Genomic DNA, 57,671 nt, shown 5'->3' with positions numbered 1-57,671 from the left:
TAAGAAACGCGGGGCGTTACGTTGCCGAAGCGGTATGCCACGGTAGCGGCAACTTCGGTTTGAGAGTTGTGCGAATTGGAAGCATCAATCAATTTCGCATCTTGTTGCTGTACGGCTACGGAAGCGTACAGGGCATCGTTGTCGTAACCGCCGACCAAACGGTGAACTTGCAGTTTTTCAACAGGCTGACCAACTTTTTCTGCGCTAGTGCCTTCACCGTGTCTTTGGAACAAACCGGCGTATTGTGCGAAGAAGCCGCTGTTTTGGTAGTTCAAACCGACGTGGTAAGATTCGCCGTTTTTGCCTGAATTGTCTTTAGGCGCGTATTGCACGCTGCCGCTGAAGCCGGCAAATTCGGGAGAATCGTAGCGTACGGATGCGTAGCGGTGTTCCGGAGCGGAGATTTTGCTGACTTGCAACACGTCTTCGGTAGCGCTGCCAGATTCCCAAGCATTGACGTTGCCGCCGGCGTCTTTCAGGACGCTGTTCAGGTGACCGGCTCGGACGGTACCGAAGCCGCCTTTCAAACCGATGAAGGATTGGCGGTTGCCCCAGCCGCTGTCAGTACCGGCGATGGAGGCTTTTTGTTCCAACTGCCAAATGGCTTTCAGTCCGTTGCCGAAATCTTCTTGACCTTTGAAGCCGATTTTTGAACCGAAGTCGGCGATTTCGCTGCCGGTTTTCACTTCAGTTACTTTGCCTTCTGCATGTTTTACAGTGCGGTAAGTTTCTACGCCGGCTTTGATGGTGCCGTACAGGGTAACATCAGCCATTGCTGCAACAGGCAGGGCAGCCAGTGTCAGGGCAATCAGGGATTTTTTCATTGCTGTATTCCTTTTCATAGTTAAGAAATTTAAGCAGACCAAACTTTCCAATCCGCTTAGGCTTTACTTCTACCGCCGATGTCGGCGATTCCATGTCTGAAACTATAAATGTTCCTGCCTGAAAAAACAAACTTCTGCCTGTTTTTGTGTGGAATCCGATGTGTATTTTGAAGGGCGGATAGAGATATTATGGGTATTTTTTGTTTTATAACATATAGTTATTTTAAATTTTTAAGATTTGCATTTTTACAACACTTGCTCGGGAGGGTATTGGAGGGCATTGCAAACCGGGGGTTATAGTGGATTAACAAAAACCAGTACGGCGTTACCTCGCCTTAGCTCAAAGAGAACGATTCTCTAAGGTGCTGAAGCACCAAGTGAATCGGTTCCGTACTATTTGTACTGTCTGCGGCTTCGTCGCCTTGTCCTGATTTTTGTTAATCCACTATAGTGTCAACATTGAAAAAGATTGCCTGACAGTTTGTCCGATTTCAAAATCTCCGCGACAAGAATGTTTTAAAGCCATTCGGGGATTTGGGGGCGGATGATGCCGTATGTCTCGGGATAGTCGACGCCGGTCAGGTAGAGTCCGTCGGGCATAAAGGTCGGTGGGGCTTTGAGTCGGCTGCGTTCTTGAATCAGGGCGGCGAAGCCTTCGATGCTGAGCCTGCCGCTGCCGACATAAACGAGTGCGCCCATGATGTTGCGTACCATATGGTGTAAAAAGGCGTTGCCGTGCAAATCGAGGCGGACGAGTCCTGCGCTTTGGGTAAGGTCGGCGCGGTAAATGGTTTTGACGGGGGATTTTGCTTGGCATTCGGCGGCGCGGAAGCTGGAGAAGTCTTGTTCGCCGATCAATAAGGCGGCAGCCCGGCGCATCGGCCCGATGTCGAGTTTGAGGTATGTCCAGCCTGCCCTGTTTTTGAGCAGTGGGGAACGGACGGGGGCGGATTCGAGCAGGTAGCGGTAGTGCCGTCCGTATGCGTCGAAGCGTGCGTGAAATTCGGGGGTGGTCTGTTGAGCGTGCAAAACGGCTATGCCTTCGGGTAGGTGGGCATTTACGCCGCGCACCCATGCCTGTTGGGGACGGACGGCAGTTGTATCGAAGTGGACGACTTGGGCGGTGGCGTGCACGCCGGTGTCGGTTCTGCCGGCAACGGTGGTGGCGACAGATTCTCCTGCGATTTGGGCGAGTGCGGTTTCCAATGCCGTCTGAACGGTCGGTATGCCGCCCGCCTGTTTCTGCCAGCCGTAAAAGCGGCTGCCGTCATAGGATAGGGTCAGTGCCCAGCGTTGTTTTTGTGCGGTATCCATCGGGTTTGGGATTCGGGTAAATGTTCAGACGGCATTGTATCGCAGATTTTGCAGGGAAACGGCAAACGCCCGGGGCGCGCGGCGTTGTTTGGGGAGATGTTCGGGGTGAAAAATACAGTTGCTACGGTTTGCCGAATTATCAGAAATACCTGCATCGTCATTCCCGCGCAGGCGGGAATCTAGACCTGTCGGCGCAGAAACTTATCGGGTGCAACGGTTTCTTGAGATTTTACGTCCTAGATTCCCGCCTGCGCGGGAATGACGGCATATCTGCGCGGGAATGACGGCATATCGGCAGGCGCAGGGTGTTTTGCATTTTATAAAAATGCCGTCTGAAGGCTTCAGACGGCATTTCTGCGGCAACCGGATTATTTCCAAACCAAAAGCGCGTGGTTGCGTTTGCCGCGCCGGACGATGGTGTACTTGCCGAAACGTTTGTTTTCGCCTGTCAACAGATAGGCATCGTCGGGGCGTTCGGCGGCGTGGTCGGGGTTGTTGGCTTCGACAGGTTTGCCGTTGAGCAGAACCGCTTTGCTGTTCACAAAACCGCGCGCTTCTTTGTTGGACTCTGCCAAGCCAGTTTTGACCAAGGCTTCGACGGCGTTGATGCCGTCTGAAACTTTAAATGCAGGCAGGCCGTCGAGGGCGAGCTGTTCGAAGTCGCTTTCGGTGAGCCGGCTTTGGTCTTCGGCAAACAGGCTTTCGGAAATGCGTTGCGCGGCTTGCAGGGCGGCTTCGCCGTGAATCAGGCGGGTCATTTCTTCGGCGAGGATGCGTTGCGCTTCGGGCTTGCTGCCGCTGGCTTTATCTTTCGCTTCGATGGCGTCGATTTCTTCGATGGACAGGAAGGTAAAGTATTTCAGGAATTTATACACATCGGCATCGGCCACTTTCAGCCAGAATTGGTAGAACTGATAGGGCGAGGTTTTCTTCGCGTTCAACCATACCGCGCCGCCTTCGGTTTTGCCGAATTTGGTGCCGTCGGATTTGGTTACCAGCGGCAGTGTCAGGCCGAATACTTGTTTTTGGTGCAGACGGCGGGTCAAGTCAATACCGGCAGTGATGTTGCCCCATTGGTCGGAGCCGCCGATTTCCAAAACCGCGCCGTGGCGTTTGTTCAGTTCGGCGAAGTCGTAGCCTTGCAACAGGGAGTAGGCGAACTCGGTGAAGGAAATGCCTGCGCCGTCGCGGTCGATGCGCTGTTTGACGGATTCTTTGTTCAGCATGGCGTTGACGGAGAAATGCTTGCCGATGTCGCGCAGAAAGTCGAGGCAGTTCATGCTGCCGAACCAGTCGGCGTTGTTCGCCATAATGGCGGCGTTTCCGCCTTCAAAGCTCAAAAACGGTTTCAGTTGGCTGCGGATGCTTTCTACCCAGCCGGCAACGGTTTCGGCGGAATTGAGGCTGCGTTCGGCGGCTTTGAAGCTGGGGTCGCCGATCATGCCGGTCGCGCCGCCCACCAGTGCAATCGGCGTATGCCCCGCCTGTTGGAAGCGGCGCAATGCCAATACGGGCAGCAGGTGTCCGATGTGCAGGCTGTCGGCGGTCGGATCGAAACCGCAGTAAAGGGAAATTTTTTGTTCGTTCAACAAAGCGTCTAAGGCTTCGATGTCGGTCGTTTGCGCGATTAGGCCGCGCGATTGCAGGTCTTGTAGGATAGAGGTCATAATCTAAAATTTTGAATAAAAAATTAACGATGTGTTTTTATATTACGTTGTTCAGCATTAAGCTTTTTAATATCTAAAGCTTCTCTGTAACACGGATGAATTTCCCAAATTAAGTTGAAACCATTATTATTTTTCCCAGAAAATAAATCAGGTAAGTCAGAATAAGAATAATGATGATAGCCATAACCATCCTCTGAGCGGGCAACAATAAATCCTATTCTGTATAAGAAATCCGCAATTTCATCAGTTTTGGTACATTTTTTTCCATCAATTTGCACATTTAATGAATTTATTATTTTTGTTCGAATTATTTCTAAGAGCTCGTGTTGTGGAAAGCGTCTTTCTAATCCACGAAATGAATTTACGAGGTCTTCGACTTGATTACATTGATGTTTGTGTTCGACGATAAGATCGGAAATCCTTTTAAGTCCATATTCTCCCCATCGTGCATCAATATCACGTTTTTCAATGAGAGACATATTATTTGCTAAGGCATTTTTTTGAGCCAATTTACAAAGTTGGATACCCCAGCGAGGTCGGTTGTAGGATAAGATGTAAAGCACTTTGTATGTGTCCACATCTTTTTCATTCCAAAAAACCGTAGGCTTAAATATTTTTGACAAAAGTTCCTCATCATCAAAGCCTTTAAACTCGTTTGGAAACTCAAATTTTATACGTCTACATAAGATTTGTTTGAAGTCATTTTCTGTCCATTCAATTTCAGATAGATACTGTTCAATTTTATCCATTGCCTCATCATGGCGACGGATCATAGGCCATACATCACTTCTTAAGGTTACGCGAAAATTTACCCCTTTAATATCTTGAATCATGTAACGACAAGCAGAAAAAAAGCTTCCGAGATTGACTTTCTCACTATTTTTATTTTGAAAAGTAGCATCTAAGTCATCAATCAGAATCCAAATTCTAGAGTTTTCAAGGGATTCGAATCTTTTTAGGATTTCATGATCATTTACTCCATTAGCAGGGGTTGGCTGATATTTTCCTAAGATGCTTTTGAATCTGTGTAATAAACAAGAGATTAGATTTCTTTCTTTGAAGCCTTGTACTTCTGCAGACTCAATTAGTGCTATATCATCGTCACGATATGCGAATCCTATTTTCTTTGCTAGTTCTCTGTTTACTACGGCACATAGTCTAATAATCCAATCTTGAATATAGTCATTAGGTTCGTTTAGGGGGTTTTTTAATTTGAAATTTTCTCGTGATAAGTCACTCCCACGAATTTTAATAACTAAATCATTTTTATTTTGTTCAGAAAGTGCTATCCCAATCCATTTAATAAGTGCAGATTTTCCCATTCCTTTTTTTGCTTTGATAATATGCAATCTTTTAGTTTCGTTTAGAAAGTTATCAAAGTTATCTTGGGTTACAAAGTAAGATTTTAATTCATTATCATCTACATCATCAGCAGCCTCGTTACCAAAGTCCATTTTTCTGAGGTAGTTTTTTTCAGCCATTATTTTCTCCTATTTTAAAATAAAATTTTAAATAGTCTGCGAACCTAAGACAATCTAACACAAGCATTAATCAATGGTCATTACACGTTAAACAGGAAGTGCATCACATCCCCATCCTGCACGACGTATTCCTTGCCTTCCACACGCATTTTGCCGGCTTCTTTGGCTTTGGCTTCGCCGCCTAAAGCGATGAAGTCTTCGTAGGAGATAACTTGTGCGCGGATGAAGCCGCGTTCAAAATCCGTATGAATCACGCCGGCGGCTTGCGGCGCGGTGTCGCCTTTGTGTATCGTCCAAGCGCGGACTTCTTTGACGCCGGCGGTAAAGTAGGTTTGCAGACCCAAGAGGTCGTAGCCCGCGCGAATCAGGCGGTTCAAGCCGGGTTCTTCCAAGCCCATTTCGGCGAGGAACTCGGCTTTTTCGTCGTCTTCCAACTCGGCGATTTCGCTCTCCATCGCGGCGCATACGGCAACGACGGGGGCGTTTTCTTTTTCAGCCAATTCTTTCAGGCGGTCGAGGTGCGGATTGTTTTCAAAACCGTCTTCGGAAACGTTGCCGACGTACATGGCAGGCTTGGCAGTCAGCAGGAACAGCGGTTTGAGCATGGCAAGTTCTTCTGAGTCCAAACCGAAGGAGCGTACGGGTTTGCCTTCGTCCAGATGGGGCAGCAGTTTTTTGCACAAATCGACCAGTTTTTGCGCGTCTTTGTCGCCGGAACGGGCGCGTTTTTCTTCGCGGACGATGGTTTTTTCTACGCTGGCGAGGTCGGCAAGTGCCAACTCTGTACCGATGGTTTCGATGTCGGCGATCGGATCGACTTTGCCGGAAACGTGGACGATGTTGTCGTCGTCAAAGCAACGTACGACGTTAACAATCGCGTCAGTCTCGCGGATGTTGGCAAGGAACTGGTTGCCCAGGCCTTCGCCTTTACTCGCGCCTGCAACCAAACCGGCAATATCGACAAATTCGACGATGGCGGGCTGCATTTTTTGCGGATTGACGATTTTTGCCAGCTCCGCCATACGCGGATCGGGGACTTCAACGATGCCGACGTTGGGTTCGATGGTACAGAAAGGATAGTTTGCCGCTTCGATACCCGATTGGGTCAGCGCGTTAAAGAGGGTGGATTTGCCGACGTTGGGCAAACCGACGATGCCGCATTTCAAGCTCATGGTTTTTCCTGAAAATAGAGAAATTTAACGGCGGATTATAGCATACCGCCGCCCGCGTTCCGAAAAAATGCCGTCTGAAACGGCTTCAGACGGCATCCGGTTTCAGAAAACCGCTCAGAACAAGCCGTGAATCACGCCTTCTGCGTCCACATCGATTTTCTCGGCGGCCGGAACTTTCGGCAGACCCGGCATTTTCATCATATTGCCGCACAGGGCGACGATAAAGCCCGCGCCGGAAGAAACGGTAATGCCGCGCACGGTAATGCGGAAGCCTTCGGGGCAGCCCAACAGTTTGGCGTTGTCGCTCAAAGAATATTGGGTTTTCGCCATACAGACCGGCATTTTGTCCAAGCCCAGTTTTTCCAGCGAGGCGATTTCGGCAGACGCTTCCGCGCTGAAATCGACATCTTCCGCGCCGTACACTTTTTGGGCAATCGCACGGATTTTGTCTTTAATGCTCAACTCAACATCGTAGGCGAAGCCGAAGTTATTCGGTTGATTTTCAATGGCGTTGACGACTTTGTGTGCCAAATCCGCGCCGCCCGCGCCGCCTTTGCCCCATACTTCAGTCAGGGAAACTTCAACGCCGTGTTCCGCGCAGGCTTTTTCAATCATTGCCAACTCGGCATCGGAGTCGGACACAAAGCGGTTGATGGCGACGACGACGGGCAGGCCGAATACGTTTTTCAGGTTGGAAATGTGTTTCAACAGGTTGGGCAGACCTTTTGCCAAGGCTTCGAGGTTTTCTTCGCCGAGGTTGGCGCGTTCCACGCCGCCGTTGTATTTCAGGGCGCGGACAGTCGCCACGACGACCGCCGCATCGGGTTTCAAATCCGCCAGACGGCATTTGATGTCGCAGAATTTTTCCGCGCCTAAATCCGCGCCGAAGCCTGCTTCGGTTACGGCGTAATCGGCAAGGTGTTTCGCCAGCCGGGTGGCGGTAACGGAGTTGCAGCCGTGGGCGATGTTGGCGAACGGGCCGCCGTGTACAAAGGCGGGCGTACCTTCGATGGTTTGTACCAAGTTAGGCTTAATCGCATCTTTGAGCAATGCCGCCATCGCGCCGTGTGCCTTCAAATCTTTGGCGTAAACGGGGCTGCCGTCTTTGGCATAGGCGACAAGGATGTTGCCCAAACGCTCTTTCAAATCGCTGATGTCTTTGGCAAGGCAGAATACCGCCATCACTTCGGACGCAACGGTAATGTCAAAACCGTCGGGACGCATCACGCCGTCAACAGGTTTGCCCATGCCGTCGATGATGTTGCGCAACTGACGGTCGTTCATATCGACCACGCGACGCCACAGCACGCGTTTCGGATCGATGTTCAACTCATTGCCTTGGTAGATATGGTTGTCGAGCATGGCGGCGAGTAAGTTATTCGCCGCGCCGATGGCGTGGAAGTCGCCGGTAAAGTGCAGGTTGATGTCTTCCATCGGCAAAACTTGGGCATAGCCGCCGCCCGCCGCGCCGCCTTTAACGCCGAACACAGGCCCCAAAGAAGGCTCGCGCAAAGCAATCACAGAGTCTTTGTCGATGTGGCGCAACGCGTCCGCCAAACCGATGGTTACAGTGGTTTTGCCCTCACCCGCAGGAGTCGGATTAATGGCAGTAACCAAAATCAGACGACCTTGTTTTTGCGGCAGTTTAAACGCTTCGACAGGATTGATTTTCGCCTTGTAATGACCGTAAGGCTCAATGTTGTTAACGTTCAAACCCAGCTTGGCGGCAATTTCGCCAATCGGGCGCATGGTGGAGGATTGGGCGATTTCGGCATCGGTTTTGAAGCTCATGATTTTCCTTTATTGAGTGAGGGAAGGCCGTCTGAAACAATCTCAAGAGACGGCTGGAAGAAAAAGAATATTCGTTCTATTATAACGTTTTCCAAGAATAAACCGCAGTGAAAATTTCGATATTTCATCAACAAGCGGATTCATATTGTCAACAATTCAAAACAAAAGGAAAAAACATGAGCAGCAACGCATGGCTGTTTTGGGCATTGGCATCGGCAGGTTTCGCCTCATTGACCGCCATCTTCGCCAAAATGGGTTTACAAGGAATAGATTCCGATTTTGCCACCTTTATCCGCACCTTGGTCATCCTCGCCGCTTTGGTATTGTTTTTAACCTACACCGGCAAATGGCAGGGCGTGAACGGCTTCACGGGGCGCAACTGGACGTTTCTGATTTTATCCGGACTCGCCACCGGCGCATCCTGGCTCGCCTACTTCAAAGCCCTGCAACTGGGCAACGCCTCGCAAGTCGCGCCCGTCGACAAATTCAGCCTGGTCTTGGTCGCGCTGATGGCGGTGGTTTTCTTGGACGAACGCCCGAACACGCAGGAATGGATAGGCTTGGGGCTGGTAACGACGGGCGTGTTGACGCTGGCACTGAAACGGTAAAGCCGCAAGAAATAAATGAAATGCCGTCTGAAAAACTGTTTTCAGACGGCATTTCCGTTTCTGTCCATCCTCAGCACTCGACCACGCGCACGGATACGGGGATAGCTTTTTTCTGGAGTGTGGCGGCGAGTCCGGCAAGCGATGTTTCTTTGTAGGTCGCCTTCATATCCCGACCGGTCTGCAACATGGTTTGGATGACTTCGTCGAGCGAGACTTTCTTGTCCGTGCCGTCTTCCAATAATGCTAGGGTAGCAAGCTTAAGAGCTTTTTCGGCGGCTATGCCGTTGCGTTCGATGCAGGGGATTTGCACCAGTCCGCCGACGGGGTCGCAAGTCAGGCCCAGATGATGCTCCATCGCCATTTCGGCGGCGTTTTCCACTTGTTTGGGCGTACCGCCGATAACTTCGGCGTATGCGCCCGCCGCCATCGAACACGCTACGCCGACTTCTCCCTGACAACCGACATCCGCACCGGAAATAGAGGCGTTGGTTTTATACAGGATGCCGATTGCGCCTGCGGTGAGCAGGAAGTTTTCGACGCGTTCCTGTGTCGCGTGTGGATTGAACTTGCGGAAATAGTGCAATACTGCTGGAATGATGCCTGCCGCGCCGTTGGTCGGCGCGGTAACGACGCGTCCGCCGGCGGCGTTTTCTTCGTTGACCGCCATAGCGTACACCATCGGCCAAAGCTGGGTGTTGACGATTTCGGTTTCGCGCAGGACTTTAAGCTTGGCGGCAAGCTGCGGGGCGCGGCGGCGGACGTTCAATCCGCCGGGCAGTTCGCCGTCTGCCGCCAAACCGCGCTTGATGCAGCCTTCCATAACCTCGGCAACACCGGCAACACGGCGGCGGATTTCGGCTTCGCTGCATCCGGCAAGCGCAGCCTCATTTGCCAACACGGCTTCGGAAATATCCAGCTGGTTCAGACGGCATTGAGCAAGCAGCTCGGCGCAACTGGTATAGGGATAGGGAACGGCTTTTTCCGTTTCCGACTGCCGGTCAAAATCTTCTTCGGTAACGACAAACCCGCCGCCGACCGAATAATAAACCTGTTCCTTCAATACCGTGCCGTCTGAAGCATAGGCAGTAAAACGCAGGCCGTTCGGATGTTTGGGCAGCACTTGGTCGCCGCGTATATGCAAATCGCGCCGAGGGTCGAACACAATTTCATTTCCGTTAAGCAGCAGGATATGCCGGGAGCGGATACGTTCGAGGCGATCGGGAATGTCGGCAAGCGGAATATCGTGCGGCAGGCTGCCTTCCAAACCGAGCATCAGCGCGTCAAACGTACCGTGCCCTCGCCCTGTCAGTGCAAGCGAGCCGTAAATGTCGATGGCGATGCGGGCGGTTTGCACATCCAAGCCTGCGGCAAAGGCGGCGGCGGCCTTCATCGGGCCAACCGTATGCGAACTGGAAGGGCCGATACCGATTTTGAAAATGTCGAAAATGCTGATCATGGTTTTGCTCCAAAAGGCGGTTTCAGACGGCATGGCTTCCGTTTGACAAACCAAAAGGAGACGCGGCACGATACCCGTCTCCTTTTGTAATTTTTACTTATGCGTCGATATTTTGGGCAATCAGCGCGTTGTTTTCGATAAAGGCACGGCGCGGTTCGACCTCGTCGCCCATCAGCGTAACGAACACTTCGTCGGCGGCAATGGCGTCTTCGATGCGCACTTTCAACAGACGGCGCACGGCGGGGTCCATCGTCGTTTCCCAAAGCTGTTCGGGGTTCATCTCGCCCAAGCCTTTGTATCGTTGGATGGACATACCTTTTTGGGCAACGCTCATCAAGATGTCCAAAGCGGCTTCAAAGCTGTCCACGTCGTACCCGTTTTCGCCTTTGTAAAGCTTGGCGCCCTCGCCGACCATGCCTTTGAGCGCGGCGGCGGTTTGGGTAAGGGTTTGGTAGGCTTTGCTGTTGAGGAACTTGGGTTCGATGTAGCTGACCATGACGTTGCCGTGCAGCTTGCGCGTGATTTTGATGAACTGGTGTCCTTCATGACCTTCGATGCGTTCGAGGGCGACTTCTTTTTCGTCGAGCAAACCGGAAAGTTCGGCAACGGCTTTATCGGCGTTTTCAGACGACGTCAAATCGATGGGCGACGCGTGCAGCATGGCGCACAGGACGAGTTCGTCCACGAAGCGGCTTTCCTGCTCGATGACGGTTTTCGCCAACAAGAATTGTTTGGCGGTGTCGGCAAGTTCTGAGCCTTCGATGGTGCGGCCGTCTGAAACGATTTTGGCTTTTTCCAAGGCAAGGCCGAGCAGCCATTGGTCTTTTTCCAGTTCGTCTTTGAGGTAACGCTCCTGCTTGCCGTATTTGGCTTTGTAGAGCGGCGGCTGGGCGATGTAGATGTAGCCTCGCTCGACCAGTTCGGGCATTTGGCGGTAGAAGAAGGTCAGGAGCAGGGTGCGGATGTGCGCGCCGTCCACGTCGGCATCGGTCATGATGATGATGCGGTGGTAGCGCAGTTTTTCAGGGTTGAACTCTTCTTTGCCGATGCCTGCACCCAGCGCGGTAATCAGGGTGGCAACCTCTTGGCTGGCGAGCATTTTTTCAAAACGGGCTTTTTCGACGTTCAAAATTTTGCCTTTGAGCGGCAAAATGGCTTGGAATTTACGGTCGCGGCCTTGTTTGGCAGAGCCGCCTGCGGAATCGCCCTCGACCAGATAAAGCTCGGACAAGGCAGGGTCTTTTTCTTGGCAGTCGGCGAGTTTGCCGGGCAGTCCCAAGCCGTCCATCACGCCTTTGCGGCGGGTGATTTCGCGTGCTTTGCGGGCGGCTTCGCGCGCGCGGGCGGCATCGACGATTTTGCCGGTGATGATTTTGGCTTCGTTCGGATTTTCTTCGAGGAAGTCGGTCAGGGCTTGGCTGATGACTTCGTTGACAACGGGACCGATTTCGCTGGAAACCAGTTTGTCTTTGGTTTGCGATGAGAATTTGGGGTCGGGCAGTTTGACGGACAACACGCAGGTCAAACCTTCGCGCATATCGTCGCCGGCGGTTTCCACTTTGGCTTTTTTTGCAACTTCGTTGGCTTCGATGTAGCTGTTGATGGTGCGCGTCATCACTTGGCGCAACGCGGTCAGGTGGGTACCGCCGTCGCGCTGCGGGATGTTGTTGGTGAAGCACTGCACGCTTTCCTGATAGCTGTCGTTCCACTGCATCGCGCATTCGACGCTCATGCCGTCTTTCTCGCCGAACGCGTAGAAGATTTTTTCGTGCAACGGCGTTTTTTTGCGGTTCATGTATTGCACGAATCCAGCCACGCCGCCGGAAAGGGCGAAGCTTTCATGTTTGCCGTCGCGCTCGTCAATCAATTCGATGTCCACGCCGTTGTTCAGGAAGGAAAGTTCGCGGATGCGTTTGGCGAGGATGTCGAAGCTGTATTCGACGTTGCCGAAGGTTTCCGCGCTGGCGAGGAAGCGCACGGTCGTGCCTTTTTTGTCGGAATCGCCGACCACTTTCAACGGCTCTTCGGTTTCGCCGCGCACGAAGCGGACGAAGTGTTCTTTGCCGTCGCGGTAGATGGTCAGCGTAACCCAGTCGGACAGCGCGTTGACGACGGACACGCCCACGCCGTGCAGGCCGCCGGAGATTTTGTAGCTGTTGTTATCGAACTTGCCGCCCGCGTGCAAGACGGTCATGATGACTTCGGCGGCGGAGCGTCCTTCTTTCGGGTGGATGCCGGTGGGCATACCGCGCCCGTTGTCGGCGACGCTGACGGAATTGTCGGCATGGATGGTTACGGTGATTTTATCGCAATGTCCCGCCAGTGCTTCGTCGATGGCGTTGTCCAATACTTCGAACACCATGTGGTGCAGTCCGCTGCCGTCCTGCGTGTCGCCAATGTACATGCCGGGGCGTTTGCGTACCGCTTCCAAGCCTTCGAGCACCTGAATGCTGTCGGCACCGTATTCTTCGTGTTTTTGTTCAGTCATGGTTTTTCTTGCCGGATTTTGAAAAGATTGCCAAATGCCGCCGTAAAAATCCGTGCCCTGAAAAAAGGCGGATTGTTACGGCATATATTGTTGTGCATTATAGCTGATTTTACCGCCCTATTCAGCGTTATTCGCATCAGTGTGCCGCCGGGGAAAGATGAAACGGTACATTTGCCTCCGGCATCAGGTCGGGGATTTTCCCGTAAAGTGGCAAAAGCGTTTTTTTGCCACTAAAATCTACACCCTATACTTTTCGGACAGGGGCGCGGAAATGGAAATATGGAATATGTTGGACACTTGGCTCGATGCCGTCCCGATACGTGCGGAGGCGGCCGAATCCGTGGCGGCGGTTGCGGCTTTGCTGCTGGCGCGCGCCCTTCTGTTGAACATCCACTTCAGACGGCATCCAGATTTCGGCATCGAAAGCAAGCGGCGGTTTTTGGTTGCCAGCCGCAATGTAACGCTGCTTTTAGTGCTGTTTTCGCTGGCATTTATTTGGTCGGCGCAAATTCAAACGCTGGCTTTGTCGATGTTTGCGGTGGCGGCGGCAGTCGTCGTGGCGACAAAAGAACTGATTATGTGTCTGTCGGGCAGTATTTTAAGGTCTGCCACCCAGCAATACTCGGTCGGCGACTATATCGAAATCAACGGCCTGCGCGGGCGCGTGGTCGACATCAACCTGTTGAACACGCTGATGATGCAGGTCGGTCCGAACCCCTTGGTCGGACAGCTTGCGGGAACCACCGTTTCTTTCCCCAACAGCCTGTTGTTGAGCCACCCCGTGCGCCGCGACAATATTTTGGGCGACTATGTCATCCATACGGTCGAAATCCCCGTTCCCATCCATTTGGATTCGGATGAAGCCGTATGCCGTCTGAAAGCCGTACTCGAGCCCTTGTGCGCGCCCTACATCCCCGCCATTCAGCGGCATTTGGAAAACGTGCAGGCGGAAAAACTGTTTATCACGCCCGCCGCCAAACCGCGCGTTACCCGCGTACCGTACGACGACAAGGCATACCGCATCATCGTCCGCTTCGCCTCCCCCGTTTCAAAGCGGCTGGAAATCCAACAGGCGGTTATGGACGAATTTTTGCGCGTACAATACCGCCTGTTAAATCATCCCGCCGGCTCCGAAACACTTTAACTTTCCCCGTCCGGCACCATTTCCGGCTTCAGACGGCATATTGCCGATATGCCGTCTGAAGCACAACACACAAAGGAACCCGACATGAACGACAACGTATTGCTCCATTTGGGCGAAGAACCCTGTTTCGACGCCATCCAAACCGAAGACATCAAACCCGCCGTCCAAACCGCCATCGCCGAAGCACGCGAACAAATCGCCGCCATCAAAGCCCAAACGCACACCGGCTGGGCAAACACCGTCGAACCCCTGACCGGCATCACCGAACGCGTCGGCAGGATTTGGGGCGTGGTGTCGCACCTCAACTCCGTCGCCGACACGCCCGAACTGCGCGCCGCCTACAATGAATTAATGCCTGAAATCACCGCCTTCTTTACCGAAATCGGACAAGACATCGAGCTGTACAACCGCTTCAAAACCATCAAAAACTCCCCCGAGTTCGACACTCTCTCCCCCGCACAAAAAACCAAGCTCGACCACGACCTGCGCGATTTCGTATTGAGCGGCGCGGAACTGCCGCCCGAACAGCAGGCAGAACTGGCGAAACTGCAAACCGAAGGCGCGCAACTTTCCGCCAAATTCTCGCAAAACGTCCTAGATGCGACCGACGCGTTCGGCATTTACTTTGACGATGCCGCACCGCTTGCCGGCATTCCCGAAGACTCGCTCGCCATGTTTGCCGCCGCCGCGCAAAGCGAAGGCAAAACAGGCTACAAAATCGGTTTGCAGATTCCGCACTACCTCGCCGTCATCCAATACGCCGACAACCGCGATCTGCGCGAACAAATCTACCGCGCCTACGTTACCCGCGCCAGCGAACTTTCAGACGACGGCAAATTCGACAACACCGCCAACATCGACCGCACCCTCGAAAACGCCCTGCAAACCGCCAAACTGCTCGGCTTCAAAAACTACGCCGAGCTGTCGCTGGCAACCAAAATGGCGGATACGCCCGAACAGGTTTTAAACTTCCTGCACGACCTCGCCCGCCGCGCCAAACCCTACGCCGAAAAAGACCTCGCCGAAGTCAAAGCCTTCGCCCGCGAACGCCTGAACCTCGCCGATTTGCAACCGTGGGACTTGGGCTATGCCGGCGAAAAACTGCGCGAAGCCAAATACGCGTTCAGCGAAACCGAAGTTAAAAAATACTTCCCCGTCGGCAAAGTATTAAACGGACTGTTCGCCCAAATCAAAAAACTCTACGGCATCGGATTCGCCGAAAAAACCGTCCCCGTCTGGCACAAAGACGTGCGCTACTTTGAATTGCAACAGAACGGCGAAACCATAGGCGGCGTTTATATGGATTTGTACGCACGCGAAGGCAAACGCGGCGGCGCGTGGATGAACGACTACAAAGGCCGCCGCCGTTTTTCAGACGGCACGCTGCAACTGCCCACCGCCTATCTCGTCTGCAACTTCGCCCCTCCCGTCGGCGGCAGGGAAGCGCGTTTGAGCCACGACGAAATCCTCACACTCTTCCACGAAACCGGCCACGGGCTGCACCACCTGCTCACCCAAGTGGACGAACTGGGCGTATCCGGCATCAACGGCGTAGAATGGGACGCCGTCGAACTGCCCAGCCAGTTTATGGAAAATTTCGTTTGGGAATACGACGTTTTGGCACAAATGTCCGCCCACGAAGAAACCGGCGTTCCCCTGCCGAAAGAACTCTTCGACAAAATGCTCGCCGCCAAAAACTTCCAGCGCGGTATGTTTCTCGTCCGCCAAATGGAGTTCGCCCTCTTCGACATGACTATTTACAGCGAAGACGACGAAGGTCGTCTGAAAAACTGGCAACAGGTTTTAGACAGTGTGCGCAAAGAAGTCGCCGTCATCCAACCGCCCGAATACAACCGCTTCGCCTTGAGCTTCGGCCACATCTTCGCCGGCGGCTATTCCGCAGGCTATTACAGCTACGCGTGGGCGGAAGTATTGAGCGCGGACGCCTACGCCGCCTTTGAAGAAAGCGGCGACGTTGCCGCCACAGGCAAACGCTTTTGGCAGGAAATCCTCGCCGTCGGCGGATCGCGCAGTGCGGCAGAATCCTTCAAAGCCTTCCGGGGGCGCGAACCGAGCATAGACGCACTGCTGCGCCACAGCGGCTTCGACAACGCGGCTTGATCGATGTGAACAAAAAATGCCGTCTGAAACAATCAAACAGTGTTTCAGACGGCATCAGCATTTGCGCGGTTTCGCCATTTTCACAAAAACAGCAAGCCAAAATCCCGTCATTCCCAAAAAACAAAAAAATCAAAAACAGAAATCCCGTCATTCCCGCGCAGGCGGGAATCCGGACCGGTCGGCGCGGAAACTTATCGGATAAAACGGTTTCTTTAGATTTTACGTTCTAGATTCCCACTTTCGTGGGAATGACGCGGAAAAGTTACTGTGATTTCGGATAAATTTTCGCAACGCTTAATTTCCGTTTTACCCGATAAATGCCCGCAACCTCAAATCCCGTCATTCCCCAAAAACAAAAAAATCAAAAACAGAAATCCCGTCATTCCCGCGCAGGCGGGAATCTAGAGTTGTCGGCGCGGAAACTTATCGGATAAAACGGTTTCTTTAGATTTTACGTTCTAGATTCCCACTTTCGTGGGAATGACGCGGAAAAGTTACTGTGATTTCGGATAAATTTTCGCAACGCTTAATTTCCGTTTTACCCGATAAATGCCCGCAACCTCAAATCCCGTCATTCCCCAAAAACAAAAAAATCAAAAACAGAAATCCCGTCATTCCCGCGCAGGCGGGAATCTAGAGTTGTCGGTGCGGAAACTTATCGGATAAAACGGTTTCTTTAGATTTTACGTTCTAGATTCCCGCTTTCGTGGGAATGACGCGGAAAAGTTGCTGTGATTTCGGATAAATTTTCGCAACGTTTAATTTCCGTTTTACCCGATAAATGCCCGCAATCTCAAATCCCGTCATTCCCCAAAAACAAAAAAATCAAAAACAGAAATCCCGTCATTCCCGCGCAGGCGGGAATCTAGAGTTGTCGGCACAGAAACTTATCGGGAAAAACGGTTTCTTTAGATTTTACGTTCTGGATTCCCACTTTCGCGGGAATGACGGAATATTTTTGCATTTTATTTTCCGACATCATTGAATCAAACCCAAATGCGACAAGAGCGTCCAAGTGCCGATGGCGATCAACACCAAACCTCCGGCAAATTCCGCACGCCTGCCGAACAGTACGCCCAAAGCCCTTCCCGCCGTCAACCCGAACGCCACCATCACCGTCGTCGCCATACCGATGACGGCGGCGGCAAAGGCGATGTTTACCTCCATAAACGCCAAGCCCACCCCGACTATCATAGAATCAATACTGGTTCCAAAAGCAGTCAGAACCGTCATCCATAGGCTTTCCCGTTTGCTTTCGCGCACATCGTCCGCCTCGCCGGACAACCCTTCGCGCAACATTTTCAGACCCAGCCCGCCCAGCAGGACAAAAGCCGCCCAATGGTCCCATTCGCTGATAAACGGCTTGGCATAAAAACCGCCCGCCCAGCCCGCCAGCGGCGTGAGTGCCTCAACCGTGCCGAACACCAAAGCCGTTGCCGCAATTTTGCGCGGGGGCATCCTGACCGCCGCACCCTTTGCCAATGCGACGGCAAACGCATCCATCGACATCCCCAGCGCAACCAAGAGCAAAGCGTAAAAACCCATACCGCACCCGTCCTTAAAAAGGGCGGATTATAGCAAAACAGCAAAGTGCGAAAAACGCCGCGCGAAAACCCGCATCCCGTCATTCCCGCAAAACAAAAAATCAAAACTGAAATCCCGTCATTCCCGCGCAGGCGGGAATCCAAAAACTCAAAGTTGCAAGAATTTATTAGAAATGGCTGAAACTCAACGAACCTGGATTCCCACTTTCGTGGGAATGACGGGATGTAGGTTTCCGTGCGGATGGATTCATCATTCCCGCGCAGGCGGGAATCTAGAGTTGTCGGCGCGGAAACTTATCGGATAAAACGGTTTCTTTAGATTTTACGTTCTGGATTCCCACTTTCGTGGGAATGACGGGATGTAGGTTTCCGTGCGGATGGATTCGTCATTCCCGCGCAGGCGGGAATCTAGAGTTGTCGGCACAGAAACTTATCGGGTAAAACGGTTTCTTTAGATTTTACGTTCTGGATTCCCGCTTTCGCGGGAATGACGCGGAAAAGTTTCCGTGCCGGTTTGAACCGGTGGGGATGGTGCGGGAATGACGGCGGAAAAGTGGGCTGTGGGGCGGGAATGACGGGATATTTTGCGTTTAATAAAAAACGCCCGCCAAAACGGCAAAGGCGGACGGAGGATGCCGTCTGAAGCGGCAAAGGGGAATAGAAAATGCCGCCCGGGCGGTTTGGGCGGCATTTTTTCACCACGGGTTCAAACCCGGTCATTGTCCTTATTTGGCGCGGCAGGAAGACGGCAGGAATTTGTCTTTTACAGTACCTGCTTGACAAGTCCACTCGAACGAGCCTGAGTTTTGTTTGCCGACGAGTACCAAGGTTGCACCTGAAATATCTTTGTTCACACCACCGCTGGTGTTCATGGTAGCGGTAATAGAAGCAGCAGTGGCATTACCCGTAACTGCAACTGATTTTACATACTTACCTTTAATCTCGGTAGAGGTAGCAATACCTGCGGAAGTATTGGTGGTAGGGAACGTACCGTTGTCGGAGTAATACTCGACCACTGCGGCTTTTTGACCTTCTGCCAAAGTCAGGGCTTCGGACATTTGGGCGCGCGCGGTGTAGTCTTGGTATGCGGGCAGGGCGACGGCTGCCAAGATACCGACGATGGCGATGACGATCATCAGCTCGATCAGGGTGAAACCTTTTTGGATTGCTTTCATTTGGATGACTCCTGTTTGAAAATGTTTAAGTTTGATTGGAATTTGCGGCATCCGCCGCAAACGTAAACCCGTAATGTATTTGACCGTGGTCTTTTTTGTTTCGGTTCGCCTTCTTTCCAGCAAGCGGCGTGCCAAAACCGGGTTCGGCTCGGCATTTTACAGAATATTTTTTTATTTGTCTGTTTGGTATGGGTATTTTTTTATATCAACGCGGTGCGGCCTGCGGCGGAATAATGCGGCGGGCTGACGTTTTTTGTCAGTTGTGACAATTTTTGTCAGTTTCGGGCTGACGTTTTTTGTCAGATTTTGTCAGATTGGGTTTTTTTTGGTTTTTTTTTGGGGGTGTGGGGCAGGGTGGGATTGGTGTGATGACGAAATATAAGTTTCCGTGCGGACGAGTCCTGGATTCCCGCCTGCGCGGGAATGACGGATATGTCCACACGAAAACCCGTATCCCGTCATTCCCACGAAAGTGGGAATCTAGAAACTCAAAGCTGCAAGAATTTATCAGAAATGGCTGAAACTCAACGGACCCGGATTCCCGCTTTCGCGGGAATGACGGGGTTTTGGTTTCTGTGCGGATGGATTCGTCATTCCCGCGCAGGCGGGAATCCAGTTTTGTCGGTACGGAAACTTATCGGGTAAAACGGTTTCTTTAGATTTTACGTTCTGGATTCCCACTTTTGTGGGAATGACGGGATATAGGTTTCTGTAACCCTGCGTCCTGGATTCCCACTTTCGTGGGAATGACGGAGGAGGAGTTGCTGTGATTTCGGATAAATTTTCGCAACGCTTAATTTCCGTTTTACCCGATAAATGCCCGCAACCTCAAATCCCGTCATTCCCCAAAAACAAAAAAATCAAAAACAGAAATCCCGTCATTCCCGCGCAGGCGGGAATCTAGAGTTGTCGGCACAGAAACTTATCGGGAAAAACGGTTTCTTTAGATTTTACGTTCTAGATTCCCACTTTCGTGGGAATGACGGATGCGGGTTTCCGTGCAGATAGATTCGTCATTCCCGCGCAGGCGGGAATTCAGTTTTGTCGGTACGGAAACTTATCGGGAAAACGGTTTCTTTAGATTTTACGTTCTAGATTCCCACTTTCGTGGGAATGACGGGATGCGGGTTTCCGTGCGGATGGATTCGTCATTCCCGCGCAGGCGGGAATCCAGAGCTGTCGGCACAGAAACTTATTGGGAAAAACGGTTTCTTTAGATTTTACGTTCTAGATTCCCACTTTCGTGGGAATGACGGGATGCGGGTTTCCGTGCAGATAGATTCGTCATTCCCGTGCAGGCGGGAATTCAGTTTTGTCGGTACGGAAACTTATCGGGAAAAACGGTTTCTTTAGATTTTACGTTCTGGATTCCCACTTTCGTGGGAATGACGGGATATTTTGCGTTTAATAAAAAACGCCCGCTGAAACGGCGGGGCAGGATGGGGGAATGCCGTCTGAAACGGTCAAACGACGTTTCAGACGGCATTTTTATGCCCGGTTATTTCCGGTAGCGGACGGCGCGGGACAGGATTTCTTCAATTTCCATCCACATAATGCCCCCTTACAGCAAACCGGGCTGTCCCAATGCAGGGTCGGTCGCGCGGGCGGCTTGTGCGTCTTCGACAGTCAGTCCGAGGGCTTTTGCCACGCCTTCGCCGTATGCCGGGTCGCAACGGTAGCAGTTGCGGATATGGCGGTATTTGATGAAGTCGGGCGCGTCGCCCATTGCGGCGGCGGTGTTGCCGAACAATGCCTGTTTCTGTGCGTCGTTCATCAGGTTGAACAAGGCGCGTGGTTGGCTGAAGTAGTCGTCATCGTCTTGGCGGTAGTCCCAGTGCGCCGCGTCGCCGTTGATTTTCAAAGGCGGTTCGGCAAAGTCGGGCTGTTGCTGCCATTGGCCGAAGCTGTTGGGTTCGTAGTGCGGCAGGCTGCCGTAGTTGCCGTCGGCGCGGCCTTGTCCGTCGCGCTGGTTGCTGTGAACAGGGCAACGCGGACGGTTGACGGGGATTTGGCGGAAGTTCACGCCCAAACGGTAGCGTTGCGCGTCGGCGTAATTGAACAAACGGGCTTGCAACATTTTATCTGGGCTGGCACCGATACCGGGAACGAGGTTGCTCGGTGCGAAGGCGGATTGTTCGACATCGGCGAAGAAGTTTTCGGGATTGCGGTTCAACTCGAATTCGCCCACTTCAATCAGCGGATAGTCTTTTTTCGGCCAAACTTTGGTCAGGTCGAAGGGATGATAAGGCACTTTTTCGGCATCGGCTTCGGGCATCACTTGGATGTACATCGTCCATTTCGGGAAGTCGCCGCGCTCGATGGCTTCGTACAGGTCGCGCTGATGGCTTTCGCGGTCGTCGGCGATGATTTTGGCGGCTTCTTCGTTGGTCAGGTTTTTAATGCCTTGCTGGCTGCGGAAATGGAATTTCACCCAGAAACGTTCGCCCGCTTCGTTCCAGAAGCTGTAAGTATGCGAACCGAAGCCGTGCATATGGCGGTAGCTGGCGGGAATACCGCGGTCGCTCATGACGATGGTAACTTGGTGCAACGCTTCAGGCAGCAGCGTCCAGAAGTCCCAGTTGTTCGTAGCGGAGCGCATATTGGTGCGCGGATCGCGTTTGACGGCTTTGTTCAGGTCAGGGAATTTACGCGGATCGCGTAGGAAGAACACGGGCGTGTTGTTGCCGACCACATCCCAGTTGCCTTCTTCGGTATAGAACTTCAACGCAAAGCCGCGGATGTCGCGTTCTGCATCGGCTGCGCCGCGCTCGCCTGCCACGGTGGTGAAACGGGCGAACATCTCGGTTTTTTTGCCGACTTCGCTGAAGATTTTGGCGCGGGTATATTGGGTGATGTCGTGTGTTACGGTAAACGTACCGAACGCGCCCGAACCTTTGGCGTGCATACGGCGTTCGGGGATGACTTCGCGCACGAAGTCGGCGAGTTTTTCATTCAGCCACAAATCCTGCGCCAGCAGGGGGCCGCGCGGGCCGGCGGTTAGGCTGTTTTGATTGTCGGCAACAGGCGCGCCGTTGTTCATGGTCAGATGGGTTACAGGGCATTTGGAGGTAGTCATCGCTCTTGTTCCTTTTCTCAGGTTGGTCAAATGGGGGTAAACGGCTTACAGTACGATTTGGCGGAAAGCGTATTCGTAACTGGTTTCTTGATTGCAATAAATTTCTTGAATCGACATTTTGTTTTCCTTTTATTTAAACTATGAAAGCAACTATACACCAAGATTTTCGCTATTAAAACTATGAAATCGATTTAATATTGTTATAAGCAATCGGTTTTTGATTTCCGTTTGTTTTTTGTTATCGGACAGAATCTGAACCCGCCCATTAAAACCATTTATAATGCAATGACGCTTTGCGGCATTTTTTTGCGCCGGCAGGCTGAAAATAACAATTTTCCCCACATTATCATGACCTTACTCGGAATAAAGCTCAAACAGACCCAGCAGCTCGACCAGCGGCTGCAACAATCTTTGCGCGTATTGCAGATGTCGGGTATCGAACTTGAACGCGAGGTTGAGGACTGGCTGTCGGACAATCCCCTGCTCGAACGCAAAGAAACGGATGAATTTTCCGATGCCGGGTTTTCCCATTACACCGCGCCCGCGCGTCAAATCGGCGGAGACGAAGGCGAAGATATGCTGTCCAACATCGCCGGCGAAGAGGATTTCAAGCAATACCTGCACGCGCAGGTTTGCGAACACCCGCTTTCCGACCAAGAAGCCGCCTGCGTCCACATCCTTATCGATTTCCTTGACGAGCAAGGTTATCTGACCGACAGCATTGAAGACATCCTCGACCATACACCCTTGGAGTGGATGTTGGATGAGGCAATGCTGCAACACGCGTTGACCGCATTGAAAAAATTTGACCCGGCAGGCGTGGCTGCCGCCGATTTGAACGAATCGCTGATACTGCAGATAGAAAGATCGGGCGAATGTGCTGCCAAACCCGCCGCCCTGCATATCGTCCGAACCGCACTCGACAGCATAGACGGCAACCGCAGCCAAACCCTTGCCCGGCTGCACAAACGGTTTCCGCAAACCGACAGCGGCACGCTGGAAAGCGCACTCGACCTCATTGCTTCGCTCAATCCCTTTCCCGCCGCCGGTTTCGCCTCCGCCGCGCCCGTGCCGTATATCCGACCCGATGTTTGGGTGGAAGCGGATGGAAACGGCTGGAAGGTGCGCTTCAACGAAGATGCCCAACCCGCCTTGCAACTCAACCGCGAATATTGCGAACTGATGCCGTCTGAAGGCCTTTCCCCCGAATGGAAGGAAAAAATCAGCGAAGCCAGACAGCGTATCGATTCGCTCGAATTGAGGAAGGCAACCGTCGTCCTCCTTGCCGAATACATCGTTAAACATCAGGCAGACTTTTTCACTTTTGGCAAAATCGGACTCGTCCCCCTGCTGATGAAAGATGCCGCCGCCGAATTGGGTGTGGCGGAAAGTACCGTTTCCCGCGCGGCCAACCAAAAATATTTGTCTTGCCCGCGCGGAGTGTTTGCGCTACGCTATTTCTTCACGCAGGCAGTTCAAATGGAAGAAGGCAAAGAAGCCGTCAGCCAACACGCCGTTAAAGCCGCGCTTTCCCAGCTTGTTAGCAGCGAAGACAAACGCAAGCCCTATTCTGACGAGGCACTCGCCAACCTGCTGGCTTTCCGCGGTATGGAAGTTTCCCGCCGCACCGTTGCCAAATACAGAGAATCCCTTGAGATTCCGGCAGCACACAAACGCAAAACCGCAGAATAATTTTTCAACACAATGCTACAACCCGTTTTTCCGTTCCGTCGCCGACGGACAGAACCCACCGAAGGAGCTGTATCATGAATCTGAAAATCACCGGTCTGAATTTTGACGTTACCGAAGCCATCAAAAACCACGTTTCCAAGAAACTGGAGCGCATCAACCGCCACGCTTCGGACATCATTTCTATAACTGTAACGCTGTCTGTGGAAAAAGCCGGCCATAAGGCCGAGGCAGACGTACACCTTGCCGGTAAAGACCTGCACGTCGAGTCCGACGGTCAGGACATGTATGCCGCCATCGACACCCTGACAGACAAACTTGACCGCGCCGTATTGAAACACAAAGAAAAAAGCGGCGAAATCCGCCATTGACCGAAAGTCCGTAACGGCAAAATGCCGTCTGAAACAGGTTTCCGTTTCAGACGGCATTTTGTTGCCCGATATATCGGGGCACAAAACCGTCCTCCGATATAGTGGATTAACAAAAACCAGTACGGCGTTGCCTCGCCTTGCCGTACTATTTGTACTGTCTGCGGTTTCGTCGCCTTGTCCTGATTTTTGTTAATCCACTATATAGGCACAATCCCCAAAGAAATACGAAAAGGATACTAATTATGATATTTGGATGTAAGAAATTTTTTGCTATTGAAGTAACCAAGCTACCAATAAAATCCTATTATTCCACAATACCATTGAGAATTTGGATAAATTCTATACCGCTAGGAACATTTAATGATGAGACCTACAGTGGACGGTATGGCTACAATGATGCGGTAATTCATGTTAGTCCGTCATCGGTACAATCGCCTACACCGATACAACCAACACCACCGGTAACGCCGAATAAATAAGGCAAACTAAAACCCCAGCATTTGCTGGGGTTTCCTTTAATATCTTCTGATGAAAATTCGGTCTTTCGGTCGAACAGAATCGGGGCAATCTCCACCGACATCCCTACCGCCATTTTTGTACCATACATCAGTGCAGTATTCCAATTGCGTAATACGACCTTCACGATAGGCTTGAAGTCGCGCTGTCTCTTCACGAGTGTTCCACCAAACTCGACAAGCCCCATAACGTTCTTCCAAACGCCCTTCAAAGATAAAAGGACAGCCCGGAAAATCATTTTGTATTTTGTACAAGTAGGTGCGGATTTCCTCTGCCGTATAGCGAGAGCCACTGCGTTTTACAGTGGTTGAGCCAGTATTCAAAGCAGAGCAACCAGTCAAAACAACCAATGCGCAAACCATCAATAATTTTTTCATTTCAAGCACTCCTGTTCAATCAATTCATGTGGCTATATTAGCACATTGGTTGTCCTGTTATTCCCGTATTTATAGCCCGCCTTGAGCGATGTTTATCGAATCAAATTAGATTACCGGAAGATATTATTAATTCCAATACCAATAGGAAATTTTATTATCTAATCAATGATGAGACCACTAGTGAATATATTGTAGGGCTTGGGGATTCATTTGATGATTATCAAATGTATTATTTTAATAATAAAAATCGTGTTTCATTTTTATGGAAATTACGTGAAAATACATTTTCAAATTATAGCTATGAATACGATTGCAACGATTTATTTGAGTTTGAATTAGAGAAGAAGATAATTGAAAATAGTATACTAATTTTTAAGGAAGCTATCGATAATAATATTAAATATAATATTGTGAAAATAAATGAATGATTTTTAATAATTTTTTAATATAGGCTAAGACATCGGTGTTTGAATGTTTCAACACACAGGACGACACATAAAGCACCGCCCTATGTGCCGTCCTGATTTGGAAGGGGTTACACCCCTCACAAATAAAGTCTGATTCTACCGCCCTAAAGGGCGGGGTTTCAACCGAAAAGGAAACACGATAAACAAACGGAACGCAAATCCGCATCCCGTTCCGTTTTACTTCCAAGCCCCTGCAACGGCTTGCGCTTCCTTCAGACGGCATACCGTGCCGACATCCAGCCACAAGCCCGTATGCTTCTGTCCGCTCACGCGGTTTTGCCGCATTTCGTTCCGCAATACGGGCGCGAGTTTTGCCACACTGCCCGCTTCGATTCCGTCAAACATTTCAGGACGGTAAATACCCACACCGCTGAATGTCAATCCGTTGCCGCCGGATACTTCCGACTGTACGCTTCCGTCCGGCAGCAGCAAAAAATCACCGTCGGGATGGTGCGGGGGATTTTCCACCAGCCACAAATGTGCGGAAATATGCTCGGGCAGGGACGATGCCGTCTGAAACGCGGCGGTAAAATCGATGTCGGTCAGCACGTCGCCGTTGACCACCAAAAACGGCTGCCCACCCAACAGCGGCAATGCCTGCGCGATGCCGCCTGCCGTTTCCAAACCGCCCTCAGGTTCGGGCGAATAGGCGATGTTCACGCCATAAGCCGAACCGTCGCCCAACGCCTCTTCTATCTGCCGACCCAGCCAAGCGTGGTTGATGACGATTTCGGTAAACCCTGCCTGCTTCAGACGGCATAAGTGCCAACCGATTAGAGGCTTACCCGCCACATCGAGCAGCGGCTTCGGAGTGGTGTCGGTCAAAGGGCGCATACGCTCGCCGCGTCCTGCCGCCAGTATCATCGCTTTCATATATATCTGTCCGAATATCAGTCTAAAGACCTAAACTGCCGTCTGAAATACAGCAGCGCGGGACGTTTGCACCCGCAGTTTTTGATTTCGTCGAGCCTGACGTAAAACACAAAATGCGTGCCGATTTCATGTTTGCCGACAATATGCCCGTGCAGGTGCGCCAACGCGCCCTCTATTTCAAGCTGTCCCGTTTTGCCGCGATGCCAGATGTGGTAGGCAAACCGCTCTTCGGGCGACAGGCCGGTCAGCCCGGCAAAATGTTCGGCAACATCCTGATGTTCGTCCGCCAGCGTATTGATGCAGAGGCTGCCGTTTTCCGACAGTATCGGGATGATACGGGCTTTACGGTTGATACACAGCATCACGGTTGGAGGCTCATCCGTAACCGGTGTAACCGCAGTCATCGTGATGCCGTAACGTCCTGCCGATCCCTCTGTCGTAATGACTTGAACACCTGCCGCGCAAGATGCCATCGCATCGCGGAACGAAGTTTGAAAAGTTTTCTGCAAATCCGTCATTTTTCCCCTTAAACTGTCCCCTATATAAGAATGCTGCACACAAGGCATCCCCTATGTGCAGCAATCCTGATTCGGAATCCCGCCGTGCGGACGTTTCCGCGCGTTACGGCGTATTACGAGTTCAACGCATCCTCGATTTTGGCAAGCTCTGCCAACAAATCTTTAAGCAGCAGCATTTTCTCGCGGGACAACACTTCTTCGATAGCATCGTAGCGTTCGTCCACTTCTTCGCCGATTTCCTCATACAGCTTCTCGCCCTCGGCAGTCAGCTTCAGATAAACGCGCCGTTGGTCGTTGGAAGGTTTCAGGCGGACGACCAACCCCGCTTTTTCAAGACGGGTCAGGATACCGGTCAGGCTGGGGCGCAAAATGCACGCCTGATTCGCCAAATCTTGAAAGTCCAGCGTGCCGTTTTCCGCCAAGAGACGGATAATCCGCCATTGCTGATCGGTAATATTCGCCTGATTCAGAATAGGCCTGAATTGGGTCATCAGGGCTTCCCTTGCCTGTATCAGACCGATATTGATAGACGCATGTTTTGATTGGGTAGGCATTGTTTAAGTCTCCAAGTTATCGAAAATCAAACTTTCAAACCGTCAGGAAAGCCTGTGGGCGTAATTTTTGATGCAACCGTTATATAACAAAACGAACATATAGCAACAATACTCTATAAACCGCATCGGACGACTGGGTATAAAAGACTTTAATTCCGATAATCCTATCTAAAAATATTTTAATAGTTATATCTTAATCTATTTTTCCCACAATCACAACAAGGGATTACATCGGCAGGCGCGCCGGCTCTTTCCCAAAAAACAAAAGCCGCCGCATCCGCCGCGCAAAGCATATTCCGTTTGATTTTCTACACAGCAGAAAGTTTAACAGGAACAAAGGTTAACCGAAAACATCTGCCTGAAAAATTCTTGCACGCAAACCCCAATAGCTGCTGATTCCCGTCGTATAGTGGATCATTTTCCCATTTTTGACCAAAACGACGGCAGGCGTTGCGACAATCCGCCAAGACCTTGCCAAACCCCCGTCCTCATCGTTGACAGTCGGAAAGCCCAAGCCCCGTTTTGCCATATATGCCGCCACTTCGGACGCGCTGCCCGAACGTACCGCCACACCGACGACCGGCACGCCGTCCGCTGCCAAATCATCGATTATCGGCGACTGATAACGGCACACGCCGCACCAGCTTCCCCAAAAATACACCAGCACCGCCCTATCCCGGCTAAACTGTCCCAAAGTCAGCCGCTGCCCCGACAGCAGGGTCAAAGGCCGCCCTGCCGCCCCGGCAGGTTCGTCGGGCTTGCGTACCCAATCCAAAAACAGCGACACCAGCAAAAACACCAATGCCGTCTGAACGGCAAATTTGATGCCCGAAAGCAGTTTTTTCTTCATACGCCCCCGCAAACGGTACGCCCGCGCAACCGGCAGGCAAACAAAAAAGCCAAGTCTTAAAACTTGGCTTCCGGTTATCTGGTGGGTCGTGAGCGATTCGAACGCTCGACCAACGGATTAAAAGTCCGCTGCTCTACCGGCTGAGCTAACGACCCGATAAGCTGTGCATTATACAACTCCTCTCCCCACCGTCAAGCAATTTTTACAGACTTAATTACAGACTGCTGTTTGCACGGAATATTTTGGCAACGGATTTTCACAATCCTGCCCATATCGTGTAAAAGTTCACACAAGAAAAAAGCAAACTGCCCAAAATCATGTACACTTTCCGTCTATCTTCCTCTCACCCAACTTGCGAACAGAGGCACACATCATGAATATACAAAACATCCGCACCCTCCTTGAAACTGTCGGCATCCCGAATACGGCACGCACACTCGGCAGCGAAAAGGCCGTCCGCTCGGTCGAACAGCATTCAGACGGCATCCATATCGCCCTGCATTTCGGTTTCCCTGTCGCGCACATTGCCTCAGAAACAGCCGACCGCATACAGGAAATCCTGATGCCGCTGACAGGCGACACACACATCCATCTGTCCATGGACACGGAAATCGGCACACACAAAGTCCAGCCCGGCGTTACCACCATTAAAGGTGTAAAAAACATTATTGCCGTCGCATCGGGAAAAGGCGGCGTGGGCAAATCAACAACCACCGCCAACCTTGCCACTGCGATGGCGCGCATGGGCGCGCGCGTCGGCGTGCTCGATGCCGACCTTTACGGCCCGAGCCAGCCCACGATGCTGGGCGTACACGACCGCAAACCCGATCAGAAAAACCAAAAACTCATTCCCGTCGAATCTTCAGACGGCATACAGGTCATGTCCATCGGCTTTCTCGTCGATACCGACCAAGCCGTCGTCTGGCGCGGCCCGATGGTCAGCCAAGCCTTGCAGCAGCTGATGTTCCAAAGCGAGTGGGACGAAGTGGACTATCTTTTCATCGACCTGCCCCCCGGCACGGGCGACATCCAACTCACGCTGTCCCAGCGCATCCCCGTAACCGGATCGGTCATCGTAACCACGCCGCAGGACATCGCCCTGATAGACGCGCGCAAAGCCGTGGATATGTTCCGCAAAGTCAACATCCCCATTTTGGGCGTATTGGAAAATATGTCCGTCCACATCTGCACCAACTGCGGACACAGCGAAGCCCTGTTCGGCACGGACGGCGGCAAAGATTTGGCGGCACGCCTCAACGTCCCCCTGCTCGGACAGCTCCCCCTAAGCCTGCCCGTGCGCGAAGCGATGGACGGCGGCACGACGGCACAACTGTTCGACGAACACCCCGCCATCGCCAAAATCTACACCGATGCCGCATTCCAAATCGCCCTGGGCATTGCCGACAAAGGCAAAGACTTCAGCAGCCGCTTCCCCAAAATCGTCGTCGAATAAAGCACTGCCCCCGAAACCGCAACGCCGTCTGAAACTCCGCGCCGCTGATATGCCGTCATTCCCACACAGGCAGGAATCTGAATTTGTCCGCATAGAAACTTATACTCCGTCATTCCCGCGCAGGCGGGAATCTAGGACGTAAAATCTCAAGAAACCGTTTTACCCGATAAGTTTCCGCACCGACGGTTCTAGATTCCCGCCTGCGCGGGAATGACGGTTTAGGTATTTTATGGTTTCGCAAGGCGCGATACCGCCGGAGGGCATCATATTCTTGGAATAGCGCATTAAAAAGAGTATGATAATGGAAATACAAAAGATTCCGGCAATGCCCGTGCGCCGTTCCCGTCCGTCATTCCCGCGCAGGCGGGAATCCGGACTCGTCCGTACGGAAACCAATACTCCGTCATTCCCGCGAAAGCGGGAATCCAGACCTTTCCGCACGGAAACTTATCGGATAAAACGGTTTCTTTAGATTCCGCATCCTAGATTCCCACTTTCGTGGGAATGACGGGATGTAGGTTCGTGGGAATGACGTGATGCAGGTTTCCGTGCGGATGGATTCATCATTCCCGCGAAAGCGGGAATCCAGGCCTTTCGGCACAGAAACTTATCGGGTAAAACGGTTTCTTTAGATTTTACGTTCTGGATTCCCACTTTCGTGGGAATGACGGAATGTAGGTTCGTGGGAATGACGTGATGCAGGTTTCTGTGCGGACGTGTTCTGGATTCCCGCCTGCGCGGGAATGACGGTTGTCGTGAAAATCCGCATCACGGCGCATATTGCGATATTTACAGCCGGGCAGGAATCCGGACTCGTCCGCACGGAAACCGATGCGCCGTCATTCCCGCGAAAGCGGGAATCCAGGCCTTTCGGTGCGGAAACTTATCGGATAAAACGGTTTCTTGAGATTTTGCGTTCTAGATTCCCACTTTCGTGGGAATGACGGGATGTAGGTTTGCGGGAATGACGCGGTGCAGGTTTCCCTGCGGATGGATTCGTCATTCCCGCGCAGGCGGGAATCCAGGTCTTTCGGCGCAGAAACTTATCGGATAAAACGGTTTCTTGAGATTCCGTGTCCTAGATTCCCGCCTGCGCGGGAATGACGGTTCGGTTTTTTTATAAGGCAGATTCGCAAGGTGCGCCATAGAGTGGGCTGAAGCCCGCCCTACAGCCCTCCCTGCAAAACCCGCGAAACACCCTGCGAAACCTATGTTTCAGCACGCAGGGCGGCACATAAAGCGTCGCCCTATGTGTTGCCCTGATTTGGAAGGGGTTACCCCCCTCCCAAACAAAGTCTGATTCTACCGCCCTAAAGGGCGAGGTTTCAACCAAAAAAGGAAAACGGCATGAAAAAAACACCCAAACGGCACTTGCTCCGCCATACCGCGATTTATACCGCGATGCTCTTGGCGGCATCGTCCCAACAGGCGTTCGGCGCGGGCGATAGTGAAACTTTCAACTTTATCGTCAACGACGACGGCAGCGTAGAAGGCGGTAAGATACCCGGCGGTCAGGGCGTACGCACAGGTAAGAAACTGTCTATACCATCAGGCAAATTTGGCTCAGTAAGTTTAAAACAAGTGTGTACTGATTTGGGAATCACGCCCGGATCTGCCGAATGTAATTTTGTCTTGTCGCTAACTAATGAATTTACCTACGCAAACACCGACACGCTACTTGCGGGCAAGGTCGGCAAGCTGATCCTCGGCGGCGGTTCCGCCCCGCTGTGGGGCAAGGTTTCCGGGCTTGATGCCGACAATATGGCGGGGCGCAAGACCGACAATTGGCTGACGACCGTTCACAAAGGGAAAATGGGTTACGATTTTACCGGCATCAGCTGTGCCCTTAAGAATGTTGCGACCGGATCGTCGAATCAAAGCCGCCAGTGTCCCGATTTGCCTTTTAAATTTTATTTCAACTTTAAGGACAGCGCACTCGATCCCACATCGGCGGGAATCAGTCCGGACGGTCTGCCGATATACAAGCTGAAAGACCATCCGTGGTTGGGCGTTTCCTTCCAATTGACTAAATCGAGCGGCACTGCGCCGCAATGGATAACCATTAATAATGACCATACGCTGATAAACGAAATGATTACCCAGCCGACAGGGGAAAGAAGCAACGGCAGAGCCTTCTCCATGCGCGCCAAGTTGCATCTGCTGGGCACTCCGAGCAACCTCAACGCCCAAGAAATCAAACTGGGCGAGATTAATATGCCCGACTTCAACTTTATGCCGCATAACGCAAACGGCAGGGGACGGACAGGTACTTTGTATAAGATACATGAACAAGGTCATATCGACGTAAAACTCCAGCTTCCGAGCATAGGCGCGGGCGGCTGTACGCGGCCTCAATATACCGCTGCCGCCCCGGACGGCAGCCAATACGCCATCGTCGCCCCCGCCCCTTTGGGCGCGGGTTTCCCGGGCAAGGCGGCGGCGGTCGTTACCGATCCCAAGTCGGCAAGCAGCCGCATCCTCTTTTACACCTTGGATAAAGACAATAAGAAAAAAGGCGGCGCGGATTATCTGCCAAGCAAAGGGTTTACCGAACCCGTCTTTATCGGACGCAAGGCGGCAATCCGCTTGGCAAACGGCGTATCCTTGAGCGACAGCAATATTAACGGCATTACGAATAGCACGTTCGGTATCGGCGATAATGGGAATAATCAGCAAGAGTGGAAAAACGTGTTATTGCGCTGGACCGACAGGCGCGATGGAAACGACAATCAGTTTAACTATTTTAACAATGCGATAGACGCTTCAACACGCGGCAAACTGTATAGCCAGCAATACCGCATCCGCGACAACGGCAAGCGCGATTTGGGCGACATCGTCAACAGCCCGGTAACGGCGGTCGGCGACTATCTGGCAACCGCCGCGAACGACGGGATGGTGCATATTTTCAAACGCAACAATGACGGTAGCTACAATCTGAAGCTCAGCTACATCCCCGGTGAAATGCCGCGCAAAGATTTGGATAACGCGGATTCCACTTTGGCAAAAGACCTTCATAACTTTGCCAACGAAAACTACACGGGCGGTTTGTACGGCGTGGACGGCGGCTTTGTCTTGCGCCAAGTTGGCTTAAACGGGCAAAACCGCGTGTTTATGTTCGGCGCGATGGGTCAGGGCGGCAAAGGCGCGTATGCCTTGGATTTGACCAAAGCCGAAAGCAACCAGACCGGCGTTTCCCTGTTTGATGTAAAAGATAACGGCTTGGGCTACACCGTCGGCACGCCGCAAATCGGCAAAACCCACAACGGCAAATACGCCGCCTTCCTCGCCTCCGGTTATGCGACTAAGGACATTGACAGCCAAGAAAATACAACCGCGCTGTATGTGTATGATTTGGAAAGCAGCGGCACGCTGATTGCAAAAATTGCCGTACCCGGCGGCAAGGGCGGGCTTTCGTCCCCCACGCTTGTCGATACGGATTTGGACGGCATTGTCGATATCGCCTATGCCGGCGACCGTGGCGGGAATATGTACCGCTTTGATTTGGGCGGCAACGACCCGACCAGATGGTCTGCACGCGCCATTTTCCAAGGCACGAAGCCGATTACTTCCGCGCCCGCCGTTTCCCAACTGAAAGACAAACGCGTCGTCATCTTCGGCACGGGCAGCGATTTGACCGAAGAAGATGTGGCAAGCCAAGAAATCCAATCTGTTTACGGTATTTTCGATAACGATACGGACTCTTTGCCGGCACAAGACGGGCTGGGCAAAGGGTTGCTCGAACAAGTGCTGACAAAAGACAGCAACAATACGCTGTTCTTGAGCGACTACAAAAGGTCTGACGGCTCGGGCGACAAGGGCTGGGTAGTGAAATTGGAAGCCGGACAGCGCGTTACCGTCAAACCGACCGTGGTATTGCGTACCGCCTTTGTAACCATCCGCAACTACAATGCCAACGGCTGCGGCGCGGAAACGGCATTCTTGGGCATCAATACCGCCGACGGCGGCAAGCTGACGAAGAAAAGCGCGCGCCCCGTCGTACCGGATAACCGCGTGGCAAAAAAAGTCGGCGAGAAAAAAGACGCAAAAGGCAACAATATCCCCGTGGGCTGTATGGAAAAAGGCACTGAAACCGTCTGCCCGAGCGGATATGTTTATCCGAAACTGCTGACCGCAAGCTATTTGGACAGCCAAAAAACAAGCGATCACCCGACAACGGCAGACGGCGACGCGGGCGGCAGCGGCAATGACAACACCCCCTTCCAAAAATCCGGCAACCGCTGCTTCTTCAGCAAAGGCGTGCACACGCTGCTGATGAACGATATGTCCGACTTGGACGTTGCCGGCCCGATCTGCAATATGAAACGGGTAAGCTGGCGCGAAGTCTTCTTCTGACCCGCCCGCACGGCCGATTCCCCCACAAATGCCGTCTGAAAGCCCTTCAGACGGCATTTTTTGCGTTTTTCGGAGGGGGGCAAATGAAACGCCGACAAATTCGGGAGGGGGGGGAAACGCCGTCAAACCGATGCCGTCATTCCCGCGCAGGCGGGAATCCAGATTTGTCCGCACATCGAACCGTAGCAACTGTATTTTTCACCCCGTCGGGCAAAAATACCAAAACTCAAATCAACACGGAAACTTATGCGCCGTCATTCCCGCGCAGGCGGAAATCTAGAATGCGGGATTAAGGAAACCTACATCCCGTCATTCCCACGAAAGTGGGAATCTAGAACTCAGGACTGGAGAAACCTTCAGTTTTACCCGATAAGTTTCCGCACCGACAGGTCTGGATTCCCGCCTTTGCGGGAATGACGGTTCAGTTGCGTAGAACCGGATTGTGAAAAGGGGCGGATTCGGGGTATTCGGTGGAATTGGGGAATTTACGGGATGGGTAATATTGGTGTATTCGGTGGAATTGGTGGGTTTGGTAACATTAATGGAATCGTTAGGGTCGGTGGAAATGTGGGATTGATGGAATCGGTGGACTGAAGCCTACCCTGCGGTGCTTTCAGACGGCATTTTTTGCGTTTTTCGGGATGGGGGCGGCAAATGAAACGCCGTCAAACCGATGCCGTCATTCCCGCGCAGGCGGGAATCTAGGACGTGAAATCTCAAGAAACCGTTATACCCGATAAGTTTCCGTGCGGAAAGGTCTGGATTCCCGCCTGCGCGGGAATGACGGTTCAGTTGCGTAGAACCGGATTGTGAAAAGGGGCGGATTCGGTGTATTCGATGAAAACGGTGGAAATGTGGGATTGATGGAATCGGTGGGCTGAAGCCTACCCTGCGGTGCTTTCAGACGGCATTTTTTGCGTTTTTCGGGAGGGGGCGGCAAATGAAACGCCGTCAAACCGATGCCGTCTGAAAATGGCGGGATACGGCGGAGGTGTTGGAATCGGCGGAATCGGTGTGCTGAAACCTACCCTACGCAACACCCTGCGGCGTACTCAAATCAACACGGAAACTTATGCGCCGTCATTCCCGCGCAGGCGGGAATCTAGGACTCAGGACTGGAAAAACCTTCAGTTTTACCCGATAAGTTTCTGCACCGACGGGTCTGGATTCCCGCCTGCGCGGGAATGATGGTTCAATTGCGTAGGACTGGATTGTGAAAAGGGGCGGATTCGGTGTATTCGATGAAAACGGTGGAAATGTGGGATTGATGGAATCGGTGGGCTGAAGCCCACCCTGCGGTGCTTTCAGACGGCATTTTTTGCGTTTTTCGGGAGGGGGGCGGCAAATGAAACGCCGTCAAACCGATGCCGTCTGAAAATGGCGGGATATGGAGGAGGTGTTGGAATCGGCGGAATCGGTGTGCTGAAACCTACCCTACGCAACACCCTGCGGCGTACTCAAATCAACACAAAAACTTATGCGCCGTCATTCCCGCGCAGGCGGGAATCTAGAATGCAGGGTTAAGGAAACCTACATCCCGTCATTCCCACGAAAGTGGGAATCTAGGACTCAGGACTGGAGAAACCTTCAGTTTTACCCGATAAGTTTCTGCACCGACGGGTCTGGATTCCCGCCTGCGCGGGAATGACGGTTCGGATATTTCTGACGGTTCGGGTATTTCTAACGATTTGGTATTCCTGACGGTTCGGGTATTCCTGACGGTTTGGGTATTCCCATAGTTTCGCCGGGCGGACGTGGGGAAATGCGTAACGGGCATAGTGGGCGCGGGGCGGGCGGTTTTACGCCGCGGATTTCCGTTTTCGCGCGAACATACAGGCCCGCCGGACGCGTTTGCGCTTGAAATCGGGTATGTTTCGTCTTAAAATATGCTGCTTTCAGGGTATAGGCACTTGCCCGAAAAGCACGTTACGCGCCTTTCTTGCGCGGCGTGTTTTTTTTTGACCGGATTTTTCCGACCGGATGACCCTGCCGAAGTCCCTTCAGACGGCATTGTCAAGAATTTTATTAAAAACAGGATTCCCACTCATGAGCACCCCCGCCCTCCTCGTCCTCGCTGACGGCAGCGTATTTCACGGCACATCAATCGGTTACGAAGGTTCGACTTCCGGCGAAGTCGTGTTCAATACTTCGATGACCGGCTATCAGGAAATCCTGACCGACCCGTCCTACTGCAAACAAATCGTTACCCTCACCTACCCCCACATCGGTAATACCGGCACCAACGCCGAAGATGAAGAAAGCCGCAGCGTTTACGCCGCCGGCCTGATTATCCGCGACCTGCCGCTCTTGCACAGCAACTTCCGCGCCTCCGAAAGCCTGCACGACTATCTGGTACGCAACAAAACCGTTGCCATCGCCGACATCGATACCCGCCGCCTGACCACGCTGTTGCGCGAAAAAGGCGCACAAGGCGGCGCGATTCTGACAGGTGCGGACGCTACGGTTGAAAAAGCACAAGAACTCATCGCCGCGTTCGGCAGCATGGTCGGCAAAGACTTGGCAAAAGAAGTTTCCTGCACGGAAACTTACGAATGGACGGAAGGCGAATGGGAATTGGGCAAAGGTTTCGTTACCCCTGACGAACAGCCTTACCACGTCGTCGCCTACGATTTCGGCGTGAAAACCAACATCCTGCGTATGCTCGCCTCGCGCGGCTGCCGCCTGACCGTCGTCCCCGCACAAACCAGTGCGGAAGACGTGTTGGCACTCAATCCCGACGGCGTATTCCTGTCCAACGGCCCCGGCGACCCCGAACCTTGCGACTACGCCATCAAAGCCGTACAAAAACTGATGGAAAGCGGCAAACCGATTTTCGGCATCTGCTTGGGACACCAGCTCATCAGCCTCGCCATCGGCGCGAAAACCCTGAAAATGCGCTTCAGCCATCACGGCGCGAACCACCCCGTACAAGACTTGGACAGCGGCAAAGTCGTCATCACCAGCCAAAACCACGGTTTCGCCGTCGATGCCGACACCCTGCCCGCCAACGCGCGCATTACCCACAAGTCCTTGTTTGACAACACCTTGCAAGGCATCGAACTGACCGACAAACCCGTGTTCTGCTTCCAAGGACACCCCGAAGCCAGCCCCGGCCCGCAAGATGTCGGTTACCTGTTCGACAAATTCATTGGCAATATGGAGGCTGCAAAACAATAAGCCGGCTGTTTCAGACGGCATCCGAAAAGTATGCCGTCTGAAAACGCAGACAGATTCCGATACAAGGCATACGGACGGCATCCCGACACCGTTTGCCGCCCCAAAATCAGAAAGGACTATTTTGACTGAAAAACAAATGCGCATCCTTTCCGCCGCCGCCACCCTGACCGCCGTGGGTATGTACGTTTCCTACATCCCGCAAATCCAAAATAACCTCGCAGGCAACCACGGCTCGCCGCTGCAACCCTTCGTCGCCGCCATCAACTGCACATTATGGGTTGCCTACGGCTTTTTGAAAGAAAAACGCGACTACCCCGTCATACTGGCAAACATCCCCGGCATCATTTTGGGTCTGATTACGTTTATTACCAGTTTTTAAGGAAGTTTTCAGACGGCCTGTGCAAAATAAAAACGCAAAAAGTCGTCTGAAAAAGAGTCACCAAAATATCAACAGCAGGAATTTTTCAGGTAGCCTTTATCGCAAGGCAGATAGAACAAACGTCGCGAGCATTTTTTCAGACGACCTTTAAACCCAAGTGGTAGGGTGTGCCGCAAGGCACGCACGCGGCGGGTTGGGGTTGCAGGGAAAATGGGGAACACGTGCGTGCGTTCCGCACACACCCTACATGCGGGCTACGGCTTGCTAAATTAGCATAACAGTTCATTTTTTAATTATAGGTGCAGATTTTTTAAAGGTGTTTATTTCATGTCTAAAAAGAATCAATCTTCTCGATTAACCAATCAGCATAAATCATCACAGGGAGTTATTGGGATATTTGGAGATGAAGCAAAAATCCATGATAAAACAGTTGGAGAAATTGCAAGACTTGTACAAAAGCAATTAGAGACTGACTACCCGAAATTATTATTTAGATATAGAACAACAGTAACAAAAGAAGAAATTAATCAGTCATTAAAAGAACTTGATCCTGAACTAGGGCAAACCCTCTTTGTTGAAAATTCTAGTATCAAGCCTGACGGAGGAATTATTGAAGTTAAAGATGATTCTGATAACTGGAGAATTATTCTAGTTACAGAGGCTAAACATCAAGGAAAAGATATTGAGAACATCAAAAAAGGAATTTTAGTTGGCGCACAGAATAATCAGGATTTAATGGCTGCTGGAAATGCTATTGAACGGTCTCATAAGAACATTTCTGAGATTGCAAATCTAATGCTAAAAGAATCCTATTTCCCATATATTTTATTCTTAGAGGGTTCCAATTTTCTGACTGAGACAATTGAGGTTGCCAGACCTGACGGGAGAATAGTAAAGCTTGAATATAATTCAGGATTATTGAATAGATTAGATAGATTAACAGCCGCCAACTATGGAATGAGCATTAATACCAACTTATGTAAGAATAAATTTCTGAGGCATGGAGATAAAACAATTATGTTGCAAGCAACATCAATTTATACACAAGGGCAAGGCATTGCTTGGAATAAAACAGAAATGTTTAATATTATGTATGGTGTAGCCGACACCTCACTTCAAGTGTTAGGAAGTGATTTATTTAAACAACTAACTAAAAAATAGAATTACTATGACTCGAAACGTAGATCGTACATTTTTAAAAAATGCAAAAATAAATAGAAACGATGAATTTTATACACAGTTGATAGATATAGAAAACGAACTGATCCATTATAAGCATCATTTTAAAGACAAAATTGTATTTTGTAATTGCGATGACATAAGATTTAGTAACTTCTTTAGATATTTCTCATTGAATTTCAAGAAATTAGGGATTAAGAAATTAATTTGCTCATCCTACAAGAAAGAGTATATAGGAAACAACGAACAAGGTTTCTGGTATGAATATACAGGAAATGAAGGCAGTGAAATAAAAACTGATGATATTATGTTTTTCAAGGGAGATGGTGATTTTAGAAATATTGAGAATATTGAACTGTTGAAAAAAGCTGATATTGTCGTAACAAATCCACCATTTTCACTATTTAGAGAATATATTGACCAAATAATAAAGTATGAGAAAAAATTTCTTGTGATTGGAAATATCAATTGTATTACATATAAAGAAATATTCAAATTAATACAGAATAATCAAGCTTGGTTAGGTATAAACCTAGGTAGAGGAATTTCAGGTTTTATTGTACCAAAGCATTATGAACTTTATGGAACAGAGACTAAAATTAATGAAAATGGAGAAAGAATTATTTCTCCAAATAATTGCCTATGGTTAACAAATCTAGATAATTCAAAACGACATGAGAATATACCGCTGACTAAGAAATACTATGGAAATGAAGGAAATTATCCTAGGTATGATAATTACGATGCAATTAATGTAAATAAGACAAAAGATATACCTATTGATTATAATGGGATTATGGGAGTTCCCATTACGTTCTTACACAAGTTTAATCCTGAACAATTTGAAATTATTCAGTTTAGGAAAGGTAGTGACGGAAAAGATTTATCTATAAATGGAAAAAATCCATATTTCAGAATTTTAATCAAAAAAAAATTTTGATTCCCAAAACTTCATGAAAGAAAGACCCACCCATGCCCAAACGTACCGACCTAAAATCCATCCTTATCATCGGCGCCGGCCCTATCGTTATCGGTCAGGCCTGCGAATTTGACTATTCGGGCGCACAGGCCTGTAAGGCTTTGCGTGAAGAAGGCTATAAAGTCATTCTGGTGAATTCCAACCCCGCCACGATTATGACTGACCCTGAAATGGCGGATGTTACCTACATCGAGCCGATTATGTGGCAGACGGTGGAGAAGATTATCGCCAAAGAGCGTCCTGACGCGATCCTGCCCACGATGGGCGGTCAGACCGCGCTGAACTGTGCGCTGGATTTGGCGCGCAACGGCGTGTTGGCGAAATACAATGTCGAATTAATCGGCGCGACGGAAGACGCGATCGATAAGGCGGAAGACCGTGGCCGCTTTAAAGAAGCGATGGAAAAAATCGGTTTGTCCTGCCCGAAATCTTTTGTCTGCCACACGATGAACGAAGCTTTGGCAGCGCAAGAACAGGTCGGCTTCCCGACGCTGATTCGTCCGTCTTTCACGATGGGCGGTTCAGGCGGCGGCATTGCCTACAATAAAGACGAGTTTTTGGCGATTTGCGAACGCGGTTTCGATGCGTCGCCCACGCATGAACTGCTGATTGAGCAGTCCGTCCTCGGCTGGAAAGAGTACGAGATGGAAGTGGTGCGCGATAAGAACGACAACTGTATCATCATTTGTTCGATTGAAAACTTCGACCCGATGGGCGTGCATACGGGCGACTCGATTACGGTTGCGCCGGCGCAAACGCTGACGGACAAAGAATACCAAATCATGCGTAATGCTTCGTTGGCAGTGTTGCGCGAAATCGGCGTGGACACGGGCGGCTCGAACGTGCAGTTTGCGGTAAACCCTGAAAACGGCGAGATGATTGTCATTGAGATGAACCCGCGCGTGAGCCGTTCGTCCGCGCTGGCTTCCAAAGCAACGGGCTTCCCGATTGCGAAGGTGGCAGCGAAGCTGGCGGTCGGCTTTACGCTGGACGAGTTGCGCAACGACATCACCGGGGGCAAAACCCCCGCGTCGTTCGAGCCGTCCATCGACTATGTCGTAACCAAAATCCCGCGTTTCGCGTTTGAAAAATTCCCCGCCGCAGACGACCGCCTGACCACGCAGATGAAATCGGTGGGTGAAGTGATGGCGATGGGCCGCACGATTCAGGAAAGCTTCCAAAAAGCCTTGCGCGGCTTGGAAACCGGCTTGTGCGGCTTCAATCCGAGAAGCTCCGACAAAGCGGAAATCCGCCGCGAACTGGCGAACCCAGGCCCCGAACGTATGCTATTTGTAGCCGATGCGTTCCGCGCAGGCTTCACGCTGGAAGAAATCCACGAAATCTGCGCCATCGACCCTTGGTTCCTGGCGCAAATCGAAGACTTGGTGAAAGAAGAAAAATCTGTTTCAGACGGCATTTTGAGTGATTTGGATTCCGCCGCCTTACGCCGTCTGAAACGCAAAGGCTTCTCCGACAAACGCATCGCGCAGCTTTTGGGCGTAAAAGAAAAAGAAGTGCGCGAACACCGCTACGCGCTGAACCTGCATCCCGTCTATAAACGCGTTGATACTTGTGCAGCCGAGTTTGCCACCGAAACCGCCTACCTCTATTCCACTTACGAAGAAGAATGCGAAGCGCGTCCTTCCGACCGTAAAAAAGTGATGATTCTCGGCGGCGGCCCGAACCGTATCGGACAAGGTATCGAGTTTGACTACTGCTGCGTTCACGCCGCGCTCGCCCTGCGCGAATCGGGCTTTGAAACCATCATGGTCAACTGCAACCCCGAAACCGTATCTACCGACTTCGACACCAGCGACCGCCTGTATTTCGAGCCGCTGACGTTGGAAGACGTGTTGGAAATCGTCCGCACCGAAAACCCGTGGGGCGTGATTGTGCATTACGGCGGTCAAACCCCACTCAAACTCGCCAACGCACTGGTTGAAAACGGCGTAAACATCATCGGCACATCCGCCGACAGTATCGATGCCGCCGAAGACCGCGAACGCTTCCAAAAAGTGTTGAACGACTTAGGTCTGCGCCAACCGCCCAACCGCATCGCCCACAACGAAGAAGAAGCGCTCGTCAAAGCCGAAGAAATCGGCTATCCGCTGGTCGTGCGCCCGTCTTATGTTTTGGGCGGACGCGCGATGCAGATTGTCCACTCCTCCGAAGCCTTGCAAAAATACATGCGCGAAGCCGTGCAGGTATCCGAAGACAGCCCCGTGCTGCTCGACTTCTTCCTGAACAACGCGATTGAAGTCGATGTGGACTGCGTTTCAGACGGCAAAGACGTGGTTATCGGCGGCATTATGCAGCACGTCGAACAGGCGGGCATCCACTCGGGCGACTCCGGCTGCTCGCTGCCGCCCTACTCGCTCAGCGAAGAAATCCAAGACGAAATCCGCCGCCAAACCAAAGCCATGGCCTACGCACTGGGCGTGGTCGGCCTGATGAACGTACAGTTTGCCGTGCAGGACGGCGTGGTGTTCGTGTTGGAAGTGAACCCGCGCGCCAGCCGTACCGTCCCCTTCGTCTCCAAAGCCACAGGCGTGCCGCTCGCCAAAGTCGGCGCACGCTGCATGGCAGGCATTTCCCTGAAAGAACAAGGCGTGGAAAAAGAAGTCGTTCCCGATTTCTATGCCGTCAAAGAAGCCGTGTTCCCATTCATTAAATTCCCGGGTGTGGATACGATTTTGGGTCCGGAAATGCGTTCTACCGGCGAAGTCATGGGCGTGGGCGCAAGCTTCGGCGAAGCCTACTACAAAGCCCAACTCGGCGCGGGCGAACGCCTCAACCCGACCGGCAAAATCTTCCTCTCCGTGCGCGAAGAAGACAAAGAACGCGTCATCAAAACCGCCAAAAACTTCCAAGCCTTAGGCTACGGCATCTGCGCCACGCGCGGCACGGCGCAATACCTGACCGAACACGGGCTGATTGTGCAGACCATCAATAAAGTCCCCGAAGGTCGCCCGCACATCGGCGACGCACTGAAAAACGGTGAAATCGCACTGGTCGTGAATACCGTTTCCAGCGATCCGCAATCCGTGTCCGACAGCCACATCATCCGCCAAAGCGCATTGCAGCAACGCGTGCCGCAATACACCACCACCGCCGGCGGAGAAGCGATGAGCGAAGGCGCGAAAAGCCGCGACCATCTGGGCGTGTACAGCGTTCAAGAGTTGCACGGGCGTTTGAAAAACCGCAACTGATGCCTGAATCAGGTTGAACAATGCCGTCTGAAACCTTTACGGTGTCAGACGGCATTTTGTCATTCGGAAAGCCGATGTTGCCACACACAAGCCGTACATAAGGAACAGCCCTATCACGCTCCCCATATAGACTGCCATTGCCGCCGGCTATACATCATCTTATTTATTTTTTCTCAAAGTTATTAAGTGAGCAAAAACAGTTTTATGACGGATTTTTATAGAATTATCCACAGAGATTGTTTCCCAGTTCCTCCGCCAAAAAATCCAAAAATATGCGTAAGCGGAGGTTGACGGCTTTATCGCTGTAATAAACAGCATTGAAGGGGTGCGTTTTATTGGAGGTTTGTTCGGCGAGCAGGGGAATTAACTTTCCTTCAGCGATGTCGTTGTCAACCAGAAAATCCGATAAGCAAGCAATACCGCAACCTGAAAAGCACAACGAGCGTAAGATTTCACCGCTGCTGGCAGTAAAGTGCGGGGAAATTTTATAGGGATTTCCCTGCTCATCCAAAACCGCCCATGTATTTAGAGAACTGGGTTCGGTGAAGCCTAAACATTGATGGCCGGCAAACTCTTCTACAGATTGTGGCGTGCCGTGTTTTGCCAGGTATTCAGGACTGGCGACTACGCGGAAGCGGCTGTCAAACAGATGGCGTGCACGCAGCCCGGAATCGTCCAATTCTCCGGCACGTAAGGCAATATCGACTTTGCGTTCAATCAGATTGATATAGCCTTCGGAAGAAACGAGCGAAAGTCGGATATGTGGATAGCGTTCGTTGAATTTTGCTGCCAGCGGCGCCAGCAGATGCAGCACCATCGGCATCGCGGAATCCACGCGCAACACGCCTTGCGGTATTTCGTGCACGGCCAGCATTTCGGTTTCCGCCGCTGCCATTTCTTGCAGGATTCTCTGCGCGCGGCGGAAATATTGCGCGCCTTCTTCCGTCAGACTGAGTTGCCGCGTGGTGCGGTTGAGCAGGTTCACGCCCAACTTTTCCTCCAGCCGTTTGACGATGCGGCTTACGGCAGAATTTGCCATCGCCAACTGCTCCGCCGCACGGCTGAAGCTGCCGCTTTCCACCACTTGAACAAATACGGTCAGTTCTTCTGAATTGGTTTTCATCGTGTTTCCTTTTCGGTTGAAACCCCGCCCTTTAGGGCGACAGGATCAGACTTTATTCGGGAGGGGCGTAACCCCTTCCGAATCAGGACGGCACACAGGGCGGTGCTTTATGTGTCATCCTGTGTGTTGGAACATCTGATTATTCCATTTGACGAAAAAGTGTTTTCTTATTTTTGTACTTTTAAATCATAAAGTAAAACAGTACAATACATTCATCAATTCACAAACGAGGTAACAAATGAATATTTTATTATTAGACGGCGGCAAAGCGTTCGGACATTCTCACGGCGGGTTAAACCACACGCTTCACAAAAAAGCGAAAGAAGTTTTGACCGCGCTCGGACACAATGTTCAAGAAACCGTGATTGATGCCGGCTATGATGTTGAGGCAGAAATCGAAAAATTCGTTTGGATGGATGCCGTGATTTGGCAGATGCCGGGCTGGTGGATGCACGAGCCTTGGACAGTGAAAAAATATATGGACGAAGTATTTACCGGCGGACACGGCAAACTCTACCAAAGCGACGGCAGACACCGCGCCAATCCGACTGAGGGCTACGGCACAGGCGGCTTGTTGCAAGGCAAAAAACATATGCTTTCACTGACTTGGAATGCGCCGATTGAAGCCTTTACCCGCGAAGGCGATTTCTTTGAAGGCAAAGGCGTTGATGTTTTGTATATGCACTTCCACAAAGCCAACGAGTTCATCGGCTTGACCCGCCTGCCGACATTCTTGTGTAACGATGTGATTAAAAACCCGCAAGTGGAAAAATACTTGGCAGACTATCAGGCACACTTGGAAAAATTGTTCGGCTAAAAATTTGTCTGATAAACAAACAAAGGCCGTCTGAAAGATTGAATGGTCTGCACCACTAAGGTTGGACTAACCAACCGACTAAGGTGCAGATTATTTTTTGTTGCTTTTTCAGCTTTTCGTTGGGTTAGATATTCTTGCTCACTGTTTTCAGTCAGCCTTGAATACAAAAAATGGCGTATGTAATATGCTTATACGACCAAAACGGAATGAATTTTAATGTATTGCGCGTCATCAACAATGACTGAGTTTCTCGCCTCTCGCGCCTGAATCTATGTCATACAGTTCCTTTCATTCAAATCAACAAAAGAATGCCGTCCGAACATCCGTTCAGACGGCACTTGTCTCCCCCCAATAGACTTGGGGCTGTTCTAACGTACCACCCCTTCGTTCCGCCCCAAAACCATCGCATCGCCGTAGCTGAAGAAACGGTATTCGCGTTCGACCGCATGACGATATACGGCGCGGATATGCCCCATACCCGAAAACGCGCTGACAAGCATCAGCAGCGTCGATTTCGGCAGATGGAAATTGGTAACCAACCTGTCGGCAACATTAAAACGGTAGCCCGGCGTGATGAAAATATCGGTATCGCCCTGCCCCACTTTCAGACGGCCTGTCTCGAGCGCGGCAGACTCGAGGGCGCGCATGGAAGTCGTGCCGACCGCCCAGACTTTGTTCCCCCGTGCTTTTGCCGCCTCAACGGCGGCGGCGGTTTCAGACGGCACTTCAAACCATTCGCTGTGCATTTTGTGTTCTTCGATTTTATCGACGCGCACGGGCTGAAACGTTCCCGCGCCGACGTGCAGGGTGACTTCCGCCGTTTCCACGCCTTTGGCTTTCAGACGACCTAAAAGCTCGTCCGTAAAATGCAAACCTGCCGTCGGCGCCGCGACCGCGCCCTGATGTTTGGCATAGACGGTTTGATAGCGCGTGTCGTCATCTGCGCCGGCAGCGCGTTCGATATAGGGCGGCAGCGGCAAATGGCCGTTTTGCTCCAGAAGCTCGTAAACGGTTTGCCCGCCTTCAAAGCGCAGGCAGAACAGTTCGTCCGCACGCTCAACCATGACGGCACAAATATCGCCTTCAAAAATCAGCTTCGTGCCGGGTTTGGGCGATTTGGACGAACGGATGTGCGCCAGCGCGGTGTGGTTGTCCAAAACGCGCTCTATCAATGCCTCGATTTTGCCGCCGCTTTCTTTTTGTCCGAACAGCCGCGCTTTCATGACTTTGGTGTTGTTGAACACTAAAACGTCGCCCGCCTCAATATAATCAGGCAAATCGCCGAACACGCGGTCTTGCAGCGGCATATCGGGCAGTGCGACCAAAAGACGGCTGCTGCCGCGCACTTCGGGCGGATGCTGGGCAATTAATCGGTCGGGCAGGGTAAAATCGAAATCGGAAATGTCCATAATCTTAATTTTGATGCTTACAAATTTTGTCAGGCGGTCATTATACGCACTTTGGCTTTTTTCAGACGACCTTTTCCCTTCATAAACCAACAAATTAGAATAAACACTCATTGAAAAAATACGCATTCGGGCGAAATCTCCGAATTTGCCCGTTTTGTTCAAAAACCGCCTTTTTTCGAGATTTTGCTAGACATTTGTCGGCAAGTTCGGGAAAATAGTCAAATTCATTTACGGAGTTTCTGCTCCTGAGAATGCCCTTTATGCAACCCAATACCGTCCGGCTTGCGCCGTTGCCGCAGGCCGGTTGTTTTCTGAAATATCACGCAACAAACACGGCCGCTTCACGACATTTTGGCCGTATCGTAAAGGAACGAAAATGGATTTGCGCAAGTTAAAAAAACTGATTGATTTAGTAGAAGAATCAGGTATCGCCGAAATCGAAGTGACCGAAGGCGAGGAAAAAGTCCGCATCACCCGCGCCACCGCCGCTCCGGCTCCCGTTTATGCAGCACCCGCCCAAGTAGCGGTGCCTGCCCCTGCACCCGCCGCCGCTCCTGCTGCCGCAGCAGCACCCGCTCCCGCAGCCCCAGCCGCCCGCGACCTGTCCAACGCGCAAAAATCGCCCATGGTCGGTACGTTCTACCGCGCGCCCGGCCCGAATGCCGCCGCCTTCGTCGAAGTCGGCCAGCAAGTCAAAGCCGGCGATACGTTGTGTATCATCGAAGCGATGAAGTTGATGAACGAAATCGAAGCCGAGAAATCCGGTACGGTTAAAGAGATTTTGGTGGAAAACGGTACGCCTGTGGAGTTTGGCGAACCGCTCTTCATTATCGAATAATCCTGTTTTCAGACGGCATAAACTTCCTATGCCGTCTGAAATGCTTTCCCCCTTCAGCGTTCCCGCACCCTTTATTTACGGACGGGTTGCCGGAACCGCAGGAAAGGTCATCATGCTGAAAAAAGTTTTAATCGCCAACCGGGGCGAAATCGCCTTGCGCGTACTCCGTGCCTGCCGCGAAATGGGCATTGCCACCGTCGCCGTGCATTCCGAAGCCGACAAAGACAGCCTGCACGTCAAACTCGCCGACGAATCCGTGTGCATCGGCCCTGCCGCCTCCGCACAAAGTTATCTGAACATTCCCGCCATCATTGCCGCCGCCGAAGTAACCTGCGCGGATGCCATCCACCCGGGCTACGGCTTCCTTGCCGAAAACGCCGATTTCGCCGAACAGGTCGAACAGTCCGGCTTTACCTTCATCGGCCCGAAACCCGACACCATCCGCCTGATGGGCGACAAAGTCTCCGCCAAACACGCGATGATAGCGGCAGGCGTGCCCTGCGTCCCCGGTTCTGACGGCGCATTGCCCGACGATGATGCCGAAATCCTCAAAATCGCCGACAAAGTCGGTTATCCCGTGATTATCAAAGCATCGGGCGGCGGCGGCGGACGCGGTATGCGCGTGGTCGAGAAAAAAGAAGACCTCCTCCAGTCTGTCGAAATGACCAAAGCCGAAGCGGGCGCGGCATTCGGCAACCCAATGGTTTATATGGAACGCTACCTGCAACGTCCGCGCCACGTCGAAATCCAAGTGATTGCCGACGAACACGGCAACGCCGTCTACCTTGCCGAGCGCGACTGTTCTCTGCAACGCCGCCACCAGAAGGTCATCGAGGAGGCACCCGCCCCGTTCATCGATGAAGAGGCACGCAAAAAAATCGGCAAAGCCTGTGCCGACGCGTGCAAACGCATCGGCTACCGGGGCGCGGGCACGTTTGAGTTTTTATACGAAGACGGCGAATTTTTCTTTATCGAGATGAACACACGCGTTCAGGTTGAGCATCCGGTTACTGAGCTCATCACCGGCGTGGACATCGTACAAGAGCAATTGCGCATTGCGGCCGGCCTGCCGTTGCAATACAAACAAAAGGATATTCAAGTCGAAGGCCACGCGTTTGAGTGCCGTATCAACGCCGAAGATCCGTACAACTTCATCCCAAGCCCGGGTCTGATTGAAAGCTGCCATCTGCCCGGCGGCTTCGGTATCCGCGTCGACAGCCACATCTACCAAGGCTACCGTATCCCGCCATACTACGACAGCCTGATCGGCAAAGTCTGCGTCGTCGGTAAAGACCGCGACCAAGCCATGGCTAAAATGCGCGTAGCCCTTGCCGAACTGGCGATTACCGGCATCAAAACCAATACGCCGCTGCACCGCGACTTGTTCAACGACCCAGGTTTCCAAAAAGGCGGCGTCAGCATCCACTATTTGGAACACTGGCTGGAAGATCGCAAAGCCAAACAGGACAAATAAGCCGTCCCCGATATGCCGTCTGAAACAGTTTGTCCGTTTTCAGACGGCATTTCCGTTACACACCCATCCCCTTATACAGTACGACCCTATTCCGAAGGTCTGTTAAGAAAGCCCGTTATGCCCTACCAACAAATCACCGTCAACGTCAACGATGCCGTCGCCGAACGCCTCGCCGACGCGCTGATGGAACACGGCGCACTCTCCGCCGCCATCGAAGATGCCTACGCCGGCACCGAAAACGAACAAGCCATCTTTGGCGAACCCGGTATGCCGACCGAACAAATCTGGCAGCAAAGCAAAGTCATCGCCCTGTTCGACGAACACGACGAAGCCGCCGTCATCATCGATGCCGCCGCACAGGAATGCGGGTTAAAAGACTTGGCATACACCGGCGAAACCATCGAAGACCAAGACTGGGTGCGCCTCACGCAATCGCAATTCGACCCCATCCGAATTTCCGACCGCCTGTGGATTACCCCCTCCTGGCACGAAGCACCCGAAGGCTGCGCCGTCAACCTCCGCCTCGATCCCGGACTCGCCTTCGGCACCGGCAGCCACCCGACCACGCGCCTCTGCCTCAAATGGCTGGATACGCAACTCAAAAACGGCGAAAGCGTCCTCGACTACGGCTGCGGTTCGGGCATCCTGACCATTGCCGCCCTCAAACTCGGTGCAGGTTCCGCCGTCGGCGTGGATATTGACGGACAGGCCGTCCGCGCCGGCAGGGACAACGCCGCGCAAAACAACGTCGATGCACAATTTTATTTGCCCGAACAATTGCCATCCGGACAATTCGATGTCGTCGTCGCCAACATCCTCGCCAACCCTTTGCGTATGCTCGGCGAAATGCTTGCCGCCCGCACCAAACAGGGCGGCCGCATCGTGTTATCCGGTTTGTTGGACGAACAAATCGAAGAACTCAGCGGCATTTACAGCCAATGGTTCGACCTCGACCCGGCGGAAACTGACGAAGGCTGGGCGCGCTTGAGCGGCGTAAAACGCTGAAACGGAAAGGAAACACCGTGCAGGACAAAAACAACCTCTGCTGGCTTGATATGGAAATGACGGGGCTGAACCCCGAAACCGACCGCATTATCGAAGTCGCAATGATTATTACCGACTCGGATTTGAATGTATTGGCGCAATCCGAAGTTTACGCCATCCACCAAAGCGATGAGCTGCTCGACAATATGGACGAGTGGAACACCGCCACACACGGCAGGACGGGGCTGACGCAGCGCGTGCGCGAATCGCGGCATACCGAAGCCGAAGTCGAACAGAAACTGCTGGACTTTATGTCGGAATGGATACCCGGACGCGCCACGCCGATGTGCGGCAACTCCATCCACCAAGACCGGCGTTTTATGGTCAAATATATGCCGAAACTGGAAAACTACTTCCACTACCGCAACCTCGACGTTTCCACGCTGAAAGAACTCGCCAAACGCTGGAATCCGCCCGTTGCCAAAAGCGTGGTCAAACGCGGTTCGCACAAGGCATTGGACGACATTTTGGAAAGCATCGGGGAAATGCGCCACTACCGCGAACACTTTCTGATTTCCGCCCCGAAAGCCGAAGCGCAATAAGAAACAAACAATGCCGTCTGAAACGCTGTTTGCATTTCAGACGGCATTTTTACAGCAGATTGAAATCAAAAATATACACGCCCGTCATTCCCGCGCAGGCGGGAATCCGGAAGGTCGGGCTTGCCGTTATTTTCAATCATTACAGAAACTGAAAGGTCTGGATTCCCGCCTGCGCGGGAATGACGGGCGTGTGCATTCTTATAGTGGATTAACAAAAATCAGGACAAGGCGACGAAGCCGCAGACAGTACAAATAGTACGGAACCGATTCACTTGGTGCTTCAGCACCTTAGAGAATCGTTCTCTTTGAGCTAAGGAGAGGCAACGCCGTACTGGTTTTTGTTAATCCACTATACTTCAATCTGCCAAACAAATCGAACAGAAAAACCCTGTCCGTCAAAACATCATGCAGCCATCGCTTTGAACACTTCAACCGCAACCGCAACCGTTTCGTCAATCAGCTCGGGCGTATGCGCGGCGGAAACGAAACCTGCTTCATAAGCGGACGGGCCGAAGGCAATGCCGCGGTCGAGCATCCCGTGGAAAAACTGTTTGAAACCTTCAATATTGGAACGCGCCATATCGGCATAGTTTCGCGGCGCGTGTGCGGCGAAATACAGACCGAACATACCGCCCACGCTGTCGGCGGTGAATTCGATGCCCGCCGCATCCGCTGCCGTCTGAAAACCTTGGACCAACTGTTCGGTACGCGCCGTCAGGTTTTCATAAAACCCTTCGCGGCGGACGATTTCAAGCGTTTTCAAACCGGCGGCGACGGCAATCGGGTTGCCCGACAAAGTGCCTGCCTGATACACGCCGCCCAGCGGGGAAATACATTCCATAATGTCTTTACGGCCGCCGAACGCGGCAAGCGGCATACCGCCGCCGATGACTTTGCCCATCGTGGTCAGGTCGGGCGTGATGCCGTGCAAAGATTGCGCGCCGCCGAGCGCGACGCGGAAGCCGGTCATCACTTCGTCGTAAATCAACACCGCGCCGTGTTTTTCGGTCAATCCGCGCAAGGCTTTGACAAAGGCTTCGGTCGGGCGGACAAGGTTCATATTGCCGACGAAGGGTTCGACAATCACGCAGGCGATTTCGTCGCCGCTTTGGGCAAAGGCTTCTTCCAGTTGGGCGATATTGTTGTACTCGAGGACTAAAGTGTGTTTGGTAAAGTCGGCAGGCACACCGGCGGAAGACGGGTTGCCGAACGTCAGCAGGCCGCTGCCGGCTTTCACCAACAGGCTGTCGGAATGGCCGTGGTAGCAGCCTTCAAACTTGATGATTTTGTCGCGGCCGGTAAAACCGCGTGCCAGACGGATGGCGGTCATCGTTGCTTCCGTACCGGAGCTGACAAGGCGCAGCCGTTCGACGGACGGCATGATTTTGGCGATTTCTTCGGCAATGGCGATTTCGCCTTCGGTAGGCGCGCCGAACGACAAACCGCCCAACGCGGCTTCGCGCACGGCTTCGACGACTTCGGGATGCGCGTGTCCGACAATCGCAGGCCCCCACGAGCCGACATAATCGGTGTAGCGCGTGCCGTTTTCGTCCCAAACATACGCGCCCTCGGCTTTTTTGATGAAGCGCGGCACGCCGCCGACGCTGCCGAATGCGCGCACGGGCGAATTCACGCCGCCGGGAATGACCGCCTTGGCGCGGTCGAATAAAATTTCGTTACGGTTCATATTTATCCTCAAATGCCGTCTGAACGGCAGGTTTCGGGCTTGGAAGCAGAAAGCCCCCATTTTATCATTTTTCAGGTTGCGACAAGGATTTGCCCGCTTCTTTGCGGATTACGCCAACCGCATCCCGAATGACGGAACGCTCGTCTTTTTCCACTTTATGTGTAAAGCGGTAGTCCCGGACAACTCCCTCCCCGTCGTAATCCACACACCATTCCCAATGCCGCCGCTCCGATTTCATATAAATAAAATTGGTCGGCAAAAAATTATAAATAGGCAGGCTGACTTCATGATAGGCATAACAACCGAAAGGGTTGCGCTTCCCGAAACGTGCCTCTACCTCCGCCCGGGTCGTTTTGCCTTTAACAACCGTTTGTGCGATTCCCTCTTCCGTCTGATAACGCAGGAACTGATGTTCCCTGTCGCCGAAATTGCTGGTACACGCACACAGCAGCAATGCCGCCCATACAACCGGTTTCATACACACCTCCCATTAAAGCCAAACATTATACAGTCGCTCCGACCGATTAAATTTATATTTTAAAACAATATTCTACCTCCCAAACCCACATCGTGCTATAATCCGCACCGATTTTCAGACGGCACCGTCATGCCGTCTGAAATTTTTTCATTCCAACAACCATCAGCCCCGCGATTACGGCTGCCTGAGAAAGACACAAACCATGAAAAAAGTATTTATCCGCACCTTCGGCTGCCAGATGAACGAGTACGACAGCGACAAAATGCTCGCCGTCCTCGCCGAAGAACACGGCGGCATCGAACAGGTTACCCAAGCCGACGAAGCCGACATCATCCTCTTCAACACCTGTTCCGTGCGCGAAAAAGCACAGGAAAAAGTATTTTCCGACTTGGGGCGCGTGCGTCCGCTCAAAGAAAAAAAACCCAGCCTCATCATCGGCGTTGCCGGCTGCGTCGCCTCGCAAGAAGGCGAAAACATCATCAAACGCGCGCCTTATGTGGACGTGGTTTTCGGCCCGCAAACGCTGCACCGCCTGCCCAAAATGATTGTGGACAAAGAAACCAGCGGGCTGTCGCAAGTCGATATTTCCTTTCCCGAAATCGAAAAATTCGACCACCTGCCGCCCGCCCGCGTCGAAGGCGGCGCGGCATTTGTATCGATTATGGAAGGCTGTTCCAAATACTGCTCCTTCTGCGTCGTCCCCTACACGCGCGGCGAAGAATTTTCCCGCCCGCTCAACGACGTTCTGACCGAAATCGCCAACCTTGCCCAGCAAGGCGTGAAAGAAATCAACCTCTTGGGACAAAACGTCAACGCCTATCGCGGCGAAATGGAAAACGGCGAAATCTGCGACTTCGCCACCCTGCTGCGTATCGTCCACGAAATCCCCGGAATCGAACGCATGCGCTTCACCACCAGCCACCCGCGCGAGTTTACCGACTCGATTATCGAATGCTACCGCGACCTGCCCAAACTGGTTTCCCACCTGCACCTGCCGATTCAAAGTGGTTCCGACCGCGTATTGAGCGCGATGAAACGCGGCTACACCGCTTTGGAATACAAATCCATCATCCGCAAACTGCGCGCCATCCGCCCTGATTTGTGCCTGAGCAGCGATTTCATCGTCGGCTTCCCCGGCGAGACCGAGCGCGAGTTCGAGCAAACCTTGAAACTGGTGAAAGACATCGCCTTCGACTTGAGCTTTGTCTTTATTTACAGTCCGCGCCCCGGCACGCCTGCCGCCAACCTGCCGGACGACACGCCGCACGAAGAAAAAGTGCGCCGCCTCGAAGCTTTGAACGAAGTCATCGAAGCCGAAACCGCGCGCATCAACCAAACCATGGTCGGCACGGTTCAACGCTGCCTGGTCGAAGGCATCTCCAAAAAAGACCCTGACCAACTGCAAGCCCGTACCGCCAACAACCGCGTCGTCAACTTTACCGGCACACCCGACATGATCAACCAAATGATCGATTTGGAAATCACCGAGGCCTACACCTTCTCCCTGCGCGGCAAAGTTGTCGAAGCCTAAACCCTCACGACGAAAAAATGCCGTCTGAAGCGTTTCAGACGGCATTTTTCAGTCTTGCAGCGAACATCAGAACGTTTTGTTAAACTCGACAAACACCCGATTTTTCTCGTATTCGTTAAACACATCGTTGCTCCACGTTTCGCGGTGCGACAGCGTCAGACGCGGCGTGATGCCTTTGAAATGCAATGCCCGGTGCCAAAGGCTCAAAGATGTGTCCAATTCTTTATCCCTGCGCCTTTCCCCTTTAAAACCGCTGAAAAAGCCGGGTTTTTCATAATGCCGTTTCGCCGCGCCGAGGCGCAACAGCGAAGACAGGCCGCTGCCGCCCCATTCCTGCCCCCAGGCAAAGCGCAGGCCGTAACGGTTGAAATTGTCGCCACGGTCGGCGGGGTTGCGCTCGCGGTAAAAATCCAAACCGCCCGTCCAATATTGGCGCGCATTCCGGTAAAACACCAGCGAATTGGAAATTTGCAAATGGGTATTGTCGGAACGCGCCCGGCGCGTATTCTTCAAACGCCCCCACTCCGCCGAAGACAGCGTTTGCCATTTCGGGGTTTGCCAACGGTTGAAATAAAGGCGTGCACCGTTGGCGTAAGAATAAGCGTCGTTGCCGTAGGTGCGGCGTTCGTGGAACACCGCCAACCCGACATCTTTGCGCCGGTCGGCAAAACCGATGCCGCCGGAAACACCTGCCGTCATATCGTTGAATTTCTTATTCCCCGGATAAACCCTGCCGGACACGTCGCCGCCCGCCGTCGTGTACCAGCCGTTTTTCAGCGACCATTTTTTCTCCGCGCCGAGCCGGTAATTGACCGCCGTGCCGTCCACCTGTTTCGGGAAAGTCCATTTGCCGTACTGCTGCCGTTTCGGGGCTTGGTTGATATTGTGTTCGCGGGTAACGCTGAAACCGCCGTTTACCTTCCACGCATCACGTTCGCGCAATGCCTTGCGGTACAGCTCGACCTGCTCCATAAGCTGCGGCGGCAGGTTTTCCGCCTTCAGGCGGTCGAACTGGTCTGCCGCCGCCTCGTTCTGCCTGTCTTCAAACAATGCCGCCGCCAAACGCATACGGACGGCGGGCGCGTCGGGTTGGGCGGCAATCAATTCCCGGTAATGGGAAACCGCTTCTTTCACCCTGCCGTCTGCCTGCGCCAGCAGCCCTTGTGCATAAAGTACCAACATCTTATCCTGCTGCGCCTGTTGTAGGTAAATCGGCAAAATAACGCGGATACCGGCAATATTGTTTGAAACCACTGCGGAATACATCGCGCGCGACAGTAATTCGGGATTTTTCAGCAGGGTTTCTCCGTCAATCTGCAAAACTTTTCCTTTTTCCCGCACCTGCCCCGGTACCTTCTCCCTGTCGATCGGTTTGACCTCCTCTTCATGAAGCCTGAACTCGGGACGGCTTCTCAAATCCGGTTCGCGCGGTGTTTCTTCGGCATATGCCGCGCTTGCCAATAAAGGCAGCAGCAGCATCCATCTGTTTCGTGCAGGCATAAATGTCTTCCCACAAAAATAAAAATAAAAAATAACCATTATCAACCGGCGGATTGTATCAGTTTTTTATGTCGCTGTTCCAAACCCTGCCGCCCGATGCCGCGACAATGCCGTCTGAAGCCAGAATCAGGTTTCAGACGGCAGCAAAAAACCGGCGGTTTTCCGCCGGTTTCATCATTATGCCCCGCCCTTCGGGGCGGCAGGGTTCGGGTCGGTTTGCGGAGCCGTGCCGGTGTGCCGCCTGTGCGTCAAAACATTTCCCGACGCATCAAAACAGCCATTTGAGCGACAATGCGGCTTCTTTGTCGCCGTCCGTCCTTTTGCCGTATCCGATGCGTGCGGACATATGGCCTTTCCAACCGGCTTCAATGCCGAACCGCCCTTCGAGCACCGTCCTGCCTGCCAGCGTCTGTTTTTCGCCGTCCATTTCCACGCCGAAAGATTTTGACCTGTGCAAAACATTAAAAGCGGCAAAAGGCTGAAGATTGACACCGTTACGCAAAGCAAAACGGGTTTTTGCCCGAATGCCGGCGCGGCTTTGCCACTGACCGCTGCCGATCAGTCCGACCGCCGTCCCCTCGCTGTCGGTAAAGCCGCCGTTTACGCCCAAGTAGGTAAACTGCGCCTGCGGTTGCAGGTAAAACCGCACATTATTGCCTTTTCCGACAACGCCTTCCGCCACAAGCGCGTTGTAGCCGCCTTCGACAGAAGCCGTCCAACCTTTGGTTTTGTAGCGTTCCGCACGGTTTTCATCATTGATGCGGTGTTTGAAACGTTGGTATTGCAACCAGCCGTCCAAATACGCACCCGTTTGTTTATCGCGCAACTGATGCCACGCAGCATAAACACCCCCGCCATAACCATGCAAATAACTGCCTGCCTCACCGCCTTTGCCGTTGGCTGATGCGTGCTGGCCGGCCCTGCCGCCCATCACGCCGATTGCCAGCCGGCTGCCTTCATTTTGCCGTACAAACACCTCGCCGCCGATTTGCACGCCTTTGCGCCGCCCGTCCGCAGCCGCGCCGCCCCGTATATTTTGATGCGACCGTCCGCCGATGAAGCGCAGCCACAATTTTTGACGGGACGGATCGGCGGCATACACGTCGTCGCCCCTGTCGGCGGCACGCAGCCCAAACAAAGTATTTGCCGCATAAGCCTGTTGGGCATATAAAACCGCTTCCGCCTCGGGGATGGCCAAACGCTGCACGCCCAAACAAAATCCGCCTTCGCATTGCTTGAGCAATAATTCGTACAGCCCCTGCCGGTAATTTTGTTTAAACGCAAACGAATTGGGATCTGCCTTTTCCGCCGCAATCAATTTGCGCCCGTCGAGTGTTTTCACATTTTTTGGATTTTGTTCCAAAACCACATTGGATTTTCCGCTGACTTTGCCCTCAAAGGTCAGGGCAGGTTCGTCCGACTCCCGCACGTCGTAGCCGAACAGGAAATCCGCGCCGCCCGCATAATCCTTATGGACGGTCAGTTTTTCATCTTTCGTGTTCAGGCGGATGCGGGCATTATCGGAAGTTTCCAGCGTATGGATGTCGGAATGGCGGCGCGGTTCCCAAAGGGAATCTTTCAGCGTCATCTTGGTCAGTTCCAACACCTGTCCGGCGACGTGGGATTTGTTTTCGATTTTGACGTGCAGTGTTTTATTGAAGATGTTGTCGAGACTGGTCAGTGTTGTATTACTATGAGGAGTAAGTACGGCTTCTTCTATAATTGGATCAATAACTTTTCTAAATTTATCAATTTTATTTCTAGGTATTCCATATTGTTTTATTATCGTTTCCTCAACTATTTTTTTATTTTTTTCCCAATCTTCGGGTCTTGTTTTGTATAAATCCTTTAATTGATCCTTAACCGCCTGCTTCAAATCAGTTCCATACTTCCCTGTAATATATTTCTTAACAACGGGCATATTATCGACGGCGAGGATGCCGCTATTGTAGTTTTTACCCTTGATATTGATTTCGTCATACAAGGCTTCAGATGATTTTTGATCGGTTTTACCGCTGGAGAAATAATGGGAAACGCCGTTTGCCGGCTTGTCTGAAAATGAAAAATCGGCAGTATCGCCAATATTTGTAGAACGAGTATTTGAACCGGGCTGATAACTGAAAGCACCGAAGCAATCAAAAGACACACTGCACGGACCGCGCCAAACGTGGGAATTTCTGTTTTCCGCATCCTTCAAGATAAATTGGTTACTAATCTCGGCTTCTTTGACGGGATCGTACGCATCCGCACCCCAAGCATATGGCGTGCAAAACAGCGATAAAACAGATAATGCTAATAGATTAACCCGACCGCTTGCTTGCTTGCTTGCTTGCTTGCTTGCTTTCAGTGTCATGAGAAATTTTCCTTTGTCAAGTGTTAAAATTATAATGATTATATACTACATCATACTACACCACAATGAA

41 protein-coding genes and 1 tRNA gene (1 of these 42 running past the window's edge) are annotated in these 57,671 nt (G+C 52.0%); 18 read left to right on the top strand and 24 right to left on the bottom strand.

Translation table 11 applies throughout. The features are described from left to right. The 7 genes from porB to Q9J32_RS08015 all read right to left on the bottom strand — a co-directional run. Positions 1 to 824: the 5' portion of a trimeric porin PorB gene (gene porB / locus Q9J32_RS08045; RefSeq protein ID WP_301883002.1), read on the bottom strand. The gene continues 193 nt to the left of window position 1, outside the view; 824 of the gene's 1,017 nt are visible here — the first part of the coding sequence; its start codon is at positions 822 to 824; its stop codon lies off the left edge, out of view. A gap of 516 nt (positions 825 to 1,340) precedes the next feature. Continuing rightward, positions 1,341 to 2,138: a tRNA pseudouridine(38-40) synthase TruA gene (truA, locus tag Q9J32_RS08040; protein WP_301883003.1), complete on the bottom strand. Its 798-nt coding sequence runs from the start codon at positions 2,136 to 2,138 to the stop codon at positions 1,341 to 1,343. A 229-nt stretch (positions 2,139 to 2,367) separates the two neighbouring features. Further along, positions 2,368 to 2,490, bottom strand: coding sequence for a hypothetical protein (locus Q9J32_RS08035; protein ID WP_304667067.1), 123 nt, complete (start codon positions 2,488 to 2,490; stop codon positions 2,368 to 2,370). Between the two features lie 16 nt (positions 2,491 to 2,506). Further along, positions 2,507 to 3,805 (bottom strand): tyrosine--tRNA ligase, encoded by a 1,299-nt coding sequence (tyrS, locus tag Q9J32_RS08030; protein WP_301883006.1) that lies wholly within the window; start codon positions 3,803 to 3,805, stop codon positions 2,507 to 2,509. Between the two features lie 23 nt (positions 3,806 to 3,828). Continuing rightward, positions 3,829 to 5,286, bottom strand: coding sequence for a P-loop ATPase, Sll1717 family (locus tag Q9J32_RS08025; protein ID WP_301883007.1), 1,458 nt, complete (start codon positions 5,284 to 5,286; stop codon positions 3,829 to 3,831). 80 nt (positions 5,287 to 5,366) lie between these two features. Then, positions 5,367 to 6,458 carry a redox-regulated ATPase YchF gene (ychF, locus tag Q9J32_RS08020; RefSeq protein ID WP_301883009.1) on the bottom strand — a complete coding sequence of 364 codons (1,092 nt, stop codon included), beginning with the start codon at positions 6,456 to 6,458 and terminating at the stop codon, positions 5,367 to 5,369. 114 nt (positions 6,459 to 6,572) lie between these two features. Beyond that, complete coding sequence (locus Q9J32_RS08015; protein ID WP_301883012.1) at positions 6,573 to 8,249, bottom strand: formate--tetrahydrofolate ligase; 1,677 nt, start codon at positions 8,247 to 8,249, stop codon at positions 6,573 to 6,575. 176 nt (positions 8,250 to 8,425) lie between these two features. On the opposite strand from Q9J32_RS08015, the gene Q9J32_RS08010 reads away from it, so the two are divergent. Further along, positions 8,426 to 8,857, top strand: a complete 432-nt coding sequence (locus tag Q9J32_RS08010; RefSeq protein ID WP_301883015.1) for an EamA family transporter — start codon at positions 8,426 to 8,428, stop codon at positions 8,855 to 8,857. A 70-nt stretch (positions 8,858 to 8,927) separates the two neighbouring features. Here Q9J32_RS08010 and Q9J32_RS08005 read toward each other — a convergent pair whose 3' ends face one another. Together Q9J32_RS08005 and gyrB are read right to left on the bottom strand one after the other, a co-directional pair. Beyond that, positions 8,928 to 10,313: an L-serine ammonia-lyase gene (locus Q9J32_RS08005; protein WP_301883075.1), complete on the bottom strand. Its 1,386-nt coding sequence runs from the start codon at positions 10,311 to 10,313 to the stop codon at positions 8,928 to 8,930. Between the two features lie 97 nt (positions 10,314 to 10,410). After that, the gene (gyrB, locus tag Q9J32_RS08000) at positions 10,411 to 12,801 is read right to left on the bottom strand and encodes a DNA topoisomerase (ATP-hydrolyzing) subunit B (RefSeq protein WP_301883017.1); all 2,391 of its coding nucleotides are present in this window, start codon (positions 12,799 to 12,801) and stop codon (positions 10,411 to 10,413) included. A gap of 271 nt (positions 12,802 to 13,072) precedes the next feature. Here gyrB and Q9J32_RS07995 point away from each other — a divergent pair, with 271 nt between their 5' ends. Together Q9J32_RS07995 and Q9J32_RS07990 are read left to right on the top strand one after the other, a co-directional pair. Beyond that, the gene (locus Q9J32_RS07995) at positions 13,073 to 13,945 is read left to right on the top strand and encodes a mechanosensitive ion channel family protein (protein WP_301883019.1); all 873 of its coding nucleotides are present in this window, start codon (positions 13,073 to 13,075) and stop codon (positions 13,943 to 13,945) included. A gap of 84 nt (positions 13,946 to 14,029) precedes the next feature. Further along, positions 14,030 to 16,066 (top strand): M3 family metallopeptidase, encoded by a 2,037-nt coding sequence (locus Q9J32_RS07990; RefSeq protein ID WP_301883076.1) that lies wholly within the window; start codon positions 14,030 to 14,032, stop codon positions 16,064 to 16,066. Positions 16,067 to 17,044: 978 nt separating this feature from the next. On the opposite strand, the gene Q9J32_RS07985 is transcribed toward Q9J32_RS07990, so the two are convergent. The 3 genes from Q9J32_RS07985 to katA all read right to left on the bottom strand — a co-directional run bounded on the left by Q9J32_RS07985 (position 17,045) and on the right by katA (position 21,861). Then, complete coding sequence (locus tag Q9J32_RS07985) at positions 17,045 to 17,611, bottom strand: manganese efflux pump MntP (RefSeq protein ID WP_301883021.1); 567 nt, start codon at positions 17,609 to 17,611, stop codon at positions 17,045 to 17,047. Positions 17,612 to 18,335: 724 nt separating this feature from the next. Then, positions 18,336 to 18,785 (bottom strand): pilin, encoded by a 450-nt coding sequence (locus Q9J32_RS07980; RefSeq protein ID WP_301883022.1) that lies wholly within the window; start codon positions 18,783 to 18,785, stop codon positions 18,336 to 18,338. Positions 18,786 to 20,346: 1,561 nt separating this feature from the next. Beyond that, positions 20,347 to 21,861, bottom strand: coding sequence for a catalase KatA (gene katA, locus Q9J32_RS07975; RefSeq protein ID WP_301883025.1), 1,515 nt, complete (start codon positions 21,859 to 21,861; stop codon positions 20,347 to 20,349). Between the two features lie 348 nt (positions 21,862 to 22,209). Between katA and rpoN the strand changes: the two genes are divergently transcribed. Together rpoN and hpf are read left to right on the top strand one after the other, a co-directional pair. Further along, on the top strand, positions 22,210 to 23,553 hold the full coding sequence (rpoN, locus tag Q9J32_RS07970; protein ID WP_301883027.1) for an RNA polymerase factor sigma-54: 1,344 nt from the start codon (positions 22,210 to 22,212) through the stop codon (positions 23,551 to 23,553). A gap of 74 nt (positions 23,554 to 23,627) precedes the next feature. Continuing rightward, a complete protein-coding gene (gene hpf, locus Q9J32_RS07965; protein ID WP_301817082.1) occupies positions 23,628 to 23,921 on the top strand; it encodes a ribosome hibernation-promoting factor, HPF/YfiA family in 294 nt (97 codons plus the stop codon). Positions 23,922 to 24,436: 515 nt separating this feature from the next. On the opposite strand, the gene Q9J32_RS07960 is transcribed toward hpf, so the two are convergent. The 6 genes from Q9J32_RS07960 to Q9J32_RS07935 all read right to left on the bottom strand — a co-directional run bounded on the left by Q9J32_RS07960 (position 24,437) and on the right by Q9J32_RS07935 (position 28,231). After that, on the bottom strand, positions 24,437 to 24,814 hold the full coding sequence (locus Q9J32_RS07960) for a hypothetical protein (protein WP_301817083.1): 378 nt from the start codon (positions 24,812 to 24,814) through the stop codon (positions 24,437 to 24,439). Positions 24,815 to 25,458: 644 nt separating this feature from the next. Further along, on the bottom strand, positions 25,459 to 26,154 hold the full coding sequence (murU, locus tag Q9J32_RS07955; protein WP_301883028.1) for an N-acetylmuramate alpha-1-phosphate uridylyltransferase MurU: 696 nt from the start codon (positions 26,152 to 26,154) through the stop codon (positions 25,459 to 25,461). A gap of 17 nt (positions 26,155 to 26,171) precedes the next feature. After that, positions 26,172 to 26,672, bottom strand: a complete 501-nt coding sequence (hpaC, locus tag Q9J32_RS07950; protein WP_301883031.1) for a 4-hydroxyphenylacetate 3-monooxygenase, reductase component — start codon at positions 26,670 to 26,672, stop codon at positions 26,172 to 26,174. A 113-nt stretch (positions 26,673 to 26,785) separates the two neighbouring features. Further along, on the bottom strand, positions 26,786 to 27,226 hold the full coding sequence (gene nadR, locus Q9J32_RS07945) for a MarR family adhesin repressor NadR (RefSeq protein WP_061702827.1): 441 nt from the start codon (positions 27,224 to 27,226) through the stop codon (positions 26,786 to 26,788). Positions 27,227 to 27,566: 340 nt separating this feature from the next. After that, positions 27,567 to 28,076 (bottom strand): protein disulfide oxidoreductase, encoded by a 510-nt coding sequence (locus Q9J32_RS07940; RefSeq protein WP_301883033.1) that lies wholly within the window; start codon positions 28,074 to 28,076, stop codon positions 27,567 to 27,569. A gap of 79 nt (positions 28,077 to 28,155) precedes the next feature. Further along, positions 28,156 to 28,231, bottom strand: a tRNA-Lys gene (locus Q9J32_RS07935). Between the two features lie 218 nt (positions 28,232 to 28,449). On the opposite strand from Q9J32_RS07935, the gene apbC reads away from it, so the two are divergent. From apbC to carB, 7 genes are all read left to right on the top strand, one after another. After that, positions 28,450 to 29,529, top strand: a complete 1,080-nt coding sequence (gene apbC / locus Q9J32_RS07930) for an iron-sulfur cluster carrier protein ApbC (protein ID WP_301883035.1) — start codon at positions 28,450 to 28,452, stop codon at positions 29,527 to 29,529. A 1,347-nt stretch (positions 29,530 to 30,876) separates the two neighbouring features. After that, complete coding sequence (pilC, locus tag Q9J32_RS07925; protein WP_304667604.1) at positions 30,877 to 33,882, top strand: PilC family type IV pilus tip adhesin; 3,006 nt, start codon at positions 30,877 to 30,879, stop codon at positions 33,880 to 33,882. A 2,046-nt stretch (positions 33,883 to 35,928) separates the two neighbouring features. Beyond that, entirely contained in the window at positions 35,929 to 37,059 is a 1,131-nt protein-coding gene (gene carA / locus Q9J32_RS07920; RefSeq protein WP_107819738.1) for a glutamine-hydrolyzing carbamoyl-phosphate synthase small subunit, read from the top strand. A 121-nt stretch (positions 37,060 to 37,180) separates the two neighbouring features. Then, a complete protein-coding gene (locus tag Q9J32_RS07915) occupies positions 37,181 to 37,438 on the top strand; it encodes a SemiSWEET family transporter (RefSeq protein WP_300906225.1) in 258 nt (85 codons plus the stop codon). Positions 37,439 to 37,765: 327 nt separating this feature from the next. Further along, a complete protein-coding gene (locus Q9J32_RS07910; protein WP_107810555.1) occupies positions 37,766 to 38,599 on the top strand; it encodes an EcoRI family type II restriction endonuclease in 834 nt (277 codons plus the stop codon). 7 nt (positions 38,600 to 38,606) lie between these two features. Further along, positions 38,607 to 39,557 carry an adenine-specific methyltransferase EcoRI family protein gene (locus Q9J32_RS07905; RefSeq protein ID WP_301883042.1) on the top strand — a complete coding sequence of 317 codons (951 nt, stop codon included), beginning with the start codon at positions 38,607 to 38,609 and terminating at the stop codon, positions 39,555 to 39,557. 32 nt (positions 39,558 to 39,589) lie between these two features. After that, positions 39,590 to 42,805: a carbamoyl-phosphate synthase large subunit gene (gene carB / locus Q9J32_RS07900; RefSeq protein WP_301883045.1), complete on the top strand. Its 3,216-nt coding sequence runs from the start codon at positions 39,590 to 39,592 to the stop codon at positions 42,803 to 42,805. Between the two features lie 223 nt (positions 42,806 to 43,028). Here the strand turns inward: carB and crgA are convergent, their stop codons facing one another. Then, positions 43,029 to 43,928, bottom strand: coding sequence for a LysR family transcriptional regulator CrgA (gene crgA / locus Q9J32_RS07895; RefSeq protein ID WP_301883046.1), 900 nt, complete (start codon positions 43,926 to 43,928; stop codon positions 43,029 to 43,031). Positions 43,929 to 44,166: 238 nt separating this feature from the next. Here crgA and Q9J32_RS07890 point away from each other — a divergent pair, with 238 nt between their 5' ends. Then, the gene (locus tag Q9J32_RS07890; protein WP_107819733.1) at positions 44,167 to 44,745 is read left to right on the top strand and encodes an NAD(P)H-dependent oxidoreductase; all 579 of its coding nucleotides are present in this window, start codon (positions 44,167 to 44,169) and stop codon (positions 44,743 to 44,745) included. 368 nt (positions 44,746 to 45,113) lie between these two features. On the opposite strand, the gene queA is transcribed toward Q9J32_RS07890, so the two are convergent. Further along, complete coding sequence (gene queA, locus Q9J32_RS07885; RefSeq protein ID WP_301883049.1) at positions 45,114 to 46,154, bottom strand: tRNA preQ1(34) S-adenosylmethionine ribosyltransferase-isomerase QueA; 1,041 nt, start codon at positions 46,152 to 46,154, stop codon at positions 45,114 to 45,116. Positions 46,155 to 46,530: 376 nt separating this feature from the next. Here queA and accB point away from each other — a divergent pair, with 376 nt between their 5' ends. The 4 genes from accB to orn all read left to right on the top strand — a co-directional run bounded on the left by accB (position 46,531) and on the right by orn (position 50,052). Next, positions 46,531 to 46,992, top strand: a complete 462-nt coding sequence (gene accB / locus Q9J32_RS07880) for an acetyl-CoA carboxylase biotin carboxyl carrier protein (RefSeq protein ID WP_003757188.1) — start codon at positions 46,531 to 46,533, stop codon at positions 46,990 to 46,992. A gap of 112 nt (positions 46,993 to 47,104) precedes the next feature. After that, on the top strand, positions 47,105 to 48,466 hold the full coding sequence (accC, locus tag Q9J32_RS07875; RefSeq protein ID WP_301883078.1) for an acetyl-CoA carboxylase biotin carboxylase subunit: 1,362 nt from the start codon (positions 47,105 to 47,107) through the stop codon (positions 48,464 to 48,466). Positions 48,467 to 48,583: 117 nt separating this feature from the next. Beyond that, positions 48,584 to 49,471, top strand: a complete 888-nt coding sequence (prmA, locus tag Q9J32_RS07870) for a 50S ribosomal protein L11 methyltransferase (RefSeq protein WP_107819729.1) — start codon at positions 48,584 to 48,586, stop codon at positions 49,469 to 49,471. Between the two features lie 17 nt (positions 49,472 to 49,488). Further along, positions 49,489 to 50,052, top strand: coding sequence for an oligoribonuclease (orn, locus tag Q9J32_RS07865; protein ID WP_107819728.1), 564 nt, complete (start codon positions 49,489 to 49,491; stop codon positions 50,050 to 50,052). A 403-nt stretch (positions 50,053 to 50,455) separates the two neighbouring features. Here orn and hemL read toward each other — a convergent pair whose 3' ends face one another. Then, positions 50,456 to 51,739, bottom strand: a complete 1,284-nt coding sequence (gene hemL, locus Q9J32_RS07860; RefSeq protein ID WP_301883055.1) for a glutamate-1-semialdehyde 2,1-aminomutase — start codon at positions 51,737 to 51,739, stop codon at positions 50,456 to 50,458. A gap of 64 nt (positions 51,740 to 51,803) precedes the next feature. Further along, on the bottom strand, positions 51,804 to 52,217 hold the full coding sequence (locus Q9J32_RS07855) for a glucosamine-fructose-6-phosphate aminotransferase (RefSeq protein WP_107819726.1): 414 nt from the start codon (positions 52,215 to 52,217) through the stop codon (positions 51,804 to 51,806). Between the two features lie 202 nt (positions 52,218 to 52,419). Between Q9J32_RS07855 and miaB the strand changes: the two genes are divergently transcribed. Further along, a complete protein-coding gene (gene miaB / locus Q9J32_RS07850) occupies positions 52,420 to 53,748 on the top strand; it encodes a tRNA (N6-isopentenyl adenosine(37)-C2)-methylthiotransferase MiaB (RefSeq protein WP_118792871.1) in 1,329 nt (442 codons plus the stop codon). 66 nt (positions 53,749 to 53,814) lie between these two features. Here miaB and Q9J32_RS07845 read toward each other — a convergent pair whose 3' ends face one another. Together Q9J32_RS07845 and Q9J32_RS07840 are read right to left on the bottom strand one after the other, a co-directional pair. Next, the gene (locus Q9J32_RS07845) at positions 53,815 to 55,281 is read right to left on the bottom strand and encodes a surface lipoprotein assembly modifier (protein ID WP_439652139.1); all 1,467 of its coding nucleotides are present in this window, start codon (positions 55,279 to 55,281) and stop codon (positions 53,815 to 53,817) included. 235 nt (positions 55,282 to 55,516) lie between these two features. Continuing rightward, entirely contained in the window at positions 55,517 to 57,601 is a 2,085-nt protein-coding gene (locus tag Q9J32_RS07840; protein WP_304667086.1) for an autotransporter outer membrane beta-barrel domain-containing protein, read from the bottom strand. Between the last annotated feature and the right edge of the window lie 70 nt (positions 57,602 to 57,671).

The organism is Neisseria uirgultaei, from assembly GCF_962719845.1.
Taxonomy (GTDB): Bacteria; Pseudomonadota; Gammaproteobacteria; order Burkholderiales; family Neisseriaceae; genus Neisseria; species Neisseria bergeri.
This window is presented reverse-complemented; position numbering and strand designations above follow the sequence as displayed.

What these genes read in the sequence shown, in the direction of transcription:
- hpf (WP_301817082.1), top strand. Translation starts at nt 23,628, where the DNA reads ATGAATCTGAAAATCACCGGTCTGAATTTTGACGTTACCGAAGCCATC.
- hemL (WP_301883055.1), bottom strand. Translation starts at nt 51,739, where the DNA reads ATGAACCGTAACGAAATTTTATTCGACCGCGCCAAGGCGGTCATTCCC.
- hpaC (WP_301883031.1), bottom strand. Translation starts at nt 26,672, where the DNA reads ATGACGGATTTGCAGAAAACTTTTCAAACTTCGTTCCGCGATGCGATG.
- katA (WP_301883025.1), bottom strand. Translation starts at nt 21,861, where the DNA reads ATGACTACCTCCAAATGCCCTGTAACCCATCTGACCATGAACAACGGC.
- Q9J32_RS07890 (WP_107819733.1), top strand. Translation starts at nt 44,167, where the DNA reads ATGAATATTTTATTATTAGACGGCGGCAAAGCGTTCGGACATTCTCAC.
- Q9J32_RS07980 (WP_301883022.1), bottom strand. Translation starts at nt 18,785, where the DNA reads ATGAAAGCAATCCAAAAAGGTTTCACCCTGATCGAGCTGATGATCGTC.
- Q9J32_RS08035 (WP_304667067.1), bottom strand. Translation starts at nt 2,490, where the DNA reads ATGCCGTCTGAAGCCTTCAGACGGCATTTTTATAAAATGCAAAACACC.
- Q9J32_RS08005 (WP_301883075.1), bottom strand. Translation starts at nt 10,313, where the DNA reads ATGATCAGCATTTTCGACATTTTCAAAATCGGTATCGGCCCTTCCAGT.
- crgA (WP_301883046.1), bottom strand. Translation starts at nt 43,928, where the DNA reads ATGAAAACCAATTCAGAAGAACTGACCGTATTTGTTCAAGTGGTGGAA.
- Q9J32_RS07990 (WP_301883076.1), top strand. Translation starts at nt 14,030, where the DNA reads ATGAACGACAACGTATTGCTCCATTTGGGCGAAGAACCCTGTTTCGAC.
- carA (WP_107819738.1), top strand. Translation starts at nt 35,929, where the DNA reads ATGAGCACCCCCGCCCTCCTCGTCCTCGCTGACGGCAGCGTATTTCAC.
- miaB (WP_118792871.1), top strand. Translation starts at nt 52,420, where the DNA reads ATGAAAAAAGTATTTATCCGCACCTTCGGCTGCCAGATGAACGAGTAC.
- truA (WP_301883003.1), bottom strand. Translation starts at nt 2,138, where the DNA reads ATGGATACCGCACAAAAACAACGCTGGGCACTGACCCTATCCTATGAC.
- Q9J32_RS07985 (WP_301883021.1), bottom strand. Translation starts at nt 17,611, where the DNA reads ATGGGTTTTTACGCTTTGCTCTTGGTTGCGCTGGGGATGTCGATGGAT.
- rpoN (WP_301883027.1), top strand. Translation starts at nt 22,210, where the DNA reads ATGACCTTACTCGGAATAAAGCTCAAACAGACCCAGCAGCTCGACCAG.
- Q9J32_RS07910 (WP_107810555.1), top strand. Translation starts at nt 37,766, where the DNA reads ATGTCTAAAAAGAATCAATCTTCTCGATTAACCAATCAGCATAAATCA.
- murU (WP_301883028.1), bottom strand. Translation starts at nt 26,154, where the DNA reads ATGAAAGCGATGATACTGGCGGCAGGACGCGGCGAGCGTATGCGCCCT.
- Q9J32_RS07840 (WP_304667086.1), bottom strand. Translation starts at nt 57,601, where the DNA reads ATGACACTGAAAGCAAGCAAGCAAGCAAGCAAGCAAGCAAGCGGTCGG.
- Q9J32_RS08025 (WP_301883007.1), bottom strand. Translation starts at nt 5,286, where the DNA reads ATGGCTGAAAAAAACTACCTCAGAAAAATGGACTTTGGTAACGAGGCT.
- prmA (WP_107819729.1), top strand. Translation starts at nt 48,584, where the DNA reads ATGCCCTACCAACAAATCACCGTCAACGTCAACGATGCCGTCGCCGAA.
- gyrB (WP_301883017.1), bottom strand. Translation starts at nt 12,801, where the DNA reads ATGACTGAACAAAAACACGAAGAATACGGTGCCGACAGCATTCAGGTG.
- Q9J32_RS08010 (WP_301883015.1), top strand. Translation starts at nt 8,426, where the DNA reads ATGAGCAGCAACGCATGGCTGTTTTGGGCATTGGCATCGGCAGGTTTC.
- queA (WP_301883049.1), bottom strand. Translation starts at nt 46,154, where the DNA reads ATGGACATTTCCGATTTCGATTTTACCCTGCCCGACCGATTAATTGCC.
- tyrS (WP_301883006.1), bottom strand. Translation starts at nt 3,805, where the DNA reads ATGACCTCTATCCTACAAGACCTGCAATCGCGCGGCCTAATCGCGCAA.
- Q9J32_RS08015 (WP_301883012.1), bottom strand. Translation starts at nt 8,249, where the DNA reads ATGAGCTTCAAAACCGATGCCGAAATCGCCCAATCCTCCACCATGCGC.
- ychF (WP_301883009.1), bottom strand. Translation starts at nt 6,458, where the DNA reads ATGAGCTTGAAATGCGGCATCGTCGGTTTGCCCAACGTCGGCAAATCC.
- apbC (WP_301883035.1), top strand. Translation starts at nt 28,450, where the DNA reads ATGAATATACAAAACATCCGCACCCTCCTTGAAACTGTCGGCATCCCG.
- Q9J32_RS07940 (WP_301883033.1), bottom strand. Translation starts at nt 28,076, where the DNA reads ATGAAGAAAAAACTGCTTTCGGGCATCAAATTTGCCGTTCAGACGGCA.
- carB (WP_301883045.1), top strand. Translation starts at nt 39,590, where the DNA reads ATGCCCAAACGTACCGACCTAAAATCCATCCTTATCATCGGCGCCGGC.
- Q9J32_RS07855 (WP_107819726.1), bottom strand. Translation starts at nt 52,217, where the DNA reads ATGAAACCGGTTGTATGGGCGGCATTGCTGCTGTGTGCGTGTACCAGC.
- accC (WP_301883078.1), top strand. Translation starts at nt 47,105, where the DNA reads ATGCTGAAAAAAGTTTTAATCGCCAACCGGGGCGAAATCGCCTTGCGC.
- pilC (WP_304667604.1), top strand. Translation starts at nt 30,877, where the DNA reads ATGAAAAAAACACCCAAACGGCACTTGCTCCGCCATACCGCGATTTAT.
- accB (WP_003757188.1), top strand. Translation starts at nt 46,531, where the DNA reads ATGGATTTGCGCAAGTTAAAAAAACTGATTGATTTAGTAGAAGAATCA.
- nadR (WP_061702827.1), bottom strand. Translation starts at nt 27,226, where the DNA reads ATGCCTACCCAATCAAAACATGCGTCTATCAATATCGGTCTGATACAG.
- Q9J32_RS07905 (WP_301883042.1), top strand. Translation starts at nt 38,607, where the DNA reads ATGACTCGAAACGTAGATCGTACATTTTTAAAAAATGCAAAAATAAAT.
- Q9J32_RS07995 (WP_301883019.1), top strand. Translation starts at nt 13,073, where the DNA reads ATGGAAATATGGAATATGTTGGACACTTGGCTCGATGCCGTCCCGATA.
- Q9J32_RS07960 (WP_301817083.1), bottom strand. Translation starts at nt 24,814, where the DNA reads ATGAAAAAATTATTGATGGTTTGCGCATTGGTTGTTTTGACTGGTTGC.